General features: G+C 74.2%; 44 protein-coding genes and 6 pseudogenes (2 of these 50 only partly in view). 35 read left to right on the forward strand and 15 right to left on the reverse strand.

The window, feature by feature from the left end:
• Nucleotides 1-146: the 3' portion of an MFS transporter gene (locus UK82_RS11190; RefSeq protein ID WP_055407054.1), read on the forward strand. It extends 1024 nt beyond the left edge of the window; the window shows 146 of its 1170 coding nt (coding positions 1025-1170); its start codon lies beyond the left edge, outside the window; the stop codon is at nt 144-146.
• Nucleotides 147-195: 49 nt separating this feature from the next.
• On the opposite strand, the gene UK82_RS11195 is transcribed toward UK82_RS11190, so the two are convergent.
• Complete coding sequence (locus tag UK82_RS11195; protein ID WP_044885759.1) at nt 196-582, reverse strand: RidA family protein; 387 nt, start codon at nt 580-582, stop codon at nt 196-198.
• Nucleotides 583-1430: 848 nt separating this feature from the next.
• On the opposite strand from UK82_RS11195, the gene UK82_RS37295 reads away from it, so the two are divergent.
• From UK82_RS37295 to UK82_RS37305, 3 genes and pseudogenes are all read left to right on the forward strand, one after another.
• Nucleotides 1431-2687 (forward strand): acyl carrier protein (locus UK82_RS37295; protein ID WP_236705790.1); only part of this gene is annotated, 1257 nt, incomplete at its 3' end.
• A gap of 1 nt (nt 2688) precedes the next feature.
• Nucleotides 2689-5257: pseudogene (locus tag UK82_RS37300) on the forward strand (type I polyketide synthase); the annotation flags it as partial.
• A 1-nt stretch (nt 5258) separates the two neighbouring features.
• A pseudogene (locus UK82_RS37305) lies at nt 5259-7589 on the forward strand (type I polyketide synthase); the annotation flags it as partial.
• Between the two features lie 99 nt (nt 7590-7688).
• On the opposite strand, the gene UK82_RS11205 reads toward UK82_RS37305, so the two are convergent.
• A complete protein-coding gene (locus tag UK82_RS11205; RefSeq protein ID WP_044885761.1) occupies nt 7689-8864 on the reverse strand; it encodes a glycerophosphodiester phosphodiesterase in 1176 nt (391 codons plus the stop codon).
• 289 nt (nt 8865-9153) lie between these two features.
• Between UK82_RS11205 and UK82_RS11210 the strand changes: the two genes are divergently transcribed.
• From UK82_RS11210 to UK82_RS41460, 8 genes and pseudogenes are all read left to right on the forward strand, one after another.
• Nucleotides 9154-10209, forward strand: coding sequence for a fatty acid desaturase (locus tag UK82_RS11210; protein ID WP_199865402.1), 1056 nt, complete (start codon nt 9154-9156; stop codon nt 10207-10209).
• A gap of 180 nt (nt 10210-10389) precedes the next feature.
• The gene (locus UK82_RS11215) at nt 10390-10584 is read left to right on the forward strand and encodes an acyl carrier protein (RefSeq protein WP_236705804.1); all 195 of its coding nucleotides are present in this window, start codon (nt 10390-10392) and stop codon (nt 10582-10584) included.
• Nucleotides 10581-11507, forward strand: coding sequence for a cyclopropane-fatty-acyl-phospholipid synthase family protein (locus tag UK82_RS11220; RefSeq protein WP_055407056.1), 927 nt, complete (start codon nt 10581-10583; stop codon nt 11505-11507). Before UK82_RS11215 ends, UK82_RS11220 begins: the two co-directional genes overlap by 4 nt.
• Before the next feature lie 80 nt (nt 11508-11587).
• Nucleotides 11588-12934 (forward strand): cytochrome P450, encoded by a 1347-nt coding sequence (locus tag UK82_RS11225; protein WP_044885823.1) that lies wholly within the window; start codon nt 11588-11590, stop codon nt 12932-12934.
• A complete protein-coding gene (locus UK82_RS11230) occupies nt 12931-14838 on the forward strand; it encodes a fatty acyl-AMP ligase (protein WP_083507137.1) in 1908 nt (635 codons plus the stop codon). Before UK82_RS11225 ends, UK82_RS11230 begins: the two co-directional genes overlap by 4 nt.
• 9 nt (nt 14839-14847) lie before the next feature.
• Nucleotides 14848-15432: a PaaI family thioesterase gene (locus UK82_RS11235; RefSeq protein WP_055407057.1), complete on the forward strand. Its 585-nt coding sequence runs from the start codon at nt 14848-14850 to the stop codon at nt 15430-15432.
• Between the two features lie 52 nt (nt 15433-15484).
• Nucleotides 15485-15694: nuclear transport factor 2 family protein (locus tag UK82_RS37310; RefSeq protein ID WP_236705791.1), on the forward strand; the 210-nt coding region annotated here is incomplete at its 3' end.
• 1 nt (nt 15695) lies between these two features.
• Nucleotides 15696-15781 (forward strand): annotated as a pseudogene (locus tag UK82_RS41460) (hypothetical protein); the annotation flags it as partial.
• Between the two features lie 72 nt (nt 15782-15853).
• On the opposite strand, the gene UK82_RS11245 reads toward UK82_RS41460, so the two are convergent.
• From UK82_RS11245 to UK82_RS11255, 3 genes are all read right to left on the reverse strand, one after another.
• Nucleotides 15854-17704 carry an FAD-dependent monooxygenase gene (locus tag UK82_RS11245; RefSeq protein WP_055407058.1) on the reverse strand — a complete coding sequence of 617 codons (1851 nt, stop codon included), beginning with the start codon at nt 17702-17704 and terminating at the stop codon, nt 15854-15856.
• A 67-nt stretch (nt 17705-17771) separates the two neighbouring features.
• Nucleotides 17772-18650 (reverse strand): PaaI family thioesterase, encoded by an 879-nt coding sequence (locus tag UK82_RS11250; RefSeq protein WP_055407059.1) that lies wholly within the window; start codon nt 18648-18650, stop codon nt 17772-17774.
• On the reverse strand, nt 18647-19408 hold the full coding sequence (locus tag UK82_RS11255) for an SDR family oxidoreductase (RefSeq protein ID WP_044885765.1): 762 nt from the start codon (nt 19406-19408) through the stop codon (nt 18647-18649). The genes UK82_RS11250 and UK82_RS11255 overlap by 4 nt, the downstream gene beginning before the upstream one ends.
• Nucleotides 19409-19613: 205 nt before the next feature.
• Here UK82_RS11255 and UK82_RS11260 point away from each other — a divergent pair, with 205 nt between their 5' ends.
• Nucleotides 19614-20405, forward strand: coding sequence for a FadR/GntR family transcriptional regulator (locus UK82_RS11260; protein ID WP_044885766.1), 792 nt, complete (start codon nt 19614-19616; stop codon nt 20403-20405).
• An 86-nt stretch (nt 20406-20491) separates the two neighbouring features.
• On the opposite strand, the gene UK82_RS11265 is transcribed toward UK82_RS11260, so the two are convergent.
• Nucleotides 20492-21685 carry an acyl-CoA dehydrogenase family protein gene (locus UK82_RS11265; RefSeq protein ID WP_044885767.1) on the reverse strand — a complete coding sequence of 398 codons (1194 nt, stop codon included), beginning with the start codon at nt 21683-21685 and terminating at the stop codon, nt 20492-20494.
• Between the two features lie 160 nt (nt 21686-21845).
• Here UK82_RS11265 and UK82_RS37315 point away from each other — a divergent pair.
• Nucleotides 21846-22668: acyl-CoA dehydrogenase family protein (locus tag UK82_RS37315; RefSeq protein WP_396230520.1), on the forward strand; the 823-nt coding region annotated here is incomplete at its 3' end.
• A gap of 1 nt (nt 22669) precedes the next feature.
• A pseudogene (locus UK82_RS37320) lies at nt 22670-23072 on the forward strand (acyl-CoA dehydrogenase family protein); the annotation flags it as partial.
• Here UK82_RS37320 and UK82_RS11275 read toward each other — a convergent pair.
• Nucleotides 23049-23816, reverse strand: a complete 768-nt coding sequence (locus UK82_RS11275) for an FCD domain-containing protein (RefSeq protein ID WP_055407087.1) — start codon at nt 23814-23816, stop codon at nt 23049-23051. The pseudogene UK82_RS37320 and the gene UK82_RS11275 sit on opposite strands and share 24 nt — an antisense overlap.
• Nucleotides 23817-24324: 508 nt before the next feature.
• On the opposite strand from UK82_RS11275, the gene UK82_RS11280 reads away from it, so the two are divergent.
• From UK82_RS11280 to UK82_RS11295, 5 genes and pseudogenes are all read left to right on the forward strand, one after another.
• On the forward strand, nt 24325-25551 hold the full coding sequence (locus UK82_RS11280) for an ABC transporter substrate-binding protein (protein WP_044885770.1): 1227 nt from the start codon (nt 24325-24327) through the stop codon (nt 25549-25551).
• A gap of 93 nt (nt 25552-25644) precedes the next feature.
• Complete coding sequence (locus UK82_RS11285) at nt 25645-26742, forward strand: CaiB/BaiF CoA-transferase family protein (protein ID WP_055407061.1); 1098 nt, start codon at nt 25645-25647, stop codon at nt 26740-26742.
• A 120-nt stretch (nt 26743-26862) separates the two neighbouring features.
• On the forward strand, nt 26863-27054 hold the full coding sequence (locus UK82_RS11290) for a hypothetical protein (protein ID WP_044885772.1): 192 nt from the start codon (nt 26863-26865) through the stop codon (nt 27052-27054).
• A 140-nt stretch (nt 27055-27194) separates the two neighbouring features.
• Nucleotides 27195-27576: pseudogene (locus tag UK82_RS37325) on the forward strand (phosphoenolpyruvate carboxykinase); the annotation flags it as partial.
• A gap of 1 nt (nt 27577) precedes the next feature.
• Nucleotides 27578-29033: pseudogene (locus UK82_RS11295) on the forward strand (phosphoenolpyruvate carboxykinase (GTP)); the annotation flags it as partial.
• 60 nt (nt 29034-29093) lie between these two features.
• Here UK82_RS11295 and UK82_RS11300 read toward each other — a convergent pair.
• Entirely contained in the window at nt 29094-31529 is a 2436-nt protein-coding gene (locus tag UK82_RS11300; protein ID WP_044885773.1) for a phosphoketolase, read from the reverse strand.
• A gap of 314 nt (nt 31530-31843) precedes the next feature.
• Here UK82_RS11300 and UK82_RS11305 point away from each other — a divergent pair, with 314 nt between their 5' ends.
• Nucleotides 31844-33109 carry an AAA family ATPase gene (locus UK82_RS11305; protein ID WP_055407063.1) on the forward strand — a complete coding sequence of 422 codons (1266 nt, stop codon included), beginning with the start codon at nt 31844-31846 and terminating at the stop codon, nt 33107-33109.
• A 14-nt stretch (nt 33110-33123) separates the two neighbouring features.
• Here UK82_RS11305 and UK82_RS11310 read toward each other — a convergent pair whose 3' ends face one another.
• A complete protein-coding gene (locus tag UK82_RS11310; protein ID WP_044885774.1) occupies nt 33124-34017 on the reverse strand; it encodes a universal stress protein in 894 nt (297 codons plus the stop codon).
• 320 nt (nt 34018-34337) lie between these two features.
• Here UK82_RS11310 and UK82_RS11315 point away from each other — a divergent pair, with 320 nt between their 5' ends.
• From UK82_RS11315 to UK82_RS11340, 6 genes are read left to right on the forward strand one after another with little or no spacing between them, the layout of a single operon-like run.
• Nucleotides 34338-35567 (forward strand): 4Fe-4S dicluster domain-containing protein, encoded by a 1230-nt coding sequence (locus tag UK82_RS11315; RefSeq protein ID WP_055407064.1) that lies wholly within the window; start codon nt 34338-34340, stop codon nt 35565-35567.
• Nucleotides 35554-36021: a cyclic nucleotide-binding domain-containing protein gene (locus tag UK82_RS11320; protein ID WP_044885776.1), complete on the forward strand. Its 468-nt coding sequence runs from the start codon at nt 35554-35556 to the stop codon at nt 36019-36021. Before UK82_RS11315 ends, UK82_RS11320 begins: the two co-directional genes overlap by 14 nt.
• The gene (locus UK82_RS11325) at nt 35993-36904 is read left to right on the forward strand and encodes an FAD/NAD(P)-binding protein (protein WP_201784174.1); all 912 of its coding nucleotides are present in this window, start codon (nt 35993-35995) and stop codon (nt 36902-36904) included. Before UK82_RS11320 ends, UK82_RS11325 begins: the two co-directional genes overlap by 29 nt.
• The gene (locus tag UK82_RS11330) at nt 36904-37821 is read left to right on the forward strand and encodes an oxidoreductase (RefSeq protein ID WP_083507142.1); all 918 of its coding nucleotides are present in this window, start codon (nt 36904-36906) and stop codon (nt 37819-37821) included. Before UK82_RS11325 ends, UK82_RS11330 begins: the two co-directional genes overlap by 1 nt.
• A complete protein-coding gene (locus UK82_RS11335; RefSeq protein ID WP_055407066.1) occupies nt 37808-39163 on the forward strand; it encodes a Ni/Fe hydrogenase subunit alpha in 1356 nt (451 codons plus the stop codon). Before UK82_RS11330 ends, UK82_RS11335 begins: the two co-directional genes overlap by 14 nt.
• Entirely contained in the window at nt 39121-39654 is a 534-nt protein-coding gene (locus UK82_RS11340) for a hydrogenase maturation protease (protein ID WP_255354281.1), read from the forward strand. Before UK82_RS11335 ends, UK82_RS11340 begins: the two co-directional genes overlap by 43 nt.
• Here the strand turns inward: UK82_RS11340 and UK82_RS11345 are convergent.
• Nucleotides 39612-40475 carry a universal stress protein gene (locus UK82_RS11345; protein WP_044885780.1) on the reverse strand — a complete coding sequence of 288 codons (864 nt, stop codon included), beginning with the start codon at nt 40473-40475 and terminating at the stop codon, nt 39612-39614. The genes UK82_RS11340 and UK82_RS11345 overlap by 43 nt on opposite strands.
• A gap of 323 nt (nt 40476-40798) precedes the next feature.
• Between UK82_RS11345 and UK82_RS11350 the strand changes: the two genes are divergently transcribed.
• The 4 genes from UK82_RS11350 (at nt 40799) to ppsA (ending at nt 49188) form a co-directional block, all read left to right on the forward strand.
• The gene (locus tag UK82_RS11350) at nt 40799-42337 is read left to right on the forward strand and encodes an AAA family ATPase (RefSeq protein WP_063897469.1); all 1539 of its coding nucleotides are present in this window, start codon (nt 40799-40801) and stop codon (nt 42335-42337) included.
• Nucleotides 42338-42464: 127 nt separating this feature from the next.
• The coding region (locus UK82_RS11355) for a GAF domain-containing protein (protein ID WP_236705806.1) at nt 42465-44166 on the forward strand (1702 nt) is incomplete at its 3' end.
• A gap of 196 nt (nt 44167-44362) precedes the next feature.
• A complete protein-coding gene (locus tag UK82_RS11360; protein ID WP_152989858.1) occupies nt 44363-46828 on the forward strand; it encodes a heavy metal translocating P-type ATPase in 2466 nt (821 codons plus the stop codon).
• A 56-nt stretch (nt 46829-46884) separates the two neighbouring features.
• Nucleotides 46885-49188 carry a phosphoenolpyruvate synthase gene (ppsA, locus tag UK82_RS11365; RefSeq protein ID WP_055407068.1) on the forward strand — a complete coding sequence of 768 codons (2304 nt, stop codon included), beginning with the start codon at nt 46885-46887 and terminating at the stop codon, nt 49186-49188.
• 27 nt (nt 49189-49215) lie between these two features.
• Here ppsA and UK82_RS34325 read toward each other — a convergent pair whose 3' ends face one another.
• A complete protein-coding gene (locus UK82_RS34325; RefSeq protein WP_201784175.1) occupies nt 49216-50178 on the reverse strand; it encodes a hypothetical protein in 963 nt (320 codons plus the stop codon).
• Between the two features lie 110 nt (nt 50179-50288).
• Entirely contained in the window at nt 50289-50738 is a 450-nt protein-coding gene (locus tag UK82_RS11375) for an Hsp20/alpha crystallin family protein (protein ID WP_199865405.1), read from the reverse strand.
• Nucleotides 50739-50840: 102 nt separating this feature from the next.
• Here UK82_RS11375 and UK82_RS11380 point away from each other — a divergent pair, with 102 nt between their 5' ends.
• The gene (locus tag UK82_RS11380) at nt 50841-51089 is read left to right on the forward strand and encodes a hypothetical protein (protein ID WP_044885782.1); all 249 of its coding nucleotides are present in this window, start codon (nt 50841-50843) and stop codon (nt 51087-51089) included.
• Between the two features lie 35 nt (nt 51090-51124).
• On the opposite strand, the gene UK82_RS11385 is transcribed toward UK82_RS11380, so the two are convergent.
• Nucleotides 51125-51523, reverse strand: a complete 399-nt coding sequence (locus UK82_RS11385; protein WP_052681148.1) for a hypothetical protein — start codon at nt 51521-51523, stop codon at nt 51125-51127.
• 639 nt (nt 51524-52162) lie between these two features.
• Here UK82_RS11385 and UK82_RS11395 point away from each other — a divergent pair.
• Nucleotides 52163-52918, forward strand: coding sequence for a PP2C family protein-serine/threonine phosphatase (locus tag UK82_RS11395; RefSeq protein WP_236705794.1), 756 nt, complete (start codon nt 52163-52165; stop codon nt 52916-52918).
• Between the two features lie 256 nt (nt 52919-53174).
• Here the strand turns inward: UK82_RS11395 and UK82_RS11400 are convergent, their stop codons facing one another.
• A complete protein-coding gene (locus UK82_RS11400) occupies nt 53175-53459 on the reverse strand; it encodes a hypothetical protein (protein WP_044885784.1) in 285 nt (94 codons plus the stop codon).
• 88 nt (nt 53460-53547) lie between these two features.
• Between UK82_RS11400 and UK82_RS11405 the strand changes: the two genes are divergently transcribed.
• A complete protein-coding gene (locus tag UK82_RS11405) occupies nt 53548-54105 on the forward strand; it encodes a hypothetical protein (protein ID WP_044885785.1) in 558 nt (185 codons plus the stop codon).
• A gap of 21 nt (nt 54106-54126) precedes the next feature.
• On the opposite strand, the gene UK82_RS11410 is transcribed toward UK82_RS11405, so the two are convergent.
• Nucleotides 54127-56964, reverse strand: coding sequence for a cation-transporting P-type ATPase (locus UK82_RS11410; RefSeq protein ID WP_044885786.1), 2838 nt, complete (start codon nt 56962-56964; stop codon nt 54127-54129).
• A gap of 449 nt (nt 56965-57413) precedes the next feature.
• On the opposite strand from UK82_RS11410, the gene UK82_RS11415 reads away from it, so the two are divergent.
• On the forward strand, nt 57414-57671 hold the start of the coding sequence (locus UK82_RS11415) for a CBS domain-containing protein (RefSeq protein WP_063897466.1). Its footprint extends 447 nt past the window's final position; only the first 258 of its 705 coding nucleotides appear in the window; the start codon lies at nt 57414-57416; the stop codon falls past the right edge of the window.

The raw sequence follows: 57671 nt of genomic DNA on the forward strand, positions 1-57671 counted from the left end.
CCGTCGGTTCGCTGGCCGGCGGGCGGATCGCCGACGGCCACTTCACCGAGCTGCCACTGGCCTGCGCGGCCATCGCCCTCGTCGGCGCCGCCGTGCAGCTCTCGGCGCCGTCCCGCCCGGCGCCACCACCCAGGCCGCCCGCCTGAAGGCTCACCCGCCTGCGGCGCGTCGGCGGCCGGCGGAGTCGCGCAGTGGTCAGCCGAGGGCCGCGGTGGCCTCGATCTCGACCAGGGCCTCCGGGCGGCCGAGGCCGGCGACCCGCACGACCGTGACAGCCGTGGGATGGGCGCCCCACACCGCGCCGGTCGCCGCGTACGCCTCGGCGGGGTCGACGTCCGCGGCGAGGTAGACGTTCAACCGGGCGACGTGCTCGGGCCCCGCGCCGGCGGCGGCGAGCAGCGTGAGGACGTTGCGCAGCGCCTGGGCGGTCTGCTCGGCGATCCCGCCGGTGATGACGCCGTCGCGATCGGTCCCGTTCTGGCCGCCGATGTAGAGGGTCCGGCCGGCCTCGGCCACCGTCGCCTGCGAGTAGGCGGGCGAGGAGTGCAGCTCGGGCGGGTTGAGGTGGGTGATGGTGCCCATGGTCTNGCTCCTTGGTCGGGGACGCCTTGTCCTGTGGGGACGCCTTGTCCTGTGGGGACGTCGTGTCCTGTGAGGACGTCGGGTCGTGCGGGGACGTCGTGGTTGTCACGGGCGGGGGAGCCGATTCCGGCCGCGCGGTGTGGAGCACGTTACGGGGGGAGGGGGCCGGATCGGGCCGGCAGAGGTGCCCTCGTCGAGGGCTCCTTCGGGCAGGCCTCTCCGGACCGGGCTGCCCGGCTGGACACAACGGCGGCCCCGGTGGGAAGCCCGGCGCTGCCGGCCGGTGGGTCCAGCGGCCCCTGCGGCCAGGTCGGCGGCCTGGGTGCGGGGGCGGTGCTGGGCGTCCCCCGCGACAGGCGGTCGGGCGTGAGCGTGCAGACATCCCGCGCCCGGCCACCTGCCGCCACCTGCGCGGATGGCGGGCCGGCTCAGACCGGCATGGCCCGATCGCGCCAGGGTCATTTGTCGTAGTTCGACAGCATCAGGCACGATTCCACCATGCGTTCAAGGTGATCAACTCGCGGGCACCGGCACCTGAGTCGTCCGACCGGAACAACGCGTCGTCGCCTTTCGAACGGAGGCGAACGGCAGCCCGGTCCGGCCTCCCGCCGGTCGCCCGTGTCGGCGTCCGCGTGGCCGCGCGGACGCACCGGATTGGCCCGGGTCCACCGGGACGCAGTCTCCATCTCTGTGCTGCACACCGGCGGCTGGCGCGTCGCCTCTGCGCGGGCACGGACCTTGTCCGTGCCCGTCGCGCCTGCGCGCCGGTTGTCCGCTGGCCACGTGCGGGCGCAGGCAACCGTCGCCGACAGATCGTTGCCCTGTTCCTGAGCAAGGTGGGAGTTCGCATGCGCGATTTGCGCCAGACCCTCGGACGATCCCCGCGCGCGGCGGGCGAGTCGTACGAGGCGTGGCGGGCCCGGCTGGCCGGCCGGTCGGCGGACGCCCAGCACGAGCTGCTGGGAGACCTGATCGCGGCCCAGATCGCCGCGGTGGCCGGCCCGGGCGCTGGCGTTGTGGACCGGGGGGCGCCGTGGCGCGCCCTCGGGGTCTACCGCCACATCGCCGAGCGGCTGCGGGCGGCGCTCGCCGAGCAGACGGGGCTGCGCCTGTCCGCCACCCTGTTCTTCGACCGGCCGACGCCGCAGGCCCTCGCCGACCACCTGCGCCGCGAACTGCTCGGGATCGGCGACGAGATCACCGCCGTGAGCCCGACGGCAGGACCGACGGCGGGACCGGCGGCGGGTGGGGCTGCGGCGGGCGGCGGGGACCGGCCGGCGGACGACCCGATCGTCATCGTCGGCATGGGCTGCCGGCTGGCCGGCGGCGTCGACTCGCCGGAGGCGCTGTGGGAGCTGGTGCACGCCGGGCGTGACGTCGTCGCCGGCCTGCCCGACGACCGAGGCTGGGACCTGGCCGGGCTCTACGACCCGGACCCCGACCATCCCGGCACCGCCTACACCCGCCACGGCGGGTTCCTGACCGGCATCGACCAGTTCGACCCGGCGTTCTTCGGGATCGGCCCGCGGGAGGCCGCCGCCCTCGACCCGCAGCAGCGGTTGATGCTGGAGGTCTCCTGGGAGGCGCTGGAGCGGGCCGGCATCGACCCCCGGTCCCTGCGCGGCAGCCGCACCGGCGTGTTCACCGGGGTCTCGCTGCAGGACTACGGGCCCGCCTGGCACACCGCGCCGCAGGACGCGCAGGGGCAACTCCTCACCGGCAACGCCTCCGGGGTGATCGCCGGACGGGTCGCCTACACCTTCGGCCTGGAGGGGCCGGCGCTGTGCGTGGACACCCAGTGCTCCGCCTCGCTGGTCGCGACCCATCTCGCCAGCCAGTCGCTGCGCGCGGGGGAGTGCGACCTGGCGCTCGTCGGCGGGGTGACGGTCATGTCGACGCCGGGGATCCTGGTGGAGTTCAGCCGCAAGCGCGGGCTGGCGCCGGACGGGCGGTGCAAGGCGTTCTCCGCCGACGCCGACGGCACCGGCTGGGCGGACGGCGCGGGCGTGCTGCTGCTGGAACGGCTCTCCGACGCCCGCCGCCGCGGCCACCGGGTGCACGCGGTGCTGCGCGCTACCGCGATCAACTCCGACGGCGCCAGCAACNGGATGACGGCCCCCAACGGCCTGTCCCAGCAGCGGCTCATCCGCCAGGCGCTGGCCAACGCCGGCCTGCGGACCGCCGACGTCGACGCGGTCGAGGCGCACGGCACCGGCACCACGCTCGGCGATCCGATCGAGGCCCAGGCCGTCCTCGCGACCTACGGCCAGGACCGGCCGGCCGGTCGGCCGCTGTACCTGGGCTCGCTGAAGTCCAACATCGGTCACGCCCAGGCCGCGGCCGGGGTCTGCGGCGTCATCAAGATGGTCCAGGCGCTGCGGCACGAGGTGCTGCCGCGCACCCTGCACGTGCGCGAACCGTCGCCGCACGTCGACTGGTCGGCCGGCGACGTCGAGCTGCTCACCGACAACGTCGCCTGGCGGCGCCGCGAGGGCCGCCCGCGCCGGGCCGGCGTGTCGGCGTTCGGGGTGAGCGGCACCAACGCCCACATCATCATCGAGGAGGCCCCGGCCGAGCCGCGCCCACCCGCGCCGCGCAGCGGCACCGCCGACCACCCCGGCACCATCCTGCCGCCTGCCGCTGCCCCGTCGCCTGTCGCGCCGACGGCGCAGGACGGGGCACAGGCCGGCGCGCCGGTGCCGATCGTGTTGTCCGGCCGGACGCCGGCGGCGCTGCGCGCCCAGGCCGAGCAGCTCGCCGCGTACCTGGAACGCCACCCGGATCTCGATCCGGTCGACGTCGCCCACACCCTCGCCGGCCGGACCCGCTTCGAGCACCGGGCCGTGGCGCTGGCCGGCCGGCGCCGGGGCGGCGACGGCATCCGGCGCCTCGCGGGCACCCTGTCCGCGTTCGCCGCGGGCCGACCGGCGGCCGGGGTCGTCCTCGGCGCGGTCGCTTCGGCCGCGCCGAGCCGCACCGCGCTGCTGTTCACCGGGCAGGGCAGCCAGCGTAACGGGATGGGCCGGGACCTCTACGACGCCTTCCCCGCCTTCGCCGACGGCCTCGACGAGATCTGCGAACGATTCGCCGACCATCTCGCCCGGCCGCTGCAGGAGGTGATGTTCGCGGCCCCCGGCACGTCCGAGGCGGCCCTGCTGCACCGCACCGAGTACACCCAGCCGGCGCTGTTCGCCTTCGGCGCGGCGCTCTATCGGCTGATCACCTCCTGGGGGGTGACCCCGGCGCTGCTCGCCGGCCATTCCATCGGCGAGCTGACCGCCGCGCACGTCGCCGGCGTGTGGTCGCTGGACGACGCGGTGGCGCTGGTCGCCGCCCGCGGCCGGCTCATGCAGTCCTGCCCTCCCGGCGGCGCGATGATCGCGATCCGGGCGGGCGCCGACGAGGTCGCCGCGTCGCTGACCGGGTACGAGGGGCGGGTGGAGATCGCCGCCGTCAACGGTCCCGAGGCGACGGTGATCGCCGGGGACGCCGCCGTCGCCGAGTGGATCGCCGCGGCCTGGGCGGCCCGCGGCCATGCGACGAGGCGGCTCACCGTCAGCCACGCCTTCCACTCCCCGCACATGGCGGGCATGCTCGCCGAGTTCCGGGCCGTCGCCGAGCAGGTCACCCACCACCGGCCGGCGATCCCGATCGTGTCCACCCTCACCGGCGAGCCGGCCGGCGCGGAGCTGTGCACCCCCGACTACTGGGCCCGACACGCGCGCGGCGCGGTGCGCTTCCTCGACGCCGCCCGCCGCCTGCACGCCGAGGGCGCCACCGCGTTCTGCGAGCTCGGCCCCGACGCGGTGCTCACCGCGTTGCTGCCCGGCTGCCTGCCGGCGGACGCCGCGGCGCCGATCGCGGTCGCGTCGACCCGCGCCGGACGCCCGGAGGCCGCCACCCTGCTCACCGCCCTCGCCGGCCTCGACACCCGTGGTGTCGACGTGGACTGGCGGGCCGTCATCGGCCGCGCCGGCACCGTCGTCGACCTGCCCACCTACCCGTTCCAGCGCCGGCGCTACTGGCTCGCGGGCACCGCTGCCGTCATCCCCGCCCCCCGCCAGGCCGACGCCGCCCCGGCCAGCTCGCCGCTCGCCGCCGCCCAGTCCGTCCCCGCCCAGTCCGTCCCCGCCCAGTCCGGCGCCGCCGTGTCGGCGGGTGGGGCGCAGGCCGGGGCGGCGGACGAGGCCAGCGATCCCGGCACCTGGCGTTACCGCACCGGCTGGCAGCCGCTGGCCGACGCGGACGTCACCGCGGCGATCGCCGCGCAGGCCAGCGCCATCGCGCCGTTGGACGGCCGCTGGCCCGTGCTTGTCCCGCCGACCGGGGTGGACGAGGATCTGCTCGCCCGCGTCACCTGGATGATCGAGCGTCTCGGCGGCACGCCGCTGGTGGTGCCGCTCGCCCGCGCCGACCGGGGCGCGATCGCCGCACGGCTGGTCGAGGCGGGGTTCGGCGGCGCACAGCCGCCTGCCGCCAGCGCGCCGGTCGGCGACGGGGTCGGCGGCATCGTCTCCCTGCTTGCCCTCGACGGCACCCCCCACCAGGACCATCCGCACCTGACCACCGGGCTCGCCCTCACCGTCACCGTCGTCCAGGCGCTGGGCGATCTGCGGGTGGGCGCGCCGCTGTGGGCCGTCACCCGCGGGGCGGTCACGACGGGCGTGGAGGATCCNGTCACTCAGCCGGAGCAGGCGATGATCTGGGGTCTCGGCCGCTCGCTGGCGCTGGAGACGCCGCGGGTCTGGGGTGGCCTCATCGACCTGCCCACCAGCCTCGACGACCAGACGCTGCTGTGGTTCGGCACCGCACTGACCGCCCCCGGCGGCGAGGATCAGTTTGCCCCCCGCCCGCAGGGCCTGCGGGTGCCCCGTCTGCTGCGCCTCCCCGAGGGCCCCCCCGAGGGCATCGCCGAGACGAATCCCGCGTCGGCGCGGACCGAGGCGCGGGCGGGTGCCTGGCGACCCGACGGAACCGTACTGATCACCGGCGGCACCGGCGCCCTCGGCGCGCAGACCGCCCGCCGCCTGGCCCGCGACGGCGCCCGCCGCGTCGTGCTGGCCAGCCGGCGCGGACCTGACAGCCCCGGCGCCCGGGCGCTGCTCGACGAGCTTGCCGCGCTGGGCACCCATGCCACGATCGACGCCTGCGACGTCGCCGACTCCGACCGGCTCGCCGCGCTGCTGCGCCAGCTGGCCGACGCAGGCGAACCGGTCACCGCCGTCGTGCACGCCGCCGGCACCGCCGGCCCGACGATGCCGCTGGTACGGCTGACACTGGCCGAGTTCGCGGACGTCGTCGCCGGGAAGGTCGCCGGCGCCGGCGCGCTCGACCGTCTGCTCGACGGCCCGGACGGGGCGAAGGTGGCGGCGTTCGTGCTGTTCTCGTCGATCTCGGGGGTCTGGGGCAGCGGCAACCAGGCCGCCTACAGCGCCGGCAACGCCTACCTCGACGCCCTCGCCGCCCGCCGCCGCGCCGAGGGCCGGCCGGCCACCGCGGTGGCCTTCGGCCCGTGGGCCGACGCCGGCCTCGGCGCCGAACCGGCGCTGCGCGACTACCTGACCCGCCGTGGCCTGCGTCCGCTGCCTGCCGAACCGGCCGTCACCGCGCTCACCCGGGCCGTCGCCGCGGGCGAGACGGCGATGACCGTCGTCGACGTCGCCTGGGAGACGTTCCTGCCGTCCATCACCGCGGCCCGGCCCAGCCGTTTCTTCGAGGAACTGCCCGTCGCGGCCCCGCCCGCGGGACCACCCGGGGAGCCGGCACTGTCGGCGCGGGTCGGCCAGGCTGTTCCGACCGTCCTCGGCCTGCGGCCACCGCGGCGCGCCCGGGCGCTGGCCGAACTGGTCCAGGCCGAGGCCGCGGCCATCCTCGGCTACGACACTCCCGAGGAGCTCGACCCGACCCGCCGCTTCCTCGAACTCGGCTTCGACTCACTCGCCTCCGTCGAACTCAGCCGCCGACTGGCCGCGGCGTCCGGCCTGACTCTGGCCACCCAGGTCGTGTTCGAGCATCCGACGGTCACCGAGCTCGCCGCCCACCTCGACACCCTCGCCGCCCAGGTGACCGCCGCCCCCCACCCGGCCGACGCCGCCTCGGGCGCCACCCCGGGCGCCACCGCAGCAGCGTCGGGCACGGCCACGACGGGTGGCGCGGCCGAGGTCGGGGTTCGCGGGCTGTACCGGCAGGCCTGCGCGCAGGGCAAGTTCGCCGCCGGCGTCGGCGTGCTGCGCGCCGCCGCCCGGCTGCGCCCGGTGTTCGACACGGCCGCCGCCTTCGGCCCGCCCGCGCGGCCGGTGCGCCTGGCCACCGGCCCGGCACCCGTCGCGCTGGTGTGCCTGCCGTCGATGGTGGCCCCGTCCGGGCCGCACAACTTCGCCCGGATCGCCCTGCACCTGCACGGCCTGCGCGACGTCTTCGCGTTGCCGCACCCGGGGTTCGGCGACGGCGAGCTGCTGCCGGCGAACGCCGAGCTCGTCGTCGAGATGCACGCCGACACCGTCGCGCGTGCCTTCCCCATCACGCCCGTCGTCCTCGCCGGGTACTCCTCCGGCGGCTGGTTGGCGCACGCGATCGCCTCCGCTCTGGAGGAGCGGGGGGTGCGCCCCGCGGCGGTGGCACTGCTCGACACGTGGCTGCCCACCGACCGCATCCCGGAGGAGGACATCCACGAGGAGCTGCGCGGCATCGCCGTCAACGACCAGGCGTTCGCGCTGATGACCGAGGCGCAGATCACCGCGCAGGGTGCCTACCTCGACCTGTTCGAGAACTGGCGGCCGCGCGGCGTCGCCGCCCCGGTCATGCTCCTGCGCGCGGCCGAGCGGATGCCCCGGCGCACCGTCGCCGAGGACGTCACCGGGCACGGCCAGGCGTGGACGACCGACTGGTCGATGGACCACGACTCCTTCGACGTGGCCGGCGACCACCAGTCGATGATGAACGAGCACGCCGCGTCGACCGCCCGGGACCTGCACCGCTGGCTGGAGCGGCTGGAAGGGGTGAGATAGCCGGGCGGCGGCCCCGCACCACGCGGCGGCGGCTGGTCCGCCGTGCGGTGCGGCGCGGGGACGGCCCTGTCCCCGCGCCGCACCGCTGAGCGGCGGCTCTCAGGTCGCCGAGCGCGGGCTCGGCTGGGTGGCGGCGATCGACTGGCCGGCGGCGACCGCCCGGGCGAGGACGCCGATGTCGGCCTGATCGGTGAACAGCCCGTCGATGCCGGCCTTGAGGTAGGCGACCTGCTCGTCGATGGCCCGGCCGAAGTCGTTCGCCGAGGTGCCGCGGCGGTAGTCCGCCGGCAGGAACGTGTTCTCCGCGCGGAAGGTGTAGGGGTGCAGGACGAGCCCGGCGGCATGCGCGTCGGCGACCAGCGAGGTCGGCCGCCCCAGCGTCCCGTCGGCGGCCTTGGGGATGACCTGAAGCTTGTCGGGGCCGATGGCGTTGGCGTAAGCGGCGATGGCGCGCAGGCCGGCCGGCGTCACGAGGTCGGCGTAGGTCCGCTTGTCCCCGGCGGCGACGAGGTCGAACGGCGCCCCCTCGGCCGACAGCAGCTGCACCACCGAGGTGCGCAGCCCCAGCTTGCGCAGCTGGGCGAGGTTCGTCGTCTCGAAGGACTGGACGAACACCGCCGCGTCGCGCCGGTTCAGGCCATAGCGGTTCAGCGTGTCGACGAGGCGCTGCTCCAGGGGCAGCCCGGCCTTGGCGAAGTAGGTCGGGTGCTTGGTCTCCGGGTAGACGCCGATCTCGCGGCCGAGTTCCTTCGACAACCGGGCCCGCAGGTCGAGGACCTCGGTGAACGTGGGGACCTCGAACAGTCCGTCGTAGAGGGTGTTCTCCTGGCGCACCTCGGGCAGCCGCTCCTTGGCGCGTAGCGTCTTCAGCTCGGCCAGGGTGAAGTCCTCGGTGAACCAGCCGGTGGTCGCGACGCCGTCGAGCGACGCCGTCTTCTTCCGGCCGGCGAACTCGGGGTGGTCGGCGACGTTCGTCGTCCCGCCGATCTCCGGTTCGTGCCGGCAGACGAGGACGCCGTCCTTCGTGGGCACCAGGTCGGGCTCCACGAAGTCCGCACCCAACCGTGCGGCCAGCTCGTAGGAGGCCAGGGTGTGCTCGGGGCGGTAGCCGGAGGCGCCGCGGTGACCGATGACCAGCGTCGAGCGGCGGCGCTCGCCGCCGGCGGTGGGCGCAGCGGCGGCCAGCGCGGGCCCGGCCGCCGCCACCGAGGCGGCGAGCGGGGCGGCGGCGAGTGGTGTGGCGACGATCCCCGCAAGCACGCGGCGGCGGTCCACGGATCCTCCAGCGTGCCCGGGTGGCGACCCTCGCCCCTGGCGGCGCTCACCCAGCGAAGCGAGGACAGATTTCGGCACGGAGGATCGGGCCTTGCCCGCGGGGGTCGCCCAGCCGTCGAGTCGGTGAACATCCCCGCGGGACGCCGACGGGAAAGGCGGGTCCGGCGATTGGATAAACCAATGGCGACGGTGGGCCCGGCGCCGTCGTGGTTAGCGTTGGGCCCGTCCTGGAGCAAATGCTCCGGTGTGGATGCGTCGAACAGCGACGTGACCGGGAGGGAGACCGCGCATGGCGAGCGTCGATCCTGCTGCCTGCCCCGCCGGTGCTGCCCGTCCCGCCGGTGCCGACGGTGCCGTCGGGGGCGTCGGTGCCGTCGGGGGCCGGGTCGCCGTGGTGTCGGAGCCGCGCCGCAAGACGGTCAGCAATCCCTTTCTGCACCGCCTCCAGCGCCGTCACTTTCTGTTGTTCGACGTGCTCCCGATCGCCGGCACCGGGGCCGCCGTCGCCTTTCTGTGGGTGCATCCGCTCGGCGTCACCGAAATCGCGTTGCTGTTCGTGCTCTGGCTGGTGACCGGCCTGGGCATCAGCGTCGGATATCACCGGTTGTTCACCCATCGCACCTTCAAGGCCGCGCCGTCGGCGGCGGCGGTCCTTGCGATCTGCGGCTCCATGGCAGGGCAGGGCGGCGTCGTGTCCTGGGTCGCGCTGCACCGCCGGCACCACGAGTGCAGCGATCGCGAGGGCGATCCGCATTCACCGAACCTCGCCGGCGCCGGGCTGCCGGGGCGGCTGCGCGGCCTGGTGCACTCGCACTTTCTGTGGATGCGCCGGCACGAATACCCCAACGTCGCGCACTATGCCCCGGACCTGATCCGCAACCGGTCGCTGATGCGCGTCGCCCGCCGTTATCACCTGTGGGTCGTGCTGGGGCTGCTGCTGCCCGCCCTCGTCGGCGGCCTGGCCTACCGGAGCTGGGAGGGCGCGGTCAGCGGCCTGCTCTGGGGCGGCCTCGTGCGCATGTTCGTACTGGAACACACCATCTGGGCGATCAACTCGTTTCTGCACATGTTCGGTACCCGGCCGTACGAGTCCCGGGAGAACAGCCGCAACGGCGGGATCTTCGCCCTGCTGACCTTCGGGGAATCCTGGCACAACAACCATCACGCCTTTCCCGACTCGCCGTCGTTCGGGCTCACCTGGTACCGGTTCGACCCCGGTTACTGGCTGATCCGGATCATGGCGGCCTTCGGGCTCGCCCGGGACCTCCGGCTGCCGTCCGGGCAGCGCAGGGCGGCCCAGCGGACCGGGCGCCGCGAGGCTGTCGGGCTCGACCCCGCTGCCTGACCCGGATTCCCCAGACCTGACGCACGGAGGAGAAGACAGGTGCCGGACAGCCGGGAGAACCTCACCACTCGGGATGACGCCGCCACTCCGGATGACGCCGCCGCTCCGGATGACGCTGCCGCTCGGGCGAGCATCGCGCAGTGGTGCCGGGNCCATGTCGCGGACATCCTGGAGCAGCCGGTGTCCGAGATCGACCTCGACGCGGATTTCGACCGGCTCGGCGTCGATTCGGCCGTCGCGGTCTCGCTGCTGATCGCGGTCGAGGACCACTACGGCGTCGACGTCGCCCCCGAGGCGCTGTTCGAGAACCCGACGCTCAACGCGCTCGCGGCCTACCTGTACGACCAGGGCGCGCCGGACCTGGCCCAGCGGTGACGGCGCCCGTCGACGCCGACCGGACGGCGGGGGCGGCGGCGGCCGTCCGCTATCACTACGACGTCGGCGACGAGTTCTACCGCCTCTGGCTGGACAGCTCGCTGACCTACTCCTGTGCGATGTGGGAACCGGTCCCCGGGGAGACTCTCGGCGTCGGCGGGGACGCCCTGGCGGCCGCCCAGGAACGCAAGCTGCGCTTCCACCTCGACGCGGTGGGGGCCGACCGGGCCCGGGCGGTGCTCGACGTCGGCTGTGGCTGGGGGTCGGTGCTGGCCCGGCTGGCGGTGCGCCACGGGGTGCCGCGGTCGGTCGGCCTCACGCTCAGCGAACGCCAGGCGGCCCACATCCGCGCGCAGGCCCATCCCGGCGTCGAGGTACGCCTCGAGAACTGGCTGGACTACACCCCGGAAGGCCGCTTCGACGGCATCATCTCGATCGGCGCGTTCGAGCACTTCGCCACGCCGGCGGATCCGCCGGCCGAGAAGATCCGCCTCTACCGCGAGTTCTTCACCCGCTGCCACCGCTGGCTGACACCGGACGGCGTGCTGTCCCTGCAGACGATCGCCTACGCGAACATGCGCCGCGAACAGGCCAACGGGTTCATCCAACGGGAGATCTTCCCCGACGCCGACCTGCCCACCCTCGCCGAGATCACCGCCGCCGCCGAGGGGATCTTCGAGGTCCGGGCGCTGCACAACGGCCGGTTCGACTACGCCCGCACCTGCGAGGAGTGGGCCCGCCGGCTGCGGGCCCGCCGCGACGAGGCGGTGGCGCTCGTCGGGCCGGAGGTCGTCGCCCGCTACGAGCGTTACCTGCGGCTGTCCGCGGTCGGCTTCCGGATGCGCAGGATCTGCCTGCTGCGCCTGGTGCTCGTCCCCTACCGCGCCACCGGCGTCGACGGCCCCGGCGGTCCGGCCCGATGACGCACCGCTCGGCCTCGTCGGCTGGGATGGCCTCGTCGGCTGGGATGGCCTCGTCGGCCGGGATGTCCTCGTCGGCCGGGATGGCCTCGTCGGCTGGGACGGCGGTGTCGGCTGGGACGGCGGTGTCGGCGGCGCCGCGGTTCAACCCGTTCAGCGCCGCGTTCCGCGCCGACCCCTACCCGGTCTACCGGGAGCTGCGCCGGACGTCGCCGGTCCTGCGGACGATGGGCATGTGGGTGCTGACCCGCCACGCCGACGTGCGCGCCGTGCTGCACGACCGCACCTTCAGCGCCGGCCTGATCCCGCGGCTGGTCAGCCGCGCCGCCGGCGGCGACACCCCCGACTCCGGTTCTGCCGACAGCACGGACAGGTCCGACAGCACGGACAGGTCCGGCAACGCGGCGCGGATGGTCCGGCTGGCGCACACGTCGCTCGTCTTCACCGACAACCCCCAGCATGCCCGGCTGCGCGCCCTGGTCAACCGGGTGTTCACCGCCGCCGAGGTCTCCCGGCTGCGGCCCCGGATCGCCGCGATCGCCCGGGGGCTGGTCGACCGGTCGCTGTCCGCGGGCGGCGGCCTGGACGCGGTCACCGACCTCGCCGCGCCGCTGCCCGTCGCCGTCCTGAGCGACTGGATGGCGCTGCCGGGCGACGTGCGGGCCGAGGTCGGCCGGTGGACGCACGACATCCGGTTCCTGCTTGAGCCCGGCCTGATGGCGCCCGCCGAGGTCGCCCGCGTCGGCGAGGTCGTCGCGACCTTCGCCGGCGCCCTGGCCGGCGTCATCGCCGCCCGCCGCGCTCAGCCTGGCGACGACCTGGTCAGCCGGCTTCTCGCCGCGCGCACCGGTGGCGGGGACCGGCTCAGTGATGAGGAACTCGGCTTCCTGTGCATCATGTGCTTCGTCGCGGGCGTCGAGACGACGACGGCGCTCATCGGCAACGGGCTGCTCGCGTTGCTGCACCATCCCGACACCGCGGCGCTGCTGCACCGGCGGCCGGAGCTGGTCGGCGCCGCCGTCGAGGAGGCGCTGCGCTACGACAGCCCACTGCAACTGACCAAACGTCTCGCCACCCGCGACGTCGACCTCGGCGGTACCCCGATCCGCGCCGGTGAGCAGGTGCTGCTCTGCCTCGGCGCGGCCAACCGGGACCCGGCGGTGTTCGACCGGCCGGACAGCTTCGACATCACCCGGCCGGAGCGGGCCCATCTCGCCTTCGGCCACGGGATGCACGGCTGCCTCGGCGGTCTGCTCGCCAGGGCGCAGGCCGAGGTCGTCCTCGGCTGCCTCACCGGCCGCGCCGAACGCCTCGCGCCCGCGGTGGACCTGCGCGATGACCCCGGTGGGCGGGGCCTTTCCCGACAGGAGCACAGCCTCATCGTCCGCGGCCTGACCAGCCTGCCCGTCGTGCTGGCGGGGGCCTGGTGACGGGCGGGCCCGCGGCGGGGACGCGAACCGGGCACGACGTGGCCGGCGCGGCGCCGCCGGACGCGGTGTCGCCGGACGTGCTGCTGCCGGGCGTGCTGCGCCGACGCGCCGTCGGCGATCCGCACGCGCGGGCGTTCGTCCTGCTCGACGAGCATGGCGACGAGCAGGCGACGTTGACCTACCGGGAGCTGTACACCCGGGCGCTGGCCACCGCCGACCGGCTGGGCCGCCGCTGCGGGCCGGGGGAGCGGGCCCTGCTGGTCTTCCCGCAGGGCCTGGAGTTCATCGTCGCCTACTTCGGCTGCCTGTACGCCCACGTCATCGCGGTGCCGGTCAACCCGCCCCGGCGCGGCGCGGTCCAGAACGCCACCCGCGCGATCGTGCGGGACTGTGCGCCGACTGCCGTCCTGTCGACCGGCTCTATGATCGACATGGTCCGGGCGCCGCTGGAGGCGGTCGGCGGGCCGCTGGCCTGGATCGCGGTGGACGAGATCGACCCCGAGCCGTCCCCGGAGTCGGCCGGCGCCACCCCGCCGGCAGTCGCTGCGCCGGCCGACGGGTTGGCGGCCGACGGGATGGCGGTGTGGTCCGGCGAACCGGACGCGGTCGCGTTCCTCCAGTACACCTCCGGGTCCACGGCCGACCCCAAGGGAGTGATGGTCACCCATCGCAACCTGGCCGCGAACCAGGAGATGATCCGGCACGCCTTCGGCCATGACCGGCACTCGACGTTCGTCGGCTGGGCGCCGCTGTTCCACGACCAGGGCCTCATCGGCAACGTGCTGCAACCGCTGTACCTTGGCGCGACCGGTGTCCTGCTGGACCCGGGGGCGTTCATCCGCCGCCCGCTGCTGTGGCTCGCGACGATCTCCCGCTATCGCGCCCACACCAGCGGCGGCCCGAACTTCGCCTTCGACGTCTGTGCGGCCGCGGCGGCCCGCGGCGGCGTGTCCGACCTGGACCTGAGCTGCTGGCGGGTCGCGTTCAACGGCGCCGAACCAATCCGCGCCGACACGCTGCGCCGCTTCGCCGACGCCTTCGCCCCGGCCGGCTTCGACCCGCGGGCGCTCTACCCCTGCTATGGCCTGGCCGAGGCGACGTTGCTGGTCACCGGAAGCCGCAAGGGCCGCGGCCCCCGCACCCTCGACGCCGACATCGACGGCCTCGGCGAGGGCCGCTACGCCCCAGCCCCGCCTGACCGCGACCGTACCCTCGTCGGCTCCGGCCTCGTCCCCTCGGCCGCCCAGGACACGGGCGCCGCCGCGCTCGGGCCGTGGGCCGCCGCCGAGGTGCGGATCGTCGATCCGGAGACCGGGCGCGGCGCTCCGCCCGACCGGATCGGGGAGATCTGGGTGGCCGGCGACCACGTGGCGGCCGGCTACTGGCAGCGCCCGCAGGCCACCGCCGCCACCTTCCAGGCCCGCTGCGCCGACGCGCCCGGCCGGTCCTATCTGCGCACCGGCGACCTCGGCCTGATCGTCGACGGGGAGCTGTACGTCGTGGGCCGACGCAAGGACATGCTCGTCCTCCGCGGCCGCAACCACTACCCGCAGGACCTCGAACAGACCGCGGTGGCGGCGCATCCCGCGCTGCGGCCCGGCGGGTGCGCCGCCTTCGCGGTACCCGGCGCCGGCGGGGAACGCCCCGTCATCATCCAGGAAGTGCGCGGCGAACCTGGTCCGGCCGCCGACCCCGCGGATGTCGCCGCGTCGATCCGCGCCGCAGTGGTGCGCGAACACGACCTCACGCTGGCGGATCTGGTGCTGGTCCGCCCCGGCGCGCTACCGAAGACCAGCAGTGGCAAGATCATGCGAGCCGCCGCCCGCCGGCGTTACCTGGCGGGCGACTTCGCACCGTGGGCGGCGTCGACGCTCGCCGCGCCGCCCTCGTCCCCGGCCGGCTGAGACGGCCCGATGGCGGTGCACCCGACCAACCCCGACTACGTCCGGTTCGTGACCGAGACGGTTCTCAGCATGCCCGCCGCGGCCCGGCTGGGCTTCCGGGTCGGGCGGGTGGCCCCCGGTGAGGCTGAGCTCCTCCAACCCTGGCGCCACGAGCTCACCCAGCACGACGGCCACCTCCAGGCCGGCGTCCTCGCGTCGCTGGCGGACCTCGCCGCCGGCTGCGCCGCGGGCACCCTGCTGCCGGTCGGCTGGGTCAACATGACCGTCGACATCACCCTGAAGATCCTCGCCCCGGCGAGCGGCGCAGCGTTCCTCGCCCGCGGCAGGGCGGTCAACGCGGGCCTGACGACGACCATTGCCGCCGCCGACGTCTGGTGCGTTCCGACCACAGACGGCGCAACGGACCTCCCCACGGCTCACGGCGGTGCGGGTCTCGGGATCGGCGCCGGCGCGGCGGCGAGCCGGTCCAGGGCCGACGATTCGTTCGGCCCCCGCGAACCCGCACAGACGATGTGCGCCACCGGGCTGATCACCCTGCGCAACATCCGCCGCCCTCCGTCCCGTTCGCCGCGCCCCCACCCAGCTGACGATTGAGTCTCCGCCTTTCCGTGATGCCTGGTCGGCGGGTAGGGATCGGGTGGCGGGGGTGCCCGCGCGCCTGGAGGGGCCGGAGGAGATCCGCGCCTACTTCGCCGCGGCGGCCAAGGCTCCGATCCGGTGGGAGAAGTTCGACGACATGGTGGTCCACGAGACCGCCGACCCGGAGGTCGTCATCGTCGAGTACAACGCCCGCGGAAAGATCACAACAACCGGTGCGGCATACCAGCAGTCCATCATCGCCGTGTTTCAAGTCCACNATGGAAAGATCGTCTTGTATCGCGACTACCTGAATCCGCTTGCCCTTGCCGAGGCGCGCATGGAGCTGTCCACCCCGGCTGAATAGTGGCGTGCTGGGGGCACGACCCCATCGCGGCGCGACGGGTTCCGCGTCGCCGGCCGGCTTCGCCTCGGGTGGTCATGAGGTCCTGCCCGCGGCCGTCGTCGAGGCCGGCGCGGCGGCCCCCGCGGGCGCCGGGGCGATGCCGTGCGCGCGCAGGTAGCGTTCCAGCCGGCCGACGTGGTCGGCGGTCGACCGGTAGGCGAGGTAGCCGTCGGGACGGACGAGGACGGCCTCGCCGATCGCGGCGCCGTAGCGTGCCCGCGCCCGGCCGGCCGGGTCGAGGACGGCGCCATCGCCGCCGGAATGCGCGCGGCCGGAATGCGCGTGGCCGGAATGCGCGCGGCCGGAAGGACCGTCGCCGGTGTTCCGGCCGGCGGGGGCGGTCGCGACGACCCGAGCGATGACGAGGTCGCCGAAGCGGGCACGGATCAGGGCGGCGTCGTCGTGCAGCCGTCGGGCCGCGTCGTCGTCGCCACCGGCGAACAGCAGCAGCGAGAACCAGGGGGTCCGGGTCGCCTGGCGCAGCGTCGGGCCGTCCGGGGCGGCGAGCGCGATGTCCGGGGCGAGCGCGATGTCCGGGGCGAGCGCAGCATCCGGGGCGAGCGCGACGTCGGGAGCGAGCGCGCCCGGGTCCGGCACCCCGCGGCGGCGACCGGTGCGGCTCGGTTCGCGTTCGGTGAGGGGGCCGTCGGGGTAGCCGAGCCCGAGCTGGCTGAGCGCGGCCGCCGCCCGGCGGCCCAGCGGCGGGCTCGCGGCGACGAGTCGCAGGGCGAGGCCACGCGCCTGCCGGGCGACCGGATGCTGCGCGGTGATCACGCGGGTCGCCCGGGCCGTGCCGGCCAGCAGCCGGTCGGCGACCGGCTCCCGCTCGGCGGCGTAGGTGTCGAGCAGCGCCGCGTCGGCCCGCCCGGTGGCGACCAGCGCGAGCCGCCAGGCCAGGGCATAGGCGTCCTGCAGGCCGGTGTTCATGCCCTGCCCACCGACGGGACTGTGCGAGTGCGCCGCGTCGCCGGCGAGCAGCACCCGCCCGCGCCGGAACGTCTCCGCCCGGCGCTGGTGGACGCGGAACGTGGTGGTCCAGATCGCCTCGGTCAGCCGCGGTGGATCAGGCAGCCGCTCGTCGAGCAGCCGTTGCAGCTCCGCCAGATCGAGATCGGCGCGGTCGTCGGAGTGGGAGCCGGCGGTATCGGGGAGATCGGCGATGAAGCGCCAGTGCCGGGGGCCGGGCATCGGGAAGGCGGCGACGACCCCGGCGGGGGAGAAGGTCACCTGGCCGTGCGCGCGCTCGCGCGCCCAGTCGGTCACGACGTCGCCGAGGGCGAAGGTCTCGGGCAGGTCGTAGCCATGTGTGGCGATGCCGGCGGTGTGCCGGACCTGGCTGTGCGCGCCGTCGCAGCCGACCAGCCAGTCGGCGAGGACGGTCCGCGTCGAGCCGTTCGCGTGCCGCAGCACCGCCACGACATGCTCGTCCTCCTGCCGGACCGCCACACACTCGGCGCCCGTCTCGATCCGCACCCCCAGCCGCGCGGCGTGCGAGCGCAACAGGTCCTCGATCTGCGGCTGCGGCAGCGACAGGGTGAACGGGAAGGGGCTCGGCACCCGATCGATGGGCAGCCGCACGACGGTCCCCGCGCGCCGGCCCGCCTCCCTGCTGCCGCCCGCGTCGTGTCGGCCGCTGACGTCGTGCACCTCGACCTGGCGCAGCGGACGGCCGCGGCGCACCGCCTCGGCGGCCAGGCCGAGGTCGTCGAGCAGCATCAGCGTGCGGCTGCTGACGGCGAGGGCGCGGCTGCCGGGGGGTCGGAGCGTCGCCCGTTCCACGATCCGGGTGCGCACCCCGCGCCGGGCCAGCTCGGCGGCGACCAGCAGACCGGTCGGGCCGGCGCCGACGACCAGGACGCCGGGCCGGTCCGCGGAACTCGGCATGCGTGCACCGTAGTGACGTCACGCGGAGTGGGCAACTGCTGACCGATGCGGTCGCGGCAGCGGCGTTTCAGTGCTCGCGGATCACCGTCGCCACCGTGTATGGACGGCCGGCCGGGCCGCCCGCGCTGACCTCGTACACCGCCAGGGAACGGCCGCGGTGGACCGCGCGGGTCGTGAAGGTGACGGGATGGTTGCCGTCGCCGGGGCGCAGGAAGCTGATCCGGATCGACGTGGTGTGGGGTGGCCCGTCCGGGTCCGCCAGCGCCACCGCCAGATCGGAGCCGCACAGCAGCACGCCGCCGTGCACCGTGTTGTGCGGGTTCTGCATCCCGGGACCGCTCGGTAGGACGAGCGCCGGCCAGCCCGCCTCGGGCCCCGCCGCCCCGGCCGCCGGTGACGCCCCGGCCGCCGGTGACGCCTGCTCGGGGATCGCTCCGGCCGACGCCGACGCCAGATCGAGGGTCTCGAACAGGGACCCGTGGTCCGCGGGTGGCAGGGGCGGGCGCATGCCGCCCGGCGGCAGGATGTCCGCCGGGACGTAGCGGCAGCGGCCGGTGGCCACGGCCACCACCCGGCCCTCACCGTCGTACACGGTGGCGGCCGCGAGCCCACCGACGGCGTCGCGGCCCAGCAGCGTGGCGTGCGCGGTCAGCTCCGGGCCGGCCCACGGCGGGGGGACGACGACCTCCAGCGAGAGCTGGGAGGTCACCGAATGCCGGTCGCCGAGGCGGGCCCGCAGGATCGCCGAGCCGATGGCGTCGTCGACCACGACGCCGAGCGAGCCGACCGTCGGGACGCCGCCCGGCCCGGCCAGCCACGGCCCGATCCGCATCCGTACCCGGGTGCCGTCGTCGCCGTGCACGGGGGGCAGCACCCGGAACCGGGTCTCGGCGTACTCCCTGGCCTCGACCTCGGGCGGCTCGGCCCGCCCCGTCGTCGTGGTCAAGCCTTCGGCCCGCCGGCGACGTAGATGATCTGACCGGAGACGAAGCCGGCGCCCTCACTGACGAAGAACGACACGGTGTGCGCGATGTCGTCGACCTCGCCGACCCGGCCGACCGGGATCACCCCGGAGGACGCGGCGACGTACTCCTCCCAGGTCTTGCCCATGCGGGCGGCGGTGGCCCGGGTCATGTCGCTGGCGATGAAGCCTGGCGCGATGCAGTTCGCGGTGACGCCGAACTTGCCGAGTTCGATCGCCGCCGTCTTCGTGAAGCCCTGCAGGCCGGCCTTGGCGGTGGAGTAGTTGAGCTGGCCGCGGTTGCCCAGCGCCGACGTGCTCGACAGGTTGACGATGCGGCCCCAGCCGGCGTCGACCATGTGCTTCTGGACCGCGCGGGTCATCAGGAACGCGCCGCGCAGGTGCACGCCGATCACCGAGTCCCAGTCGGCCTCGCTCATCTTGAACAGCAGGTTGTCCCGGGTGATGCCGGCGTTGTTGATCAGTACGGTCGGCGCGCCGAGCCCCTCGGTGACGGCCGCGACGGCCGCGGTGACCTGCTCGGGGTCGGCGACGTCCGCGCCGACCGCCAGGGCGCGACCGCCGGCCGCGGTGATCGCCTCGACGGTGCCCTTGGCGGCGGCCTCCTCCAGGTCGAGCACGGCGACCGCCAGGCCGTCGCGGGACAGCCGCTGGGCGATCGCGGCGCCGATGCCGCGGGCCGCTCCGGTGACGATCGCGACGCGGGTGGGGGTTTCGGACACGGGCGTACTCCTAGTGGTTGAGGCCGACGGCCGAGCTAGAGGGACATTTGCGCTGACCTTCCGGCCAGTCAAGCGAATGGTCACCCTGGGCGGCCGGCGTGCCGAGGCGATCTGCGGCGCGCGCCGGATGGAGTATGAAGGAAACCGTTGTAGGGCGGGCCGGTACAGCCGGCGACGCGAATGTCGTCGTGAGGAAGCTGCGGACATGTCTGTTGCCGAGCCCGTCGGGGCGGCCCACGAGGAGCGCCCGGGGGCGGACCGACGGGTGCGCCTGCCGAAGTCGGCCGAGCTCGTCGCCGGTCACCTGCGCCGGCAGATCGTCCGCGGCGAGCTCGCCGCCGGCGAGGCGCTGCCGTCCGAAAGCGCGCTCATGGCCCAGTTCCACGTCTCGCGCCCGACGCTGCGCGAGGCCTTCCGGGTGCTGGAGAGCGAATCGCTGATCATGGTGCGGATGGGGCCCGGCGGCGGGGTGCGGGTGCGCCCGCCGAACGTCGACGTCGCCGCCCGCTACGCCGGCCTGATCCTGCAGCACCAGGGCACCGCGCTCGCCGACGTGCTGGCGGTCCGCGAGGTCGCCGAGCCGCAGGCCGTCGCCCACCTCGCCCGCGCCGGCGGGCCGAAGGAGATCGCCCGGCTGCGGGCGGCCCTGGCCGAGCCGGTCGACCCCGCCGCGTCGCCGCTGGAGACGCTGCGCCACTTCGAGCGGTTCCATCCGCTGCTGATCGAGCTGACCGGCAACCAGACGCTGCGGGTCCTCATGGGCATGATCGAGCACATCGTCGAGCTCGCGGACCGCTCGCGGGTGCAGTCGGACGCCGGCTCGCCCGACCTGGACACGGCGATCGCGCGCAGCCGGGCCGCGCACGCCCGGGTCGTGGACCTCATCGAGGCCCGCGACGCCGAACGCGCCGAGCGGCTGTGGCGCCGCCACCTCGTCGCCGGCCGGGACTACCTGGAGCGCGGCGACGGCACGACCGTCCTGGACATGTTCGGCTGACCAGCCCGCCCCGCGCCGGCCGCCCGTCACCTGCCGGCCGCTCGTCACCCGGTGGCTGCCCGCAGTGCTCCGCCCGCCGGCCGGGCTCACCTCTCGGTGGACCCGGCGAGGACGTCGGGCGACGCGGCCCCGGCCGGCTCCGCGGGGGCCGGGGCGTCGGGGGCCTGCGCGGTGATGCCGGCGAGCGCGGCGATGCGGTCGAGCTGGTGCTGCGGGTCGCGCAGCAGCAGCCGGTCGGTCGTCGCCCGCTTGAGGTACAGGTGGGCGGAGTGCTCCCAGGTGAAGCCGATGCCGCCGTGCACCTGGACGTTCTCACCGGCGGCGAGCAGGGCCGCCTCCGAGCAGGTCAGGCCGGCGATGCTGGCCACCTCGGGCAGCTCGGCGGGGGACTCGTCGGCCGTCCACGCCGCGTACATCACCGCCGACGTGGCCGCCTCCACCTCCAGCAGCACGGTCGCCAGCTTGTGCTTGATCGCCTGGAAGGAGCCGATCGGCCGGCCGAACTGCTCGCGCTGCTTGGCGTAGTCCACCGCCGACGCCAGGGCCGCCTCGGCGACGCCGAGCTGCTCGGCGGCGAGCAGGGTGACCGCCGCGTCCAGGGTGCGGGCCAGGCCCGGCGCGCCGGCGCCGTCGGCGCCGAGCAGGACACCGGGCGTGCCGGTGAGGGTGACCCGGGTCACCCGCCGGGTCGGGTCGACGACGGGCAGCGCCTCGACCGCCAGACCCGCCGCGCCGGCGTCGACGAGGAACAGCGACGTCCCGGCGGCGGTGGTGGCGGTGACGACGAACAGCCCGGCGCTCTGCCCGTCGAGCACCCAGTCCTTGACGCCGGTCAGCGCCCAGCCGTCCCCGGCGCGCTCGGCCGTGGTCGTGGGGGTGGCGTCCCAGGCCCGGCCGGGTTCGCGGGCGGCGAGGGTGCCGGTGGTCGTGCCGGCGGCCAGGCCCGGCAGGTGGGCGGCGGCGGCATCGGCGTCGCCGGCGTGTAGCAGCGCCTGGGTGGCGAAGCTGGTCGACAGCAGCGGCGCGCACAGCAGGCTGCGGCCGGCCTCGCTCAGCGCGATGCCGAGCTCCACCAGGCCGAACCCGGCCCCGCCGTACTCCTCCGGCACGGCGAGAGCCGGCAGCTCCAGCTCGTCGCACAGCCGCTGCCAGGTCACCGGGTCCCACCCGGTCGGCGTGGCCATGTCGCGCCGCACCGCATCGGCGTCGGCGACCTCGGCGAAGTAGCGCCGGATGCCGCGGCGCAGCTCGTCGTGTTCGGGACTGTACCGGAACTGCACGGAACCTCCAGCGGGTGACCGGGCCCGGCGACCGGAGTGTGTCGGCGAGTCGGCGGACGTCGACGGGACCCTGTGCTTGAGACAGGACACTGTGCTCGAGACACAAGGATAGGGATATTGTTTATCTGATTCTAGCCGTCGCGGGTGTGGGGAGGTCCGGGTGGACACGCGGTATCCGGCGGAGGTGGAGCAGTTCCGTGCCGAGGTGCGGGCGGTGCTGGCGGAGGAGCTGCCCCCGGGCTGGCCGGGGACGGGCGCCCTGGGCGACGCGGCGGCGGTGCGCGAGTTCGTGACCGGATGGCGCCGGACGCTGCACCGCCGCGGGCTGCTGGGGGTGGCCTGGCCGGTGGAGCACGGCGGCCGGGGGCTGACCACCCTGCACCAGGTGGTGCTGGTGGAGGAGCTGACCCGGGCCGGGGTGCCGTTCGGGGTGCAGCCGCAGGACTCGACCGGGTTCAAGATGCTGGGCAACACCCTGCTGCGCTACGGCACCGAGGCACAGAAGGCGGCGATCCTGCCCGGCCTGCTGTCCGGCGAGCAGATCTGGTGCCAGGGGTTCTCCGAGCCGAACGCCGGCTCCGACCTCGCCGCGGCGGGGACGCGGGCGCGCCTGGTCGACGGCGAGTGGCACATCGACGGGCAGAAGATCTGGACGTCGGGTGCGCACCGTAGCACGGGGATCTTCGTGCTGGCCCGCACGGAGCCCGAGGCGGCCAAGCACCGGGGGCTGTCGTTCCTGCTGGTGCCGTTGGACCAGCCGGGGGTGGAGGTCCGCCCGATCCGGCACATGACCGGCGGGGAGGACTTCTGTGAGGTGTTCTTCACCGACGCCCGCTGCCCCGCGGACGCCATCGTCGGCAAGCCCGGCGACGGGTGGAAGGTCGCCTCGACCCTGCTGACCTACGAGCGCGGCGAGGAGGCGGCGACCAACCCGATCCTGTTCGCCGCGGAGCTCGACCGGCTGGTGGAGCTGGCGCGCCGGCNCGGGGTCGCGGACGATCCCGTGGTGCGCCGGCGGCTGGCGTACTTCCGGGCCCGGGTGGAGGTCATGCGCTTCCTCGGCTACCGGATCCTCAGCGACGTGCTGGCCGGCGGCGAGCTGGGGGCGGCGTCGTCGGTGTCGAAGCTCTACTGGAGCGAGTACCACCGCGAGGTCACCCAGCTCGCGCTGGACATCGAGGGGCTCGACGGCCTGGTGCTCGTCGGCAAGGGGCCGTCGCGGCCGCTGCGGACCGACGACCCGGGCGCCGACCCGGAGTCGACGGCGAGCTGGTGGGAGGTCTCGCTCAACGCCCGGGCGGGCACGGTGTACGCGGGCACCTCGGAGGTGCAGCGCAACATCCTCGCCGAGCGCGTCCTCGGCCTACCCCGCGAGCCAGCCGCCTGAGTCCGTCGGCGCCCCGGGCTCGCCGGGGCGCCCGAGCAGGTCCAGCGTGGCCTCGTCGCGCCCGCCCTGGCCGAGGTAGCGGGCGCCCGCGGCCAGGTGGCGCCGCCAGAGGTCCTGCGCGCCGGCGGCGTCCCCGGCCTCGACGAGGTCCACGAGCATGGCGTGCACCCGCACGGTGCCGCGCTCGGCCCGCTCCAGCTCCGGGGTGCCGAGGTCGGCCTCGACGCGCGTCCAGGTGGTCCGGTTGATGATCTCGCCGAGCAGGGTGATCAGCAGGGCGAGCGTCTCGTTGCCGGCGAGGTGGACCACGAGGGTGTGGAACTCGTTGTGCAGCCGCACCCCCTGCACCCGCTCGGTGGCCGCGTCGTGCTCGGCCAGCAGGGCGCGCAGCGCCCGCAGGTCGGCCTTGGTGCGCCGGCGGGCCAGCGCGGCGGCGGTCGGCGGTTCGAGCAGCAGCCGGGCGTCCCAGACGTCGGCGATCGTGGTGGCGCGGTGCTCCAGGACGAGCCCCGCGTAGCGGGCCGCGACCGCCGGGTTCGGCGACTGGACGCGGGCCCCGCCGCCCGCGCCCCGGCGGACCGTGATGAGCGACTCCGCCTCCAGGATGCGCAGCGCCTCCCGCAGGGTGGGGCGCGAGACCCCGTACTGCCCCATGAGCACGGCCTCGGGTGGCAGCGCCTGACCCTCGGCGAGGGTGTTGCGGATGATGGCCTGCCGCAGGTCCGAGGCGACCAGCTCGGCCATCTTCGGCACGCGCATCCGCCGGCCGATGGCGTCGCGTGGCCGTTGCGGACCGCCTGCAGCCACGCTGTCTCCTTCGGTCGGGCGGGGGAGGGATCGGGCGGAGCGAGGACCGATGTCGAGCATTCTAAGATGTAAATAATTTAGCGCTCAAGGGCGTCGGGTCGGGGGCGATCACGTCGGATCGCGGGGGCCGCGACGGGACGGGCCCGCCGGCAGGCGACGTGTCTTGACGAGGCTCGACGCGTCCCGCCGAGGCTCGACGCGCCTCGGCGCGGCGGTGCGATCACCTGAACGACAGGTGTGGCGTATGCGGACAACTTTGGGTAGCGTCCCCATCGGCTGGTCAGCGTGCCCCGCCGCGGCGGGAGCCGGGCGGATGGTCGGGCCGGCAGCTACGACGAACCGCGAGTACGGGGGTGCGCGCGTCCGGCGATTTCCGGAGTGATCCTTCGCGTCCGCGGGTTCGTGTTCCGCACGCCGTTCGCGTTCGCTCGGGAGTCCCGCCGGTATGCCTCGCACACGTTCGTCTCTGGTCCTGGCCGTCGCGCTGCTCGCGCTGACCGTCCTCACGGGCGGCTGCTCGTCGGGCACGCAACCCGCGGCCGCCAGCTGCGACACCCCCGGGATCACCGCCGACCAGGTCCGCCTCGGCCTGCTCTACCCGGACTCGGGCCCCACCGCGTCGTCGCTGGCGGCCGTGCGGGCCGGGATCGACGCCCGCCTGGGGCTGGCGAACGAGGCCGGCGGCATCCACGGTAGGAAGATCGTCTACGACTGGCGGGACGACCAGGGCACGACGGAGGCGAACACGATCGGCGCCCGCGACCTGATCGAGGGCAAGGGGGACTTCGGCATCCTCGAGTACTCCCTGGCCGCCGACGGCAGCGCCGGCTACCTCGCCGAACGGGACGTGCCGGTGGCGGGCCTGGCCGCCAGCGACAGCTGGTCGACCAGGCGGAACATGTTCTCCTTCTCCTACACCACCGGTGCGGCCAGCGACACCTACGGCACCTTCGTGAAGTCCCGCGGCGGCACCCGGGCGGCCCTGCTCACCACCGCCCTGTCCACCGGGGTCAGCGACGCCGGCGCCCGCCTGTCCGCGAGCCTGCGCGCGGTCGGCATCCCCGTCGTCGACCAGATCGGCTACACCGCGAACGCCGACAGCCCGGCCGCGATCGCCCGGCGGCTCGCCGCCACCGGAGCCGACACGCTGCTCACCGTCGTCGGCACCCCCGACCTGCCGGCGGTGCTGCGCGAGCTGCCCGCCACCGGGTGGAACCCGAAGGTGATCCTCTCGGTCAGCGGCTACGACAGCCAGCTCCTCGCCGAGGCGGGCGGCGCCATGACCGGCGTCATCGTGCCGGTGTTCTACCGGCCCTTCGAGGCCGGCGGGGCGCCCATCGCCGGCTACCTCGATGCGATGACGCGCTACGCCCCCCAGATCGCCAACCCCCGCCAGGACCTCGCGATGATCGCCTACATCGACACCGACCTGTTCCTGCGCGGGTTGCAGCAGGCCGGCGCCTGCCCGACCCGGCGGGGCTTCATCGACGCCCTGCGCTCGGTGCGCAGCTACGACGCCGGGGGCCTGATCTCGCCCCTCGACCTGAGCACCAACCTGGGCCGGCCCACCACCTGCCTCGCGTTCGTCCAGGCCAACGCCGCCGGCTCCTTCGACGTCCTCGACGAGCGGCTGTGCGGGCGGGAGCTGCCCGCGTCCGGCGGCGCCGGCTGAGCGATCGCCGCGCCGGCCCCGGCCACATCTGCCGCCCACGTGCGCTAAACACAGGGGAGAGCTGCTTTCTTGGCGCCAAGAACCGGAGGTCGGATGGATCGGGGTGCGGGACCGCTGGCCGGACTGCGCGTGCTGGAACTCGCCGGCCTCGGCCAGGTGGCGATGGCCGCGATGGCGCTCGCCGATCTCGGTGCGGACGTGGTCCGCCTGGACCGTCCGGGCGGCGGCCCCTACCCCGCCACGGCGGGCGACCCGGTGCTGCGCGGGCGCCGGCATGTCACGGTCGACCTGCGCTCGCCGCAGGGCCGGGACACGGCCCTGGACCTCGCCGCGGCGGCCGACGTGGTGCTGGAGGCGATGCGCCCCGGCGTCGCCGAGCGGCTCGGGATCGGCCCGCAGGACTGCCTCGCCCGCAACCCCCGGCTGGTCTACGGGCGCATCACCGGCTGGGGCCAGCAGGGGCCGCTGGCCCAGCAGGCCGGCCACGACATCAACTACATCGCGCTGACCGGTGTCCTGGGTGCGCTGGGGCGCGCCGGGGAACGGCCGCTGCCGCCGCTGAACCTGCTCGGCTTCGCCGGCGGCGCGATGCAGGGCGTCGTCGGGGTCCTCGCGGCGCTCCACGAGGTGGAGCGCTCCGGCCGGGGCCAGGTCGTCGACGCCGCCATCGTCGACGGGGTCAGCCTGCTCGCCCAGATGGTCTGGTCGTTTCGCGGCCAGGGACGGTGGAACGATGCCCGCGAGAGCAACCTGTTCGACGGGCACGCCCCCTTCTTCGACACCTACACCTGCGCCGACGGCCGGTTCGTCGCTGTCGCGGCGATGGAACCGGCCTTCTACGCGAACCTGCTGCGCGGCCTCGACCTGGCCGACGCCGACCTCCCGCCGCAGGACGACGAGCAGGGCTGGCCGGTGCTGCGCGCCCGCTTCACCGAGGCCTTCGCGCGCCGCGCCCGCGACGAGTGGGTGGCCGCCTTCGCCGACCTCGACGCCTGCCTGACGCCGGTGCTGACCTTCGACGAGGTGGCGGCGCACCCGCAGATCGCCGCCCGCGGTACGGTCGTCGAGGTGGACGGGATCACCCAGGCCGCGCCGACTCCGCGCTTCTCCGCCACCCCGGCGCCGCCCCCGCGCCCGCACACCGGCCCCGAACCCGTCGAGGGGATCCTCGCTGCCTGGCGCGACCGCTGACGTCGCGCTGCGGTCGGCCGTCGCGCTGCGGTCGGCCCGACCCGCCGGCGGGCACCCGCGAGACATCTCGAGCGGCCCGGCGGGGCTATGTTGGGGATCTTCTAGCTGGAGGTGAGGGCGATGGGCAGTCCGACGCCGCGGATCCCCCGTCACGTCCCCGTCGATGCCGCCGCCCGGCACGGCACGCTGCGTATCGCCGACTATCAGCTCGGCGATCACCTCGTGTGGGCGGCCACCGACGATCTCGGTGTCGTCGCCCTGGCCGGGACGCGCGAGGAGCTCCAGCGGGCCCTGGCCGAGTTCCCGGAGTAGCGGCAGGCGGCACTGCTCGCCGGGCCGAAGGTCCCCGCGGGCTCTTCTCGAGGTCCCTGTGTCCGTGCTGCCCGCAGCGATGTACTGCTCCGGACGCGATCGAGTTCTGGACTTGATCAGGATGGCTGGGAGTGCCCGTGATGAGTGTTGTGGATGGCCGGCCGGCGCATCATGAGGGGCTGGCATCGTGGGTGCGGGACGTGGCCGCGCTCACCGAACCCGACGAGATCGTCTGGTGCGACGGTTCCGAGGAGGAATGGGAGCGGCTCACCGGCCAGCTTGTCGCGGCGGGCACCTTCGTCCGGCTGAATCCGGCCCTGCGCCCGAACAGCTTCCTGGCCCGCTCACACCCCTCGGACGTCGCCCGGGTCGAGGACCGCACGTTCATCTGTTCGGTGTCGCCCGGGGATGCGGGGCCCACGAACAACTGGGCGGATCCGGACGAGATGAGGTCCACGTTGCGGGGCCTGTTCACGGGAGCGATGCGGGGACGGACGATGTATGTCGTCCCGTTCTCGATGGNCCCGCTCGGTTCGCCGATCTCCCAGCTCGGGGTCCAGATCACCGACTCACCCTACGTCGTCGTGTCCATGCGGATCATGACGAGGATGGGGAAGGCGGCGCTGGACCTGCTCGGGGCGGACGGCATGTTCGTGCGGGCCCTGCACAGCGTCGGTGCCCCCCTGGCGCCCGGTCAGACGGACGTTGCCTGGCCCTGCAACCCCACGAAGTACATCACGCACTTCCCGGAGACCCGGGAGATCATCTCCTATGGTTCGGGCTACGGCGGGAACGCGTTGCTGGGCAAGAAGTGCTTCGCGTTGCGGATCGCCTCGGTGATGGGTCGTGACGAGGGCTGGCTCGCCGAACACATGCTGATCCTGAGGCTGACGAATCCGGCCGGGCAGGTGCGTCACGTCGCGGCGGCCTTCCCGTCGGCGTGCGGGAAGACCAACCTGGCCATGCTGGTCCCCACGATCCCCGGCTGGCGGGTCGAGACGGTCGGCGACGACATCGCGTGGATGCGGTTCGACCGGTCGGGGGAACTGCGTGCGATCAACCCGGAGAACGGCTTCTTCGGGGTGGCTCCGGGAACCGGACCGTCGACGAATCCGAACGCTGTCGCGGCCCTGCACGCCAACTGCATCTTCACGAACGTGGCCCTGACCGACGACGGCGACGTCTGGTGGGAGGGTCTCACCGACGCCCCGCCCGAGCACGCCGTCGACTGGCGGGGTGACGACTGGACGCCGGCGTCCGGGACGCTGTCGTCGCACCCGAACGCGCGGTTCACCGCGCCGGCATCGCAGTGCCCGTCGATCGCCGACGGGTGGGAGGACCCGGCCGGGGTGCCCGTCGACGCCATTCTGTTCGGCGGGCGCCGCGCCGGCGTCGTCCCCCTGGTCGTCGAGGCCCGGGACTGGGCGCATGGGGTCTTCCTCGGCGCCACGGTGTCCTCGGAGACGACCGCCGCCGCGGTCGGGACGGTCGGCCGGCTGCGCCGCGACCCGTTCGCCATGCTGCCGTTCTGCGGCTACGACATGGCCGACTACTGGGCCCACTGGCTCGCCATGGGCCGGGTCCCGCACGCGCGACTGCCGAAGATCTTCTACGTGAACTGGTTCCGGCGCGCCGCCGACGGCCGCTGGCTGTGGCCCGGGTTCGGGGAGAACAGCCGGGTGCTTGCCTGGGTGTTCGAACGAGCGGCGGGGACGGCGGAGGCGGTGGACTCCCCGATCGGGCTCCTGCCCGCCCCCGGTGCGCTCGATCTGACCGGCCTCGACCTGCCCGCGCGAGACGTCGCCGAGCTGTTCGCCGTCGACGTCGAGGAGTGGCGGGCCGAGGCGGACTCCATCGAGGAGCACTTCGCCGGCTTCGACCGCCTGCCCGCGGCGATGAGCGAGCAGCTCGACGGGCTGCGCCGGCGCCTCCAGCGGTCCGCCGTCCACGCCGCCCCGGCCGCCAGGACGCCCGAGTAGGTCCCGCCTGCCCGGGCGATCCTCGGCGTGGCACGCCGGTCGAACCTGGACCGTCGCCCTCTAGACGGACGGTTCGGGGGCCGGCTGGGAGTCGTCCCAGGTCCAGTTACGGATCTCGGGCAGGTCCTCCAGATGGTCGCGAATGTAGTCGTGGTGGCGGCTGAGCTGAGTTTCGCAATGGGTGACGAGCCGGTCGGTGCCGGGATGGGTGGTGCGGGCGAACTCGATGGCGAGGCGAGCGAGGTGGTAACGACTGACCTCGTTGCGGACGAGCATGTCGAACGGGGTGGTCGTCGTGCCCTGCTCGATGAAGCCGCGGACGTGGAAGCGCTGGGGGTTGCGCCGGCCGTGCAGGAGCTGGTGAACGCCCCGGCTGTAGCCGTGGAACCCGACGACGACGTCGGTCTCGTCGGTGAACAGGGCCCGGAACATCGGGTTGGAGAAGCCGTGCGGATGCAGGTCGCTGCGCAGCAGGGCCATCAGGTCGATCACGTTGACGACCCGGATGGAGAGGCTGGGCACGAACTGGCGTAGCAGCTGGGCGGCGGCGAGGATCTCCATGGTGGGCACGTCGCCGATGCCGACGAGAACGATGTCGGGATCGCGGCCGAGCTGGGATTCGGTGCCGGCCCAGTCCCAGACGGAGCCACCGCGGGCGGCGTGCTCGTCGGCCTCGGCGGCGGTGAGGTACTGCAGATGCGGCTGCTTGTCGGCGACGAGCAGGTTGACGTGGTCGCGGCTGCGCAGGCAGTGGTCGGCGACGGACAGCAGGCTGTTGGCGTCCGGCGGCAGCCAGATCCGGATGACTCCGGGGGACAGCGGCACGACGGTGTCGATGAGGCCGGGTCCCTGGTGGGAGAAGCCGTTGTGGTCGTTGCGCCAGCAGGTGCTGGTCAGCAGCACGTTGAGGCTGGGGACGGGCTCCCGCCAGCCGAGCTTGGCCCCTTCCTGCAGCCATTTCGTGTGCTGGACGAGCATCGAGGCGGACACCATGGCGAACGCCTCGTAGGTGGCGAACAGGCCGTGGCGGCCGGTGAGGGTGTAGGCCTCCAGCCAGCCCTGGCACAGATGCTCGGAGAGCACCTCCATGACCCGGCCCGAGGGGGAGACCCGGTCGTCGTGCGGGTCGATGGGGGCGACCATGCAGCGGTCGGTCACCTCCAGGATGGCGCCGAGCCGGTTGCTGGTGAGCTCGTCGGGGCTGAACACCCGGAAGGTGGTCGGGTTGTCGCGGTAGACGTCGCGCAGCAGCTCGCCGAGCGGCCGGGTCGTCTCGTAGGAGACGCGACCGCGGTGGCGCGGGTCGATGTCCAGGGTGTAAGCGCGCCGGTCGGGCAGGCGCAGCGGTTCGGTGCGCCGGCCGCCGTTGGCGTAGCTCGTGGCCCCCAGCCGTTTGTCCCCGACCGGGGCGAGCGCGGCCAGCTCGGCGGCGAGCCGGCCGTCGGCGTCGAACAGTCGCTCGGGTTGGTAGGACCGCAGCCACGCGTCGAGCTGGGCCAGGTGCTCCGGGTTGTCGCGGACCCCGGCAAGGGGCACCTGGTGGGCGCGGAAGGTGCCCTCCACCTGCACGCCGTCGACCTCATGCGGGCCGGTCCAGCCCTTCGGGGTGCGCAGCACGATCACCGGCCAGGTCGGGGTGTCGGTGACCGTGCCGCCGGGGCGGCGGGCGGCGTGCTGGATGCGCCGGATCGCCTGGTGGGCCGTGGCGAGGGCGGCGGCGAAGTCCCGGTGGACCTGGCGGACGTCGGAGCCTTCGACCCACAGGACCTCGTAACCGTGGCCGGCGAGGTAGGCGGTCACCTGGTCGCGGCTGCGGCGGCCGAGAACGGTGGGGTTCGCGATCTTGTACTGGTTGAGGTTCAGGATGGGCAGGACCGCGCCGTCCCGGGCCGGGTTGAGGAAGGTGATGCCCTTCCAACTGCCCTCCAGCGGGCCGGTCTCGGCCTCCCCGTCGCCGACGACGGCGGCGACCAGCAGATCGGGGTGGTCGAACGCGGCCCCGAAGGCGTGCACCAGGGCGTAGCCGAGCTCGCCGCCCTCGTGGATCGACCCCGGCGTCGGCACGCTGACGTGGCTGGGGATCCCGCCCGGGGTGGAGAACTGCTCGACCAGCCTGGTCAGCCCCGCCGTGTCCGCGGACACCCGCGGGTAGATCTCGGAGTAGGTGCCTTCCAGGTAGGTGTTCGCGACCAGCGCCGGGCCGCCGTGCCCCGGGCCCGCCACGTACAGCACGTCCTGGCCGGTCAGGCTGACCAGCCGGTTGAGATGCGCGTACACCAGGTTCAGCGCCGGCGATGTCCCCCAGTGGCCGAGCAGCCGCGGCTTGATGTGTTCGCGGCGCAGCGGCTCCCGCAGCAGGGGGTTGGCCCGCAGGTAGATCTGGGCGGCCGTCAGGTAGTTGGCGGCGTTCCAGTAGGCGATCAGTCGGTCCAGCGACGGTTCGTCCAGCTCCGGAGTCGGACGGTCGAGTCCGTCGACGTCCACCGTGGCAGTCATGGTGCCAAGACTCCCACCCGTCCCGCCCACCACATACAGGTGTCCGATTCCGGGAAGGTCCCCGAACCGGGAAGGTCTGCCGTCGGGGGTCCGAAGGGCCCGAGGCCAGGTGCCTTCCGGCATTCGTCGCCGAGATGCTCCATGGACAGGATGACATTGCCCACATCGGTGGGGGACACGGGCCGGCTCGGGAACCCGCCGGTCCCCGATCGCCTTCGGGCCGGCCGGGGATCCTTCGGGACGCCGGGATCCTTCGGGACGCCGGGATCCTTCGGGACGCCGGGATCCTTCGGGACAAGGACAGGAGACGATCGATGTCGGGTCAGGACCAGGTACTGCTGACCTCAGCCCGGGACGCGACCCCGGCCACCGCGGACCGGCTGCCCGACGAACGACGGCTGTCCTCGCTGGTGGCCTCCGGGGCCCGGGTGCAGCCGCAGCTGCGGGCGATCGCCCGCCGGCTGGCGGTGTTCCACGAGCAGGGCGAGACCTCGCCGGAGATCGCCCGGGCGGGCGGCCTCGCCGCGCTGCGGGCGCTGTGGCTCGAAGGCCTGGTGGGCGTCGAGCCGTTCCGTGACCTGCTGGACGGCGAGGTCGTAGACGAGATCGGCCGACTCGCCCTGCGCTACCTCGACGGCCGGGCGGCCCTGTTCACCGAGCGGCAGCGGGCGGGTCGCATCCGCGACGGGCACGGCGACCTGCTCGCCGACGACGTCTTCTGCCTCGACGACGGTCCTCGCATCCTCGACGGCCTGGAGTTCGACCGGCGGTTGCGGGTCGGCGACGTCCTCGGCGACGTCGCCTTCTTCGCGATGGACCTCGAACGGCTCGGCCAGCCGGGGGCGGCACGGTACTTCCTGGACGCCTACCGGGAGTTCTCCGGCGAGACCCACCCAGCCTCCCTGGAACATCTCTATCTCGCCTACCGGGCCTTCGTCCGGGCCAAGGTCGCCGGCATCCGGGACCACCAGGGGGAGCCGGGCGCGGCCGACGCGGCCCGCGAGCTGGCCGCGCTGGCCCTGCGCCACCTGCGCCGCGGCCGGATCCGGCTGGTCCTGGTCGGCGGCCTTCCCGGGACCGGCAAGTCGACCCTGTCCCAGGGGCTGGCCGACGGGGCGGACGGCTGGGTGCGGATCGGATCCGACGCGGTGCGCAAGGGGCTGGCGGGTCTGGCTGCCGAGCAGTCCGCCGCCGACGCGTTCGGTGCGGGGCTGTACGGTCCGCAGCCGACGGAGGCGACGTACTCGGAGCTGATGCGACGCGCCCGGACGGCCCTGGAACGGGGGGAGAGCGTGGTGCTCGACGCCTCCTGGACCTCCGGCGCGCACCGGCGGCTCGCCGCCCAGCTCGCCACCGAGACCGACGCCGACCTCGTCGAACTGTGCTGCGTGGCGCCGCCGGAGGTGGCGGCCGCGCGGATCGCGCGCCGCGCCGCCGTAGGCGGCGACGCCTCGGACGCCACGATCGCCGTCCACGCCGCGATGGCGGCCCGCAACGACCCGTGGCCGACGGCCCACGAGGTGCCCACGACCGGTCCGGCCGGTGACGCGCTTCGGGCCGCGTGTGCCCTCGTCGCCTGACCGACCCGGGCCCGTCAACCACCCTCTCCGCCGGCAGGCCGGCGGATGACGGCGACCGGGCAGGTCGCGTGCAGCAGGCACTGCGAACTGGTGGAACCGAGCAGCAGGTCGGCGAACCCACCGCGGCCCCGAGCGCCGACGACGAGGAGCTGGGCTCGCACCGCCGTGTTGATGAGGCCGTAGGCGGCGTTGCCCATCACCAGGTCGGTGTCGACCGTGAGGTCCGCCCGGCCGGCGAGGCCGGCGCTCGCGGACTCGTCCAGGACGGCCTGGGCGGCGGCGCGAAACACCCCGTCGCCCTCGTCGAGCCGGTCGGCGGCGGGTGGGGGCGGCTCCCACACGTGCACGATGCGCAGCGCGGCCCCGCGCAGTTCGGCCTCGACGGCGGCCCAGGCCAGGGCCTCGATCGAGGCACGCGAACCGTCGACCCCCACGACGACGGGGCGGTGGCCGGGTGCGGTCCCGCCGTGGACCACCACGACCGGCACCGTCGCGCCGTGCGCGCAGGCGAGGCTGACCGAGCCGGTGAGCATGCGCCTGGTCCGGTCCACCCCACGGGCGCCGAGGACGAGCATGGCGGCATGGTCGGACTCGGCCAACAACGTCTGGACCGGTGGCCCGAAGACCGTGCGTTCGACGATCCGGGCTGTGGGCTCGTCCTTGCGGACCCGCTCCACGACCTCGTGGAGCAGCCACGGGGCCGTCCAGCGCGGATGCTCCGGCGAGGTGGCCGCAGGCGGGACGCCCGGCTCGTGCGGGGGCCCGGCGGCCGCCCAGACCAGGACCGCGCGCACCTGGGCGTCGCGCCGGCGTGCCGCGTCCACCGCCCAGCGAAGTGCCCGCTCGGCGTCCGCGGAACCGTCGATCCCCACGACGATCTGCGCCCCGGGGACGTCCTCACCTCCCACGGCATCTCCTCTCCCGGCTGTCCGACCTGCTCCCGGCTGTCCGACCTGCTCCCGGCTGTTCGGCCTGCTCCCGGCTGTTCGGCCTGCTCCCGGCTGTTCGGCCTGCTCCCGGCTGTTCGGCCTGCTCAGACTGACACCCGCAGGGAGTAACGGCGAGCGCACGGACGAACACGTGGGAGTGCCGCGGTCGAACGGGCGGCTTCCCGGGCGTGGACGGATCCGGCGCCCAGGTTCCTCGGCGGCCACCTCAGGGTATGGCCTCGACTACAGGACGTCATGACCGGCCGGCCGGCCAGCCGGACGGAGGGGACGGGGGTGCGGTGGCGCAGCCAGAGGTGGTCGAGGCCGTCGTCCGGCCGGCCGCGCTCGGCACCCTCGTCGAGGTGCTGCGGGCGCGCGGTTACCGGGTGGTCGGCCCGACGGTGCGGGACGGTGCGATCGTCTACGACGAGATCGCCGGCGCCGCGCAGCTTCCGGTGGGCTGGACCGACGTCCAACAGCCCGGCCGTTACCGGCTCGAACGTCGTGGCGACGCGGCGCTGTTCGGCTACGCCGTGGGGCCGCACTCGTGGAAGCAGCACCTGCTGCCGCCCCGGTTGCGCCTGCTGCGGATCCGCCGCGGCGGCGGCGAGGGGTCCGAGGCGGCGGAGGGGTCCGAGGCGGCGGAGGAGTTCGAGGTGACGGAGGAACCGACCCCACGCACCAGGGTGGCGTTTCTCGGCGTTCGTTCCTGCGAGCTGCACGCGATCGCGATCCAGGATCGGATCCTGCTCGGCGGCGGCACCCGGGACCGGGACTACGCCGCCCGCCGCAGCGACGTGTTCATCGCCGCGGTGAACTGCCACGAACCGGGTGGGACCTGTTTCTGCGTGTCCATGAACACCGGCCCGGCGGTGCGGGAGGGCTACGATCTCGTGCTCAGCGAGATCCTCGACGCCGACCACCGGTTGCTCGTCGAGGCGGGCACCGCCCGCGGCGCCGAGGTGGTGGGCGAGCTGGCCGGGCGGGCGGCCGAGCCGGCGGACCGGACGGCGGCCAGGGCCGCGGTGGACCGCGCGGCCGACCGGATGGGGCGCACGGTCGAGGCGGCTGATCTGCGCGACCTGCTCGCGGACAACCTCGAACACCCGCGCTGGGACGAGGTGGTACAGCGCTGCCTGACCTGCGGTAACTGCACCATGGTGTGTCCGACCTGCTTCTGCACCTCGGTGGAGGACGTCAGCGACCTGCGCGGCGGCGAGGCGGAGCGCTGGCGCAGCTGGGAGTCCTGCTTCTCGCTGGACCACTCCTACCTCCACGGCGGCAGCATCCGCGCCGCGGGGCGGTCGCGCTATCGCCAGTGGCTGACCCACAAGTTCGGGACCTGGCATGACCAGTTCGGCACGTCCGGATGCGTCGGTTGCGGACGGTGCATCACCTGGTGCCCGGTCGGCATCGACGTGACCGAGGAACTGGCCGCGATCCGGGCGAACTCCCTGGCCGGCGACCCCGACCCCACCAGCGCCCAGCCGCGCCCGCCCGCGCGTGAGGCCCGCGATGACGCCGGTTGAGACCCCGCTCGCCGAGGCCGGCGTGTTCGCCGGGATACGGCCGGACCATCTCGCGCTGCTCGCCGGCTGCGCCCGCCACGCCGTCTTCCCGGCGGGTGCCCTGCTCCTGCGGGAGGGCGACCCGGCGGACACCCTCTACCTCGTCCGGCAGGGCACGGTCGCGATCGAGATGTTCGTCCCGGCCCGCGGATCGGTCCCCCTGGAAACCGTCGGAGCCGGCAGCGTCGTCGGCTGGTCGTGGATGTTCGCGCCCTACCGTGTCCACTTCGACGCCCGCGCCCGCTCGCTCGTCCGGGCCGACGCCCTCGACGGCGCCTGCCTGCGGGGCCGGTTCGCGCAGGACCCGGCGCTGGGCTACGACGTGCTCTCCCACCTTGCGCAGGTGCTCATCGAACGCCTGCAGGCGACCCGGATGCGGCTGCTCGATGTCTACGGAAACCCGGACCGGGGCTGACGGCGCCGTCGGGGCGATGACCCCGCGGCCGTTCCGCGTCACGAGCCACCGCCAGGAGACCCGGGACACGTGGACCCTCGAGCTCGAGCCGGTCCGCGGCGCCCCGCTCGTCGCCAGGCCCGGCCAGTTCACCATGGTGTACGCCTTCGGCGTCGGCGAGGTCCCCCTGTCCGTGTCCGGCGGCCCGGTGTCCGGCGGCCCGGTGTCGGGCGGCCCGGTGTCGGGCGGCCCGGTGGGAGAGGGCGGGGACGGGCAGCTCATGCACACCGTGCGGGCGGTCGGCGCCGTGACGGAGGCGATCTGCGCGGCCCGCCCGGGCGACGTCCTCGGGGTGCGCGGCCCGTTCGGACAGGGCTGGCCGCTGCGGGCGGCCGCCGGCTCGGACGTGGTCGTCGTCGCCGGTGGGCTGGGCCTGGCGCCGCTGCGCCCGGTCGTCCGGCAGATCCTGCGCCGCCGCGCCGACTTCGGCGCCGTCGCCGTGCTCGCGGGCAGCCGGACCCCCGACGACATCCTCTTTCGCCGGGAGCTGGCCGGCTGGCAGGACCGGGCCGACCTGCAGACCCTGGTCAGCGTCGACGGCGGCCAGCCCGGGTGGCGCGGGCGGGTCGGGGTCGTCACCGCCCTGCTCCCCGAGGTGCACGTCGACCCCGCCCGGGCGGTCGCGTTCATCTGCGGGCCGGAGGTCATGATGCGGCTGACCGCGCGGGCGCTGGTCGACGTCGGCGTGCCGGCCGACCACGTCCACCTGTCCATGGAACGCAACATGCACTGCGGGCTCGGTCACTGCGGCCGCTGCCAGCTCGGCCCGCTGATCCTCTGCCAGGACGGACCGGTCCGCGGCTACGACCGCCTCGCCCCGCTGATGGCCGTGCGGGAGCTGTGATGCGGACATCGGCCTCGACATCACCATCGGCATCACCATCGACCGCGGCCGCCAGGCCCCGCCTCGCCGTGTGGAAGTTCGCCTCCTGCGACGGCTGCCAGCTCACCCTGCTCAACTGCGAGGACGAGCTGCTCCCGCTGGCCGCTGAGGTCGAGATCGCCTACTTCCTCGAGGCGTCCAGCGCCACGGTCGCCGGGCCCTACGACCTGTCGCTCGTCGAGGGCTCGGTGACCACCCAGGCGGACGCGCAACGGATCGGGGAGATCCGGGCCGCCTCCCGGCGACTGGTCACGATCGGTGCCTGTGCCACCGCCGGCGGCATCCAGGCGCTGCGCAACTTCGCCGATGTCGACGGGTACCTTGCGGCCGTCTACGCCACCCCCGCGTACGTCTCCACGCTGTCGACCTCCACCCCGATCTCCGCGCATGTCCGGGTGGACTTCGAGCTTCAGGGCTGCCCGATCGACTCCCGCCAGCTCCTCGAGGTGATCAGCGCGTTTCTTGCGGGTCGACGCCCCGCCATCTCCTCGGCCTCGGTCTGCACCGAATGCAAACGACGGGGAACGGTCTGTGTCATGGTCGCACACGGCACGCCCTGCCTCGGGCCGGTGACGCATGCGGGCTGCGGCGCGATCTGCCCGGCCTGGCACCGCGGCTGCTATGGCTGCTTCGGCCCGATGGAGAGCCCCAACACCCCTGCGCTCGTCCGCGAGCTGACGGTGCTCGGCATGGACGACCGCGAGACCGGCCGGGTGTTCCGGACGTTCAACGCCGCCGCGCCGGCGTTCCTCGCCGCGTCCCGCGACGCCGCCGAGGGCGGTGGGATCCATGCCGAGGACACCGACGCCGAGGACACCGACGCCGAGGACACCGACGCCGAGGACACCCAGGCCGAGGACACCCATGCCGAGCAGTAGGCGCATCACGGTCCCGCCGCTCACCCGGGTCGAAGGGGAAGGCCGGCTGCTGATCCGGGTCAGCGACGGCCGGGTCGACGAGACTCGGCTGAACATCTTCGAGCCGCCGCGCTTCTTCGAGGCACTGCTGCGCGGGCGGGCCTACACCGAGGCCGCCGACATCACCTCCCGCATCTGCGGCATCTGCCCGGTCGCCTACCAGCTGAGCGCGCTCGCCGCGATCGAGCAGATCTGCGGGGTCGGCGTCGACGGTCAGCTCGCCGCCCTGCGGCGGTTGCTGTACTGCGGGGAGTGGATCGAGAGTCACGCGCTGCACGTCTTCCTGCTGCACCTGCCGGACTTCCTCGGCTGCGACAGCGGCCTCGAGCTGGCCCGGGAGCATCCCGCGGTCGTGCGCCCGGGGCTGGAGCTGAAGAAGATCGGCAACACCCTGATGACGCTGATCGGCGGCCGCGCGGTGCATCCCGTGAACGCGCGGGTCGGCGGCTGGTACCGGGCCCCGACCCGCGGGGAACTCGACCGGCTCGTCGGTCCGTTGGAACGGGCCCGCGACATCGCCCGGGACACCGCCCGTTTCGTCGCCGGCCTGGACTTTCCCGACGACGAGGTCGGCGCGGTCTTCGTCGCGCTGCGGCAATCGGGACAGTACGCGATCGAACGAGGCCGGATCGCCTCCAGCGAGGGCCTCGACATCGCCGCCGCCGACTACGACAGCCACTTCGTCGAAGAACAGGTGCCCTGGTCCACCGCCCTGCACTCGACGCTCGCCCCGCTCCCCCCGCTCCCCCCGCTCCCCCCGCACGCCCCGCTCGCCCCGCACGCGATGTCGGCCGCCGGCGGCTCCTACCTCGTCGGACCGCTGGCTCGCTTCGCGCTGAACGCCCGGTGGCTGGCGCCGGCGGCGCGGGAGACGGCGGCGGAGATCGGCCTGCGCCCGCCGGAGCGCAATCCCTTCCGCAGCATCATCGTGCGCTGCGTCGAGATGGTTCACGCCGCCGACGAGGCGCTGCGGATCATCGGCGACTACACGGAACCCGCATTCCCCGCCGTGCCGGCCCGGCCGCGGGCGGGAATCGGACACGGCGTCACCGAGGCGCCTCGCGGGCTGCTCTACCACCGCTATTCCACGGACCGCGACGGCACGATCCTCGACGCGAAGATCGTGGCGCCGACCTCCCAGAACCAGCGTCCCCTCGAGGAGGATCTGCGGGATGTCGTCGAACGCTCGCTTGACCTGCCCGAGGCCGACCTCGCTCGTCGCTGCGAGCGGGTCATCCGCAACCACGACCCCTGCATCTCGTGCGCGACCCATTTCCTGACCCTCGACATCGACCGCGGCTGACGGTCGTCGGGATCGGGAACCGGTGCCGGCACGACGACGCGGTGGGCCTGGTGGTCGTCCGCCGACTCCAGGGTCGGTTTCCGCTCGCGACGAGCACGGTCGAGGGTCTCGACGAGCCGGCCGGTCTGTTCGCCGCCTGGGACGGTGCCCACGGCGTCTGGATCATCGACGCCGCCCGTTGCGCCGCCGCACCGGGAACCGTGTTCCGTTTCCGGGCCGACGAGCGGCCACTGCCGGCGCAGCTGATCGGCCCGTCGACCCACACCCTCAGCGTCGCGGACGCCGTCGAGATCGGCCGGGCGCTCGGCGGGCTTCCCCGCTTCGTCGTCGTCCACGCGATCGTGGGCCGTGACTTCTCCCGCGGCGAGGGACTCGATCCCGACGTCGCGGCCGCCGCCCGCGGTGTCGCCGCCACCGTCCGGGCCGAGGTGGCGAGGTGGGCCGCTCGCTACGCAGCGGCGTGCACGACCGCAACCGGGCACGACGCGTGATGCAGGCACTGGTGGGCGACCGAACCGAGCAGCAGCTCGGCGAAGCCGCCGTGACCCCGGGAGCCGACGGCGAGCAGCTGCGCGTCCTCGGCCGCCGACAGCAGCGCATGGGCCGCGCCGTCGGTGACCAGCCTGTCGTCCACGACGAGGTTCCGGCGGTCGTCGATTCCCTCGGCGAGGCAGGTGTCGAGGACGGACCGGGCGGCCTTCTCGGCGGCGGTGTAGTCCACGCCGACGTAGACCGGGGGGTAGCCCAGCGGGACCGGCAGCCAGGCATGGACGACCCGCAGGACCGCCCCGCGCAGGCGCGCCTCGCGGGCCGCCCACCGCAGCGCCTCGAGCGACGCGGCCGACCCGTCGACGCCCGCGACGACCGGTCCCTGCGTGCTGTGCTGACGGACGCGGGTCACGACCACGGGCGTGGTCGCCCTGTGCACGCAGGCGGCGGAGACGGAGCCCATGAGGACCCCGCGCAGGCGGCTTGCTCCGTGGCGGCCGACCACCAGCAGCTCGGCGTTGGTCGCGGCCTCGAGCAGAGCCTCGGCCGCGCCGCGGGACTCCATGCGCTCCACTACCGGCACGGGACGCCGCGAGTCGAATGCGTTGCGTACGGAGGTCTCCAGGAGGTGGCGGGCCGTGGTCTCGGCCTCGGGCGACCCCGGCTCGTGCCGCATCCTGGCGATGGCCGCCGAGGAGTCGTCCGGCGACCAGGCCAGCAGGGCGGTGACCGTCACGTTTCGCAGGTGTGCTTCGCGCAGGGCCCAGCGAAGTGCCTCCTCGGCCTCCGGTGACCCGTCCACTCCGACCACAATGCCGCTCATCCTGCGCCTCCCGTCACGCCGTGTTCATGTCAGCGGACACAGCGTCGCCCGGTCGGCATCGTCGATCGAGTGCGGTTCGGCGGTGGGACCCGGGCCGCCCGGCCCTGCCGACCGGAACGAAAGGCCCCTGTCGTACCCCCATGCTCCCGGGACGATCGGCCCGGACCGGGCCGACGGTCAACGCCGCCCCCGGCTCTGCGCGCGGTGGAGACAGATCAACAGGACCTTGGCCCCGGGCGGGACGGACCTTCGGGCCCGTCGGCCGCGACCTGCGCATGCATCCGCCGCACCAGGTGCGCGGGCACTCTCGGGGCATGGCTGTGATGACCGAGGCGAGCCCGTTCCCGGCGGGGCGAGACGAGCCGGTGCCGGCCGGTGCGCCGGTGCCGGCCGGTGCGCCGGTGCCGGCCGGTGCGCCGCGACCGTTCGCGGGGTTCGTCGAGACGTCGGGATCGGTGCTGTACTTCTTCGGGGATCGGGTCTTCAAGGTCAGGAAGCCGGTGGATCTCGGTGGGGTGGACCTGCGGAGCCGGTCGGCCCGGCGGGCCGACTGCGAGGCGGAGGTGCGGCTCAACCGTCGCCTCGCGCCCGACGTCTACCTCGGCGTCGCCGACGTCGTCGGGCCGGGCGGGGAGCCCTGCGACCACATGGTCATGATGCGTCGCCTGCCCGCGGCGCGCCGGCTGTCGACGCTCGCCGAGAGCGGGGCCGCGGCCGTCGAGGAGATCCACTCCATCGCCGAGGTGCTCGCCGACTTCCACGCCCGGTGCGAGACCTCCCCCCGGATCGCCGCGGCCGGCGACCCGGATCGCCTGCGCGCGCGGTGGGACGACTGCGTCGCCGAGGTGCGCCGTGCCGGCGGCGTGGCGGTGGGCGCCGACCTGCTCGACCAGGTGGACCGGCTCGCGGGACGGTACCTCGAAGGCCGGGGCGAGCTGCTGCGGGAGCGCCGGGAGGCAGGGTGGATCCGCGACGGGCACGGCGACCTGAGCGCGGCGGACACCTTCTGCCTCGACGACGGTCCCCGGATGCTCGACTGCCTGGAGTCCGAGCCCGAGCTGCGGGCGGCCGACGTCCTGGCGGACGCCGCCGCCCTGGCGGTCGACCTGGAATGGCTCGGACGTCGCGATCTCGCACGTGCGCTGCTCGACCGGTACCGCGACAGGACGGGGGAGAACCATCCCCGGTCGCTCGAGGACTTCTACTGCGCGCTCGCGGCGCTGCGACGCTGCCAGCTGGCGTGCCGGCGGCTCGCCGCCGGTGAGACCGCGGCGGCGCGTGAGGCCAGGGTCTTCGCCGAGCTGGCCTGGGCCCGGCTTCGCCGGGGCCGGGTCCGGCTGGTGCTGGTCGGCGGCCAGCGGGGCACCGGGAAGTCCACGCTCGCCGACGGACTCGCCGCGGCCGAGCGGTGGACCGTGCTCCGTTTCGACGACGTCGCGGCGGCCTGGTCGCCCCCGCCCGGTCGTCCTGAGCCCGCCGCGGGACACCGAACACCGGTCGACGGCGTGGACGCCGTCCACCAGGAGCTGCTGCGCCGGGCCGCCGCCGCGGCGTTGCGTCGCGGCGAGTCCGTCGTGGTCGACGCGCCGTGGAACCGGCACGGCCAGCGCCTCGAGGCGGCCGAGGTGGCCCGCCGGGTCGCGGCCGACCTGGTGCAGCTGCGCTGCACGGCCCCGCCCGATCTCGCGGCCACCCGCGTCGACCCGCGCCGCGCGACCCCCGCCGGCCCTGCCGGCCCCGCCGGCCCTGCCCGTCTCGCCGACAGCGTCTCCCGGGGTGAACCGTGGCCGGAGGCCAGGAGCATCGACACGGCGGCGACCGCCGCGGACGCCCTGCGCCACGCCCGCCGCGCCGTCGTCTGACCACCGGTGCGGGTGGTCTGCGCGTGAACATCCAGCCGCCGCCCGGAATGGGTCCCGTGCGGCCGATCGATTCCGGTACTGTTCGGGCGTGGGCACGGAAGCCGAGCTCGTCGCAAACGGGGCTGGGGTGGAAGCGAACGCGCTGTCACCGTCCCCGCAGGGGGAGGGCTTGACCTTCCCCGTCGTCGCGCGCCTCGAACTCGACGAGCTGCTCACCCAGCTGGTCGAGCGCGCCCAGGATGTGCTGGCCACCCAGGGCCGGTTGCGCGGGCTGCTCGCGGCGAGTCGCGCCATCGCCACGGACCTGCGGCTGCCGGTGCTGCTCCGGCAGGTCGTGGAGGCGGCGTGCGAGCTGCTCGGCGCCCGGTACGGGGCCCTGGGCGTCATCGCGCCGGACCGCACCCTGGAGGAGTTCATCCACGTCGGCATGGACCCGAAGGACGTCGAACGGATCGGTCACCTGCCCACCGGCCACGGTGTGCTCGGTCTCCTGATCGACGATCCCCGGCCGCGCCGCCTCGACGACATCTCCCGGGAGCCGAGCGCGTACGGCTTTCCGCCCGGGCATCCGCCGATGCGGACGTTCCTTGGCGTGCCCATCACCGTGCGTGGTGAGGTGTTTGGAAACCTCTATCTGACCGAGAAGCGCGGCGGCGCCGCCTTCACCGCGGAGGACGAGGAGCTCGCGCTGGCGTTGGCCGCCAGCGCCGGCGTCGCGATCGAGAACGCGCGGCTGTTCCACGAGGCCCAGCAGCGGCACCGGTGGATGAGCGCCTCGGCCGAGGTGACCCGGCAGATCATGGCCGAAGCCGACGGTGCGCTCGGGTCCGTCGTGCAACGGCTGTGCACCGTCGCCGACGCGCAGTTCGTCTCGGTCGCCCTGCGCGAGGAGGATCCCGGCAACGTCCGGGTCGCCGCCGTCGCCGGGGTGGATACCGCCGGGCGCATCGGGCAGCGGATACCGCTCGAGGGCACCCTGACCGGCCGGGTGATGGCCGAGCAGCAGCCGCTGCGGGTACAGGATGCCCGTCTCGACTCCCTTCCCGAGGAGCGGGGGGCCGAGACGGGTTCGTTGATCGTCCTGCCGCTGGTCGCCGGTGCCGACCACGTGTCCGGCGTGCTGCTCGTCGGCCGGAACCGGGCCGAGCGGCCTTTCAGCGACGCCGATCTCGCCAGCGCCGCAGGCTTCGCCGGCAATGTGGCGATCACCCTGGAGCTGGCTCGGGTCAAGGCCGACCGGGAACGGCTGGTGGTGCTGGCGGATCGCGGTCGCATCGCCCGTGACCTGCACGATCACGTCATCCAGCGGATGTTCGCCGTGGCGCTCGGCCTGCAGGATGTCGCCCAGTACGAACGCCCGGCGAATGCCGAGCGGCTCAACCAGTACGTCGACGACCTCGACGTGACCATCAAGGACATCCGACGGTCGATCTTCGAGCTGCGTAGCAGCGGCGAACCGAAGGAACAGCGCCGCCTGCACACCGAGATCGACCGGATCGCCGAGGACGTCCGCCCGGCCCTCGGCTTCACGCCGACCATCCGCTACTCCGGCCCGCTCGAGACCGTGGTCGGCGACGAGCTCGCCGCCCATGTGATCGCCGTCGCCCGGGAGGCGCTGACCAACGCCGCGCGCCACTCCCAGGCCCGGTCCGTCGAGCTCCGCCTCGGCGTGGCCGGCGACGCGGTGGTCGTCGACGTGATCGACGACGGCGTCGGCATCGGCTCCGCCGATCGGCGCAGTGGGTTGGCCAATCTCCGGTCCCGGGCCGAGCAGCTCGGCGGATCCTTCAGCCTCACCACGCCGGCCGGCGGGGGCACCCACCTGCACTNGGCTGCCCCGCTGTGACCGTGCCCTGACGGACTCCCAGCCCCCACAGCGCAGTGCGGCGCAGTGCAGTGCGCCGCAGTGCGGGGCAGGATGCAGGGCGGGGCAGGCTGCAGGGCAGGGCCGCACGGGACTCCGGGACGGATCCCGTGATGCGCCCGTCGTGCCGCCGTCGGCACCGAGGTACACGACGATGGGTGATGACCGTGGGCGGAGAATCTTCCCGGGAACCTGCCGCTGCGGCCGACGCGCAACCGGGCGTGGTCGGCAGTCGGGCCCGGTCGACCCCGCGGAGGCGGGCGGCCCTGCTGGTCGGTCTGGCCCTCGGCGGACTGGCGGTCGGCGCCGTCGGGTGGTTCGTGGACCAGATCCGCATCAGCGCGGTGGCCTGGGCCGTGACCGCGGGGATCGCGCTGGTCCCGGCGGTCGCCAGCGTCGTCGCCGGGCTGCGTGACCGCAAGGCCGGCGTCGACGTGATCGCCGTGCTGGCCCTGATCGGGACCGTCGCCGTCGGCGAGTACCTGGCCGGCGCGGTGGTCGCGGTCATGCTGGCGACCGGGCGGCTGCTGGAGGCCGCGGCGGGTGAGCGCGCCGAGCGGGCTCTGCGGCAGCTCCAGGCCGCCGCACCCCGCAGCGCCCGGCGTCGTGAGGGCGCCGGGCTGCACACGGTCGCGGTGGCGGAGATCGCCGTGGGTGACCTGCTGGTCGTCGGCGCGGGGGAGGTGGTCCCGGTCGACGGCCGCGTCGAGCGGGACACGGCCGTGATCGACGAGTCGACGCTCACCGGGGAGCCGGTGCCCGTGACGAAGCGCGCGGGCGACGCGGTCCGGTCCGGGACCTTCAACGCGGGCGGGCCGTTCGAGCTGCGCGCGACCACCACGGCCGAGGACAGCGCCTACGCCGGGATCGTCCGGCTCGTCGAGTCCGCCCGCGCGGACTCGGCGGGCTCGGTCCGGATGGCGGACCGCTACGCCCTCGCCTTCGTGCCGGCGGCGCTCCTGCTGGCCGCCCTCGCCTGGGCGCTGTCCGGGCAGGCGGAGCGCGCGGTGGCCGTTCTGGTCGTGGCCACCCCGTGCCCGCTGATCCTCGCCGTGCCCATCGCGATCGTCTCCGGGCTGTCCCGGGCGGCCCGCCGCGGGGTGATCGTCAAGGGTGGTGGTGCCCTCGAGGCACTGGGCCGGGCCGACACCGTGCTTTTCGACAAGACGGGCACCCTCACCGTGGGCCGCCCGACCGTCACGGACGTCGTCACGGACTCGGCGTCGGCCGCGGGGTCGGCCCCCGCCGAGCTGATCCGGCTCGCCGCCTCCCTGGACCAGGTGTCGCCGCACGTGCTGGCCGCGGCACTGGTCCGGGAGGCGCGGGAGCGAGACCTGCCGCTCACCATGCCGCAGGACGTCGTCGAGGAACCCGGCACCGGGATCCGCGGCCGGGTGACAGGCCGGCTGGTCGCGGTCGGAACCGCCGCCTGGGCCGGGGCCGCTGTCGGGGCTGCTGTCGGGGCCGGACCAGGGGTCGCACCGGTGGCCGAGGCCGGCGGCCGGTGGGTTCGCACGGTCCGGCGGCGGTGCACGTTCGACGGATCGACCGCGGTGTTCGTCGGCGTCGACGGGCGGCTCGCGGGTGCCCTGCTGCTGGACGACCCGCCCCGCCCCGACGCGCCGCGGATGATCAACCGGCTCCGCGCCGCCGGGGTGGGCCGGATCGTCATGGTCACCGGTGACCGGGCCGAGGTCGCCGAGTCGGTCGGGGCCGGGCTCGGCGTCGACGAGGTGATCGCGGAGTGCACACCGGCCGACAAGCTCGCCGCGGTCCGGGCCGAGGGCCGCACCGCGAGCACCGTCATGGTCGGTGACGGTGTCAACGACGCACCGGCCCTCGCCGCGGCGACGGTCGGGGTGGCGCTGGCCGCGCGCGGAACCACGGCGTCGGCGGAGGCCGCGGACGTCGTCCTGACCGTCGACCGACTGGACCGGCTGGCCGAGGCGATGGCGATCGCCGCCCGCTCGGTGACCATCGCCCGGCAGAGCGTCCTGCTGGGGATGGGTCTGTCTTTGATCGCCATGGTCGTGGCGTCGTTCGGCGGCCTGGCCCCGGCGCCGGGGGCGCTGTTGCAGGAGGGCATCGACATCGCCGCCATCGGCAACGCGCTGCGGGCACTGCGGCCGGGCCGGGACCGGTCGGTGTCCCTGCACGGCGAGCAGGCGGCGATGTCCGAGCACTTCGCCGCCGAACACCACCGCCTGCGCCCCGGCCTGGACCTGCTCCGGAGCGCGGCGGCGGTGGCCGACGACGCCGAACCGGCCGAGATCCTGCGTCGCGCCGGCGCCGCCCACCGGTTCTGCGTCGAGGAGCTGCTGCCGCACGAGGACGCCGAGGACGCCGAGTTCTACCCGGTGCTGACGAGCGTGCTCGGGGGGAGCGAGTCGACCGCCATGATGAGCCGGGCGCACATGGAGATCCACCATCTCGTCCGCCGGCTCGGCCGGCTTCTCGACGAGCTCGATCCGGCCGACCTCGACCGGGACGACGTCCGTGACCTGCGCCAGCTGCTCTACGGGCTGTACGCGGTCCTGCGCCTGCACTTCGCGCAGGAGGAGGAGGACTACTTCTCGCTGGCGGACGCCCCACCGATCCCGCCGGCGGGCCAGGAGGTGCTGGCCTGACCTGCGCGTCCCGGAGGTCGCCAGGGTGGACCGGCACAGGAGGAGACGGGACGGCCATGGACACACGGACGCGATCGATCGTCTGGTTCGACGAGCTGGGCGCGGCGGACACCGGCGTCGCCGGAGGCAAGGGCGCGAACCTGGGGGAACTGACGGCGGCGGGATTTCCGGTGCCGCCCGGCTTCGTCATCCCGGCGGCGGCCTACCTGGCCGAGACGGAGCGGTCCGGGGCGCGGGCGGAGCTTGCCCGGGACCTCGCCGGCGCCGACGCGGCCGACGCCGGCGCGCTGGCCGCGCGCTCCCGACGCCTGCGCGACCTGGTCGGTGCCATCACCATCGGCCCCGAGCTGCGCGCGCACATCGTGGACGCTTACCACAAGCTCGGCGGCGGTTTCGTGGCCGTCCGCTCGTCGGCGACGAGCGAGGACACGGCGGGCACCTCCTTCGCGGGGATGAACGCGACGTTCACCAACATCCGGGGCGAGGACGCGCTCGTCGACGCGGTCCAGCGCTGCTGGGCCTCCCTGTTCGGCGAGCGGGTCCTGACCTACCGCGCCAGCCGGGGAGTCCGGGACGAACCCGCGATCGCGGTCGTCGTCCAGCGCATGATCAACGCAGACCGCTCCGCGGTGGCGTTCAGCGCCGACCCGGCGACCGGGGACACCGGCCGGATCGTGATCGAGGCGGCCTTCGGCCTCGGCGAGGTGATCGTCTCAGGACAGATCGTGCCGGACACGTACGTGGTGGACCGGGCGGGCCCGAGGATCGCCGAGGTGCGGACGGGCGTGCAGAGCCACCAGATCGTCCGCGGACCCGACGGTGCCGACCAGCGGATCGCCCTGCGGCCCGACGAGGGCGGTGCGCGGGTGCTGAGCGACGACGAGATCCGCACCCTCGCCCGCCTGGTCGACGGGGTGCAGGAGCACTACGGCGAGCCCCAGGACACCGAGTGGGCGATCGAGGACGGTCGCACCTACCTCGTCCAGGCCCGGCCGATCACCACGTTGCCCGCGGAGCGGACCGGACCCGCGGCGGACGGTGGTGCGCCGCCGCTGGTCGGCGGCCTCGGCGCCGCGCCGGGGACGGCCAGTGGGCTCGTCCGGGTGCTGGTCTCCCCTGCCGAGGGCGGCACGCTGCGCGACGGCGAGATCCTGGTCGCCCCGATGACCTCGCCGGACTGGGTCCCGACCATCCGGCGGACCGCGGCGGTGGTCACCGACAGCGGCGGGGTGACCTGCCACGCGGCGATCGTCAGCCGGGAGCTGGGCGTCCCCTGCGTGGTGGGTGCCCGCACCGCGACCAGCGTGTTGCGCACCGGTCAGCCGGTGACGGTCGACGGCGGCCGCGGCACGGTGCGCGGCGGCCTCGCCCCGACCGAGCCACGCCGGCCGGTCACCGCGGGCAGCGGGCGGGAGCCCGGCGCGCCGGGCGCGGCCGACCCGCCGGTCACGGCGACCCGGCTGTACGTCAACCTGGCCGTCGCCGAGCGGGCCGAGCAGGTCGCGGCCCTGTCCGTCGACGGCGTCGGCCTGCTGCGCGCCGAATTCCTGCTGACCGAGGCGCTCGGCGGGGTGCACCCGAAGCGGCTGCTCGCCGACGGCGGCCGGGCCGAGTTCGTGGCCCGGATGAGCAGCAGCCTCAGCCGGATCACGCGGGCGTTCTCGCCGCGCCCGGTCGTCTACCGGGCCACCGACTTCCGGACGAACGAGTTCCGCGGGCTGCGGGGCGGCGAGGCGTTCGAGCCCGTCGAGGCGAACCCCATGATCGGTTACCGTGGCTGCTACCGCTACGTCCGCGAACCGGAGCTGTTCGCCCTGGAGCTGGAGGTACTCGCCGAGGTCCGCCAGAGCACCCCCAACCTGCACCTGATGATCCCGTTTGTGCGTACCCGCTGGGAGCTGGAAGCCTGCCTGGAGGCGGTCGACGCGAGCCCGCTCGGCGGCGACCGCGGGCTGCGCCGCTGGGTGATGGCCGAGGTGCCCTCGGTGGCCTTCTGGATCCCGACCTACGCCGCGATGGGCATAGACGGGGTCTCGATCGGCTCCAACGACCTCACCCAGCTCGTGCTGGGCGTCGACCGGGACTCGGAGACCTGCGCGGAGCTGTTCGACGAGTCCGACCCCGCCGTGCTCGACACGATCACGCGCATCATCGACGCGTGCACCGCGGCCGGGATCACCTCGTCCCTGTGCGGGCAGGCGCCGTCGAACCGTCCCGAGTTCGCCGAGCACCTCGTGCGCGCCGGCATCACCTCGATCTCGGTGAACCCGGACGCGGTGGATCCGGCGCGCCGGGCGCTCGCGGCGGCCGAACGCCAACTGCTGGTCGAGGCGGCGCGCCGGGACCTCGCGCGCCGCTGAGGATCCGGGCGCGCCTGGTGCGGCTGCTCAGGACGCCGGCACCGGCAGCAGGGCGGTCACCGTGAAGCGCTCGACCGCGACCAGGTGACCGCCGGTCCAGGCGACCACGGTCAACACCGGGTCCTGGGCGTCCCGGTACGTCACCCTGGTCGACCATCCCTGGTTCGTACCACCGGCCGGCAGGCAGCAGGACTCGCCGATCGGCCGGGCCGACGACGGTTGCCGCACCTGGACGTGGATGTTCTCGTCGACGCCGGTGATCCGCCCGCCGACGGTGACGGGGGAGGCGTGCCGCGTGCCGTACCGCGGCGTCAGCAGCGAGAAGTCGGCGTCGCGGGTTCCGACCACTTCCCAGGGGGCGTCGGAGCCGGCGCCGAGGCGGACGAGATGCACGACCCCCGCCGTCGCGTCGCCGTATCCCTCGGGCCGGGCGAAACCGACGCCGACATGGGCGTCGGTCGTGCCGATCTGCCGCGTGGTGACCCGGTCGATGCCACTCAGGGCCAGGTAGCCACGGGCGAAGTCGAGCGCGGTCAGCCCCGCGTCCAGATGCCACGGCTGGTGGCCACCGCCGGCCGCCTGCCAGTCGCGCGCCTGTGCGGCGTCCCGGAACGGCCAGAGCAGCTGGTAGGCGAGCCATGGCTGGGCGGCCGGGGTCGACGTGGTGGCGGCGGAGCCGCGCGGGACGGGGCCGGCGCCGCGCTGTCCGGTCGGCGTCGCCCCGGGAGTGACAGTGCCGGTCGGGGCCGGCGGGGTGCTGGCCCGACCCGTCCCGGCGGGCGCACTGGTCGTGGGTGAGGCGGTCGGTGCCGTCGTCGACGCCGCGTTGTCGCCGGCGCGGCCGTCGAGGACGGCCCAGGACCCGGCGGCCACGGCCAGTACCGCCACCACGATCGCGACGATCAGCCAACGGTCCCGCCGCGGTCGGCGCCACCGTCCTGTGACGCCTCTGCGGGCGGTGTCCTCGTCTGGGGAGTCCACGGCAGTCACCTCATGCTTCTCGGGAGGCAGGGAGGCAGGGAGGCAGGGAGGCCGGGGGAGCGGGGGACCGGGCGGTGCGCCACGGCCGGGCCCGCGGCGTACCGCCCGGCTGGCGCGGGTCAGCCGCGCTGCACCTCGATCCTGCGGGTCGTGGCCGTGGCCTGCCGGTCGTCGACCGGCACCCTGATCTCGAGAATGCCGTCCTTGTAGGTCGCGGCGACCTGGTCGTCCTTCGCGCCCGCCGGCAGCGGCAGGCTCCGGGAGAACGATCCGTACCGGAATTCGGACCGGTAGCCGTGGTCCGTCTTCTCAGCCTTCTCGTCACGCCGCTCGGCCCGTACCGACAGGACACCTTCGGCGACGGTGATCTCAACGTCGCGGGCCGGGTCGATACCGGGCATCTCCGCCCGGACGACGTGCATTCCGGCCTCGTCCGTCTCCTCCACGCGAATCATGTCGTCACGCAGCCCGACAAGCCGCTGCGCCAGTACTCTGCTCTCCTCGGACCATGGCCAGCCGAGCCCGGAAAATGTTGCCGAACGCCGGTCGCGGTGGGCGATACCCGTCATGGAAACCATCCTCCTCGTGTCGGTCCCACTCCTCCATGATGTCGCCGCCGCCGCATCCCTTCAGGTGCCTTCAGGCATGGTCCGAGGTGACCAACCGCCCTGGTGGAGGTGGCTGTCGGCGGGCTTTGTCAGCGGATCGCCGGGAAGGCCGGCGCGGTTCCCGACCGGAGTGCGCCCATCGGGCTGGGAGCAGTTCTGACCTTTGCCGTCCATTCCGATTCCGAGAACATCGATGGGAACACGGTCGGCATCATCCTGATGCCCCTCGGAGTCGTCGCCGCCGCACTCTCCATCGAGCCATCCGGGCCGGGATCGGCGGCCTGGCCGCTACCGCTGGTCGCGTGGCACTGACCCGCGACCAGCACGTCCGGCGGGAACCGGGGAGCTCAGCTGACCCGGTGTGCGCGTAGGAGGAGGGCCCACCACGGCCGCCGCTGCTCGCGGGGCGGCCGTCGCCGGCGGCCGTGTAGCCGCACACCGCCCCCCTTCATGCTGACCCAGCCACCGGGGCCCATCCGGACGATCGCTCTGGGCCCCGGAGCGCGACGGGCGAACTGCCGCGAGACGGCCACCGCTGCGGCGACGATCTCCCCGACAACCACGATCCGGGTCAGGTCGAGCGGCTCGATGTGAGCCCAGGGCGCGTGGCCGACCGGTCGGGTCGGGAGTTGCCGGGTGCGCTGGGGGTTGGCCACCCCGGGGGCGAGGATGATCTTCGGGTCGAGCTCCGGGCGTTCCTGGACGGGTCGCGACGCGGGGCGGGCCGGGACGAGCGCGGCACCCATGGCTGCCACCTCCTTGCCGGAGTGACCACCGGCAGTGGCGAGTATGCGTCCCTGCCGGCCCGCGCGACATCTGCCCTGCGTTGGGCGGGCTCGGGACCTTCCGTCCGCCGGTTCGGGACCTTCGGCCCGGTCGGGTCTCCCGACGGCCCGCCCGAAGGAACAGCGCCGCCTGCACAGCAAGATCGACCGGATCACCGAGGATGTCCGCCCGGCCCTCGGCTTCACGCCGACCATCCGCTACTCCCCGCGGCAGGGTGACCCGGTCGTCCGCGGTGACCCGGGCGGGCCTCGGGGCTCGGTCCCGACCGGGGGACGGGGACACCGGGGTGCGTAGGCCCGAGACTCTGCTGTGCGCCCACCGTCTGCGCCGCAGCGCGGCGGCGTCGCGGGCCTTGGGCGCCGACACCGACGACCGGCTGGGGAACCTGACCGAGAACTCGTCCGCGGTGTCAGGCCGAGGCTAGCCGTAGCGGCACTGCGGACCGGGCGACCCGGCCTGCGTCGGCACTCCAAAAGTCCCTGGTTACGGCCCTGTGTCGTTGAGAGGCTGGTCACAGCAGCACGTCCCCCTGCGGAACGAGTCTGGAGACGTCCATGCGCCACTGTCTGGTTGCCGCAGCTCGGAACGAGGCCGATCCCGTGGCCCGGGCGTCCGGCCGCGTGGGTCGTCAGTCCCCCCGGATGGGGGCCTACTGGCATTCGCTGGCCGTGATCCCCGGCTGCGGCGGGGACTGGGTGGACGTGCTGGACCTCGGCGATGGGCGGCTCGCGCTGTGCGTCGGCGACGCCGCCGGACATGATGAGCGGGCCGCGCGGTTCGCCCGACGCCTGCGGGAGGCGATGCGCCGGCATCTGTGCGCTGGTGTGATGCCCGATATCGTGGTCAGCCGGGCGATGGCCGACGTCGCCGCGGCCGGTGATCTCGGGGAGATGTTCGCCACCGCCTTCCTCGCGGTGGCCGATGCCCGGTCGGGCCGCGTGGACTACGTCAACGCGGGGCATCCGCCGGTCCTGTATCTCCCCGCGCATCCGGCCGCCGGCGGTGGCGGTGGCGGTGAACCATGTTCGCTTGGCCCGACCGGGCCGATCCTCTCCGATCTGTTCGCCGGGACCGAGATCTGGTTGACGCGTTCGTTGACCGTGGCGGTCGGGGACTGCCTGCTGCTGTACACCGACGGCATCAGCGAGGCCCGGGACGAGCATGGCGATCAGTTCGGCGTGCTTCCCCTGACCGCCGCGTGCGCCGGGACGGACTCGCCCGACGGGTTGCTGCACCGCCTGTTTACGCAGGTCGCCGAGCACGCCTGCGGGGCCGTCCGGGATGATCGCACGATCGCGGTCCTCGCGCGGCAGCCCCGGTCGATCCCGCCCCGCGGCGGCTGCGTCCGCGGGTGACCGTCACCGGCGATGCCGCAGCCGACTGTCGCGCCGCGCGCGCCGGCCACCGTGTCACCGGCCCTCGATGCTGAGCCTCTCGGTGTCGAGCCCTTCGGCACCTGCCGCTACGTGTGGTCCTGCTCGGGTGGCGCCGCCGTGGCACGACGGCCCGCCTANGGGCGGCCACGATTCCGAACGTCTCGGGAGACCAGAAAATAGGTCAGGCCGGGGCGCACCGGAATGCCCATGATGAACCGCCCCGAAAAAGGAATCGTTACGGATCGACGTCAGGTGCGAACCGGAACGAAAAAGGGCGTGGAACAATGGTTGCCACTTTATCCCGGTCGGCAGCGGCCGCGGTGGCCGCGATCCTGCTCGCGGTGCCGATGGCCGCCTGCGGCGACTCCCGCGACACCGCTGTTCCGGTGCCGGCCGCTACCACCACCTGCCCGCCGTCGGCCTCGTCGACCGGAAGGCCGCGTCCCTCGGCGACACCGACGTCGGCGGCACCTGCCTCTGCGGCGCCCCCGTCGGCGATCTCGCCGACGCCGTCGAGCACGCGGCGTCCGTCCTCGGCGGCCGACGGCCTCGCGGCGTTCCTCGCCGAGGCGGCGCGGAGCGATCAGCGGCTACGGGCGACCGCGGCATTGATCAACGGTGACGTCGGCACGTCGGGGACGATCCGCTTCCGGCCGGAGACGCTCGCCGCCATACGCGCCGCCTGGCCGCCCGACGCGGCGGCCAGGGCGATTCCCGCCGGGTTGCCGCCGCAGTTGCTCCGCTCCGTGCTGCTCGTCTACAGCGACCTGGCCGCCAGGGCCGCGTCGATCAGCATGGTGCGCCACGAATCCGACCGCGCGGACCAGCTACGCTGCCTCGGCTACGGTGCCGCGCCCGCCGCCCGCTTCTCCGGCGACCTCGCCGCGCTGCGGGCGCAGGCTGCCGCATCGCCGGCCGTCGTGATCGCCCCGGCCGACTCCCGTGCGGTCGCGGAGGTCCTGCTCCGCACGGCGTACATCGACGGGTCCAACGCCGGCTGCGGTAGCTGCGGCGGCCAGGTCTTCACCGACCTCACGCCGATTGTCTGGCGGACCCGGGTGATGACCGCCGGCCAGCCACCCGTGGACGGCACCATCGGCACGGCCTTGTTCCGGGCTCACTACCAGGCCGGATCAGGCTGGCAGGTCACCATCTTGGCCTGCTGATCGGGTGCGTGGGCGGTCAGCTCAGGGCCCGGTCGGCGGGATCGGTTCGCCGGAAGCCGTCGCCGCCCGGCGCCGCGACGCCCGCCAGAGTTCGTCGGCGCCCCAGACCAGGACCGGCAGCGGGAGCAGCAGGAGGAGATCGGAGGGCGGGACCGAGGCGGTGCCGAGAACGTGCTGCAGGGGCGGGACGTAGACCACCACGGCCGCGAAGGCGATCTCGAAGGCGATGCCGGCGAGGAGCAGCCGGTTGGTGAGCAGCCCGACGGCGCGCAGGGAGGCGTGCTCGGTGCGGGCGGCGGTGGCCGTGCCGATCTGGCAGGCCACGATCGCGAGGAAGGTCATGGTGGTGGCGCGCAGATAGCCCTCGTGCAGGGGGGTGCCCTTGTCGACGGAGTCGCCCGGGTGCCAGCCGATGCGCCAGAGCACGGCGAAGTAGACGGCCATGACGGCGGCGGCGGAGACGAGGCCGAGAACGGCCCAGGCGCGTAGCAGCATCACCGGCCGGATCACTCCCTCGTTGCGCGGCCTCGGCGGGCGCTCCATCAGGCCCGGCTCGGCCGGCTCCCGGCCCAGCGCCAGCGCCGGCAGCGTCTCGGTGCCCAGATCGATCATGAGGATCTGCAGAACGGTGAGCGGCAGGGGCACCGTGCCGCCGGACAGCGCGAAGACCAGGAACGGGACGAGCTCCGCAACGGCGTGGGCGAAGATGTAGACGATGAACTTCCGGACGTTGTCGTAAACCTGGCGGCCGGCCTCGACGGCGCGGACGATCGTGGCGAAGTTGTCGTCGGTGAGCACCATCGTGGACGCCTCGCGGGCCACGTCCGTGCCGGAGCGTCCCATCGCGACGCCGATGTCGGCGCGGCGCAGGGCGGGGGCGTCGTTCACACCGTCGCCGGTCATCGCGACGACCTCGCCGCGGGCGTGCAGGGCATCCGTGACCCGCAGTTTCGTCTCCGGTGAGCTGCGGGCGAAGACGATCTCGCGGTCGTCGTGCAGGAAGGCGTCGAGGTCGGCCTCTGTCGGATCGCCGAGGTCCTCCGTGGTGACCACCTGCAGGCCCGCCGTGCCCGGCCCGCCGATGCCGACCTGGCGGGCGACGGCCGCCGTGGTCAGGGCATGGTCGCCACTGACGACGTTGATCCTGATCCCGGCGCGGTGGCAGGCCGCGACGGCCTCGGCCACGCCCGAACGAGGCGGATCGGCCAGCCCGACGATGCCCAGCAACCGCAGATTCGTCTCGAGGGCGTCCCGGTCAATCCCACCGGCCTGCCCGCCGCCGAGCGCCGGATCCCCGTCCGGCAGCTCGCGGTCGGCCACGGCGAGGACCCGCAGCCCGTCGGCGGCGAAGTCGGCGAGCCGTCGGGTGAACCCGTCGCGGTCGGCGTCGGTCAGCGGGCGGGATCCCGCGGGCGTCAACAGGCTCACGCAGCGCGCGAGAACCGCTTCCGGGGCGCCTTTGACGGACGCGACGAGGCGCCCGGGCTCGACCTCGTCGACGGTCGACATCCGGCGCGCGCGGGAGTCGAAGGGCGCTTCCGCCCGCCGCCGGGCGGACCGCGCGGCCGGGTCCGTGTCGGCGCCGAGCCACCGGGCGGCGTGCAGCAGCCCGATCTCGGTCGGATCGCCGTGGGCGCCGCGGCCGCGGTCGGGATCGCCCAGATCGGCGTTGGAACAGGCGGCCAGGGCCTTCCCGAGCGGGCCGGACACCGACTCGGGCACCGACACCGGTATGGACGGGGGCGCCGGCATGGACGGGGGCTCCGGTAGGGACGCGGATGCGGTCACGGGCGCGGTCACGGGCGCGGGCACGCTGACGGGCTGGTCGCCCGCGGCCGTCCACAGCCGGACCGGCCGCATCCGGTTCTCGGTGAGCGTCCCGGTCTTGTCGGTGCAGATCACCGTGGTGGAGCCGAGGGTCTCCACCGCGCTGAGCCGGCGCACGACCGCGCCCCCGCGGGCGAGGACCCGCACGCCGACCGCGAGCGCGAGGGTGATGGTGGGCAGCAGACCCTCGGGTACGTTCGCGACGAGCAGGCCGATGGCGAAGACGAGGGCCTCGTTCACGGGGAGCCCGGCCAGGACGCCGAGCGGCAGGAAGGCCAGCCCCACTCCCACCGCGACCGCGGCGATCAGCCAGGCGACCCGACGGACCTGCCGTTCCAGCGGGCTGTCGTCCCGGGAGACCTGTTCGGTCAGGGCCGCGACCCGGCCGATCTCGGTGCGCATGCCGGTCGCCACCACGATCGCGCGCGCGGAGCCGGCGGTGCAGGTGGTGCCGCTGAAGACCAGGTCGCGCGCGGAGAGCAACGGGCCGGTGTCCGGCTCCTCGCCGGCCGAGCGCGGCACCGGGACCGACTCGCCGGTCAGCATCGACAGGTCGGCCTCGACGTAGCCGCTCAGCAGCCGGGCGTCGGCCGGGATCCGATCACCCTCGCTGATCACGATCAGATCTCCGGAGACGACCTCGCGGACGGCGATGCTCTGCTGGACACGGTCCCGGACCACCGTGGCCTGGGGCGGCAGGTAGGCGCCGAGTGCCTCCACAGCGTGCTCGGCGTGCCGTTCCTGGACGAAGGCGACCGCGGCGTTCAGCAGCACCACGGCGACGATCGCGGCGGCGAGCACGGTGCTGCCCGACAGCAGGGCCAGCAACGCGGCCAGCCACAGCAGGAGGGCCAGCGGGTGCACGAGCTGGCGGCCGATCTCCCCCGGCCAGGTGAGCCCCCGCCGCCTCGACAGTTCGTTCGGCCCGTCGGCGAGAAGCCGGCGGGCGGCCTCCCGGCTGCTGAGCCCGTCCGGACCGCTGCGTAGGTCACGGAACAGCAGCGCGAGGGGCTCCCGGGGATCCGACGTCATCGTGTCCGTAGCCGGACGGCTGTTTCCTGGCGTTTCGGTGCTCACGTCAGACATCGCCACGTCCGATCAGGATTTCGAAAGTTCGATCGGGATTTCGGATTTCGGCGTTCACTCGGTCGGGGCCGGGGCGGGATCCCGACCGGGTGCCGGTTCGGCGCCGCCGGAGTCGAGCCGAAACGGCGGGTACTCGTCGGTCATTTCCTGTCGGGACGGATGTTTCCTGGCAGGCCGGACGGTTTCAGGGGCCGTTGTACCCGCCGCCGCTGGTCCTGTCGGGGGGTGCACACCATCCGATCGGCCCCCCGGGAGGGCAGGGGTGCCGCGACCTTCGGCCGGCGCCGGTGGGTCACAGGTCCCGGGCCGGCCGGGAGCGACGTCTGTGTTGCCCGGATCCGCGAGGGGGGACATTGCACCGTGAGGTCGCCGCGCGGTGACAGGAGGAGTACCTCATGAGGCGTGAGATCACGTACAGGGCGCCGGTGACGGTGCCCGCGGACAGCCGGATCCAGCAGGCCGCGCAGCTCATGGACCGGGCCGGAGTCGGATCGCTGATCGTGACCGAGGGCCAGCGTCCGGTGGGAATTGTGACAGATCGTGACATGGCCCTGCGGGTCGTCGCCGGTGCCGTGCCGCTCGACGGCCGGATCGACGCCGTCATGACCTGCGGGGTGGTGAGCGTTGCGCACACGGCCACCTGGGAGGAGGTC

It is taken from the genome of Frankia sp. ACN1ag (genome assembly GCF_001414035.1).
GTDB lineage: Bacteria > Actinomycetota > Actinomycetes > Frankiales > Frankiaceae > Frankia > Frankia torreyi.

Excerpts from the sequence above, each read along its gene's own strand:
- UK82_RS11195 (WP_044885759.1), bottom strand. The coding sequence starts at position 582 with ATGGGCACCATCACCCACCTCAACCCGCCCGAGCTGCACTCCTCGCCC.
- UK82_RS11210 (WP_199865402.1), top strand. The coding sequence starts at position 9,154 with ATGGCGAGCGTCGATCCTGCTGCCTGCCCCGCCGGTGCTGCCCGTCCC.
- UK82_RS11225 (WP_044885823.1), top strand. The coding sequence starts at position 11,588 with ATGGCCTCGTCGGCTGGGACGGCGGTGTCGGCTGGGACGGCGGTGTCG.
- UK82_RS11235 (WP_055407057.1), top strand. The coding sequence starts at position 14,848 with ATGGCGGTGCACCCGACCAACCCCGACTACGTCCGGTTCGTGACCGAG.
- UK82_RS11245 (WP_055407058.1), bottom strand. The coding sequence starts at position 17,704 with ATGCCGAGTTCCGCGGACCGGCCCGGCGTCCTGGTCGTCGGCGCCGGC.
- UK82_RS11260 (WP_044885766.1), top strand. The coding sequence starts at position 19,614 with ATGTCTGTTGCCGAGCCCGTCGGGGCGGCCCACGAGGAGCGCCCGGGG.
- UK82_RS11275 (WP_055407087.1), bottom strand. The coding sequence starts at position 23,816 with ATGGCCGAGCTGGTCGCCTCGGACCTGCGGCAGGCCATCATCCGCAAC.
- UK82_RS11280 (WP_044885770.1), top strand. The coding sequence starts at position 24,325 with ATGCCTCGCACACGTTCGTCTCTGGTCCTGGCCGTCGCGCTGCTCGCG.
- UK82_RS11285 (WP_055407061.1), top strand. The coding sequence starts at position 25,645 with ATGGATCGGGGTGCGGGACCGCTGGCCGGACTGCGCGTGCTGGAACTC.
- UK82_RS11290 (WP_044885772.1), top strand. The coding sequence starts at position 26,863 with ATGGGCAGTCCGACGCCGCGGATCCCCCGTCACGTCCCCGTCGATGCC.
- UK82_RS11300 (WP_044885773.1), bottom strand. The coding sequence starts at position 31,529 with ATGACTGCCACGGTGGACGTCGACGGACTCGACCGTCCGACTCCGGAG.
- UK82_RS11305 (WP_055407063.1), top strand. The coding sequence starts at position 31,844 with ATGTCGGGTCAGGACCAGGTACTGCTGACCTCAGCCCGGGACGCGACC.
- UK82_RS11320 (WP_044885776.1), top strand. The coding sequence starts at position 35,554 with ATGACGCCGGTTGAGACCCCGCTCGCCGAGGCCGGCGTGTTCGCCGGG.
- UK82_RS11325 (WP_201784174.1), top strand. The coding sequence starts at position 35,993 with ATGTCTACGGAAACCCGGACCGGGGCTGACGGCGCCGTCGGGGCGATG.
- UK82_RS11330 (WP_083507142.1), top strand. The coding sequence starts at position 36,904 with ATGCGGACATCGGCCTCGACATCACCATCGGCATCACCATCGACCGCG.
- UK82_RS11335 (WP_055407066.1), top strand. The coding sequence starts at position 37,808 with ATGCCGAGCAGTAGGCGCATCACGGTCCCGCCGCTCACCCGGGTCGAA.
- UK82_RS11345 (WP_044885780.1), bottom strand. The coding sequence starts at position 40,475 with ATGAGCGGCATTGTGGTCGGAGTGGACGGGTCACCGGAGGCCGAGGAG.
- UK82_RS11350 (WP_063897469.1), top strand. The coding sequence starts at position 40,799 with ATGACCGAGGCGAGCCCGTTCCCGGCGGGGCGAGACGAGCCGGTGCCG.
- UK82_RS11360 (WP_152989858.1), top strand. The coding sequence starts at position 44,363 with ATGACCGTGGGCGGAGAATCTTCCCGGGAACCTGCCGCTGCGGCCGAC.
- ppsA (WP_055407068.1), top strand. The coding sequence starts at position 46,885 with ATGGACACACGGACGCGATCGATCGTCTGGTTCGACGAGCTGGGCGCG.
- UK82_RS11375 (WP_199865405.1), bottom strand. The coding sequence starts at position 50,738 with ATGACGGGTATCGCCCACCGCGACCGGCGTTCGGCAACATTTTCCGGG.
- UK82_RS11385 (WP_052681148.1), bottom strand. The coding sequence starts at position 51,523 with ATGGGTGCCGCGCTCGTCCCGGCCCGCCCCGCGTCGCGACCCGTCCAG.
- UK82_RS11410 (WP_044885786.1), bottom strand. The coding sequence starts at position 56,964 with ATGACGTCGGATCCCCGGGAGCCCCTCGCGCTGCTGTTCCGTGACCTA.